Raw genomic sequence first — 51,777 nt, 5'->3', positions numbered from 1 at the left:
GGCGGCGCGCGCGGTCGGGGGCGTGCCGTCGGCGCGTGAGCGCAGGGCGGCGGCCACCGCGGCGGCCTCCACGGCGGCGGCCAGCTCCCGACCGGTCAGGCCCGCGGCGGTGGCCGCGGCGCGGGCCGACTCGGTGGTGTCCCGGCAGCGGTAGGGGCGCAGGGCCAGCAGGCCGTCGCGGATCTCGATGACGCGGCGGTACAGGCGCGGCCGCAGGCCGCCCAGCACGAGCGCGTCGGGCACGGCGGGCGGGTCGAGGGCGATGGTCGGGTCGGCGCGGTGCAGGGCCCGCCACAGCGGACCCAGCCTGCGGTGCAGGCGGTAGCGGCGCAGCCAGCCCAGGCAGGCGGGGAGCGCGGCGGCCAGCAGCACCAGCAGGTACGCCGTGGTGGGCAGCACCTTGCCGGGGGCGGTGGTGCGGCCGAACGGGAACTCGAAGCCCAGCCGTGGCGCTGTGGCCAGGACGGACTTGTTGACCAGGTACAGCAGACCGAGGGCCGCGCCCGCGGCGACCAGGCGCAGGCTGGTCCGCGTGGTGCGGTCCTGCGCCCGCCGGGCGTGGCGCAGGCCCGAGTGGACCAGTGCCGCCAGCGCGGGCGCCTGGGCCAGGGCGTAGGCCAGGCAGTACTCCATGACCCACGGGGATTGCGGGAGTATGTCGGGCATGGCCGCGAACAGGGCGCACATCAGGGCGGCCGTGCTCGCCGCCCACCACGCCTGCCAGCGGGCGCCGTGCGGGTGGCCGTTGACGCGGGACAGGAACGCCTGGCCCGCCCACACCGCCAGCACCATGCCCAGGTGGCTGAGCAGGCGGGCGGCGTGGGGGACGCCCGTGAGGTCGCCGAGGGCGGTGGCCGCGGGAGGGATCTGGGCGGTGAGGGAGCAGGCCAGGCCGAGGAGCACGTGGCGCACGCAGCGGCGGGTGGGATCGGTGCCGCGCCACTTGCTCAGCAGGAGCAGCCAGGCCAGCGCCGCGGGCACCCACTGGCGGATCAGTTCAGCCACGGGGATCACGGGCTGCCGGTGCTCGGAGTTCGGGGTTCGGGCGCCCGAGGTGTGGCGGGGGACGGGGTGACCGGTCGGCGGTCGCGCCGGTGGGGGTCGAGGTGGGCGGTTCAGACAAGGTCGTCGCCGCCCAGGGCGCGGTGGAGGCGGGTGGTGAGGGTGGTGCCCGGTGCCCCGCGGTGGCGGATGAGGTAGGCCAGGTGTTCGGCCTCGCGCTCCTCGGGGCCGGAGTGGGCCGTGCGGCCCAGGACGCGGCGCACCACGTCGGGGTCCAGGTCGGGGAGGAGGGCGCGGGCCTGCTCGGCCAGGGGGATCGAGATCCGGTGGTCGCACAGCAGGTGCGCCAGTTCGTGCAGGATGATGTGGTCGCGGTGCGGTGGGGTGGTGTCGCTCTCGTGGAAGACGAGGTCGGCGGTGTCGGTGGCCACCCACATGCCGCACACCCCGGTCAGCCCGGCCATCGGCACCAGCCGGATGGGCCTGCCGCGCCGCTCGGCGACCCGCGCGCACAGCGCGCCCGCGTCGAACGGGACCGGGACCGGCAGTTCGCGCAGCAGCACCGCGTGCCGCCTGCGCACCGCCGCCCGGCTCACGAGGAGTCGGCGGGTGGCCCCTCCAACCATGGGCGACAGCCTATCGGCAGGGTCCACCGGCACCGGCCGCTTCGTGCGGACCCGCGGCTGCCGGGCAGCCGCGGGTCCTGGGGGGAGATCAGGCCGGGGTCGCCACCGGGGTGCGCAGGGGGGCGCTGACCGCGTGCAGGTGGCGCAGCACGTGGCCGTAGGTGGCGGCGAGGCCGCACTCGGTGTACTCGATGCCGTGCTCGGCGCAGTAGCGCTCGACGATGGGCTTCGCGCGGCGCAGGTTCATCCTGGGCATGGTGGGGAAGAGGTGGTGCTCGATCTGGTAGTTGAGGCCGCCCGTGGCGAACTCGACCAGGCGGCCACCGCTGATGTTGCGGGAGGTGAGGACCTGGCGGTGCAGGAAGTCGACGCGCTGACCCGCGGCGATCGTCGGCATTCCCTTGTGGCCGGGGGCGAACGAGCAGCCCATGTAGAGGCCCCAGAGGCACTGGTGCACGAGGATGAACACGATGCCGGTCAGCGGGGACAGCACCAGGAACACCGCGGTCAGGTACACCGCGAAGTGGCCGAGCAGGAGGAACAGCTCCACGCGCCTGCCGCGCAGTTCCTTGCGGCGCAGCGACTGCACGGCGTTCACGTGCAGGCTGAAGCCCTCCAGCAGCAGCAGCGGGAAGAACAGGTACGCCTGGTGCTTGGCCATCCAGCGCAGGAAGCCGCGCTTCTCCAGGCTCTGGCCGGTGGTGAAGGCCAGCACCGCGATGTTGACGTCGGGGTCGGTCTCCTCGTGGTTGGGGGCCTGGTGGTGGCGGTTGTGCTGGTCGATCCAGGCGCCGAAGCTCATGCCGACCATGCCGCCGTGCCAGAGGCCGATGGCGGTGTTGGCGCGCTTGCTGCTGAAGATCTGGTGGTGCCCGGCGTCGTGGCCGACGAAGGCGAGCTGGGCGAACATCACCGCGAAGAAGACCGCGACGAGCAGCTGCCACCAGGAGTCGCCCAGGGCGGCGAAGGCCACGCAGCCCGCGGCGAAGGCGACCATGTTGAGCGCGATGCGGAGGACGTAGCGCCCGTTGCGGCGGTCGAGCAGGCCCTCGGCGCGGATGGCCCGGGCCAGTTCGGCGTAGTTGCCGACGGCCGTGGCCGGTGTGTCGAGCGACGTCACGTGCCGCCACCATTCCTGGGTCGTGAGTGGGTGGGAGTCGGGGCGGTATGGCGTCCGGCGTCGGCCACGGAGGTCAGCCGGACCGCCAACCCGCGATACGCCGTCGACACCGTCACCGTACACGGGCACCTGTGCTGTGTCGCGGTGCCCGAAATCGTTCCGGTCCACCGTCCTCGGCCGACTGCGGAGTAGGTTCGCGGCTCCCCGTCCGGCCTGGTGGGAGTCGCTCCGGACACTCGGGACCCGCCTGCCGCCGCGCGTTGACCAGGGGCTGTCTGTCCGATTGCGGCTGTGAACTGTTCACCTGGCATTGCCTGATTAACTCACTAAGCTGATTAGTTACTTTGTTGGTAGTCTGGGTCCGTGAGCCCAGCAGAGCGCCCCGCGCGGAGGTACGCCGCGATCCCGGCAGGTGTGCCCAGTCCCGGTGTCGGCAACGACGTGATGGAGCGGTTGCAGGAGGTCGGCGCGCTGACGCTGGTGGTCGAGCAGCGGCTGGGGCGGGCGCTGGGGATCAACCCCACGGATCTGGCCGCGATGGACCGGCTGATCACCGAGGGGCCGCTGACCGCCCGGGAGCTGGCCGACCGGCTGCGGATCTCCACGGCGGCAGGCACGCACGTGGTGGACCGGCTGGAGCGGGCCGGGCACGTGCGGCGCCGCGCGCACGAGACCGACCGGCGCAAGGTGCTCGTCGACCCGGTCGAGGAGTCCGTCGTCCGCCTGCTCGACCACCTGCGACCCCTGCTCAGCGGCGTGGAGCGGCTGGTGGACGCGCTCAGCCCCGCCGACCGCGCGGTGGTGGCGCGGTTCCTCGGCGACGTCGTCGAGGTCTACACCTCCGCCGCCGACGCCATGACCGAGGACCGACCGACTTCCCGAATCGAGGAGAACCCCCGATGACCCGCACTGTCCTGATCTCGGGCGCAGGCATCGCCGGGCCCGCGCTCGCCCACTGGCTGCGCGCGCACGGCATGACCCCGACCGTCGTCGAGCGCGCGCCCGGCGTCCGACCCGGCGGCCAGACGGTCGACCTGCGCGGCGCCGGGCGCACCGTGGTCGAGCGCATGGGCCTGGAACCCGCCGTCCGGGAACGGCTCACCCACGAGCGCGGCCTGCACTTCGTCGACGACGCCGGGCGGGTGCGCGCCACCTTCGGCGCGGACTCCTTCGGCGGCGCCGGGTTCGTGATCGACCTGGAGATCCTGCGCGGTGAACTCGCCGAACTGCTGCACGCGCACACCGCCGCCGACACCGAGTACGCCTTCGACGACGAGATCACCGCCCTGGACGACACCGGCGACCACGTCCGGGTGTCCTTCCGGACCGGTCCCGACCGGGTCTTCGACCTCGTCGTCCTCGCCGACGGCCTGCGCTCGCGCACCCGCGACCTGGTCTTCGCCGACCTCACCCACCACCGCGGCCTCGGCCTGCACACCGCCTACTTCACCATCCCCCGCGAACCGGGCGACGACGACTTCGCCCGCTGGTACAACGCCCCCGGCGGCCGATCCGTCGTGCTGCGCCCGGACAACCTCGGCACCGTCCGCGCGTCGCTGTCGTTCCGGTCCGCCCCCGGTGGCGTCGACCGGCTCGCGGTGCCCGCGCAGAAGCGGTTCCTGCGCGAGCACTACGCGGACGCGGGCTGGCAGACCCCGCGCGTACTGGCCGGCATGGAGTCCAGTTCGGACTTCTACTTCGAGGCCATCGGCCAGGTGCGGCTCGACCGGTGGTCCCGGGGCCGCATCGCCGTGCTCGGTGACGCCGCCTACTGCCCGTCCCCGCTGTCGGGCATGGGCACCAGCCTCGCCCTCGTCGGCGCCTACGTGCTTGCGGGTGAACTGGCCCGGCACGACGACCACCGGGCCGGGTTCGCCGCCTACGAGCGGGTCATGCGCCCGTACGTCACCCAGGCGCAGAAGGTGTCGTCGCTGGCGCCGCGCCTGGCGACCCCGCAGACCCGGACGGGCATCCGGGTGTTGCAGCGGGTGCTCGACCTGGCCGCGAAACCGGCCTTGACCCGCGTCGGCGCCCACTTCGCCACCCCGCCCGCCGACGCGATCGACCTGCCGGACTACGCGGTCGCGTCCGCCTGAGCGTCGTCGACGAGTTCGGCGACCCGGCGGTGCGCGCCCGCCGGGTCGGTGGCGAAGTCCTCGGGGGTGGGCAGGGTCGCGGTCATGCCCCAGACCCGGCCCCGTGCCCAGGTGGCGTCGTCCACGCCGAGGGCGTCGCGGTAGGCGGCGCGGTGCCGGGCGGGGACGGACGCCCAGGCGGCGATCAGGTCGCAGGCCGGGTCGCCGACGGCCACCGTGCCGAAGTCGATGACCGCGACCAGGCGGCCGTCGCGGACCAGCAGGTTCCCCGGCGCGGGGTCGCCGTGGACCCAGACCGGCGGGTGCGGCCACGCGGGTGCGGCCAGACCCGTCTCCCAGACGGCGGTCAGGCCGTCCACATCGGTCAGACCGGCCAGGGCGTCGAGCTTGGCGCGGAGGCGATCGGCCACGATCGGGGAATCCCGCTCGTCGTCCACGGGGCCACCGCGGAAGCCGTTGCTCCACTGCGGCGGCGGACCGCCGGTCGCGTCGATCGCCCGCAACGCGCGGAAGAAGCCCGCCAGGGCCAGGACGGACTCCTCGGTGGGGGTGAAGCCCACCGCGTCCTCGCCGTCGAGCCACTCGATGACCGACCAGGGGAACGGGTAGCCCTCGCCCGGTTCGCCCCGGAAGACCGGCGTGGGCACGGCCAGGGGGAGGTGCGGGGCGAGGACGGGCAGCCACCGCTGCTCGCGGGTGACCTGCTCCTCCCACCTCGGGTACCTCGGCAGCCGGATCGAGAGCCGGTCGCCGACGCGGAAGGTCATGTTGTCCCAACCCGGTTTCGCCACCGGCACCACCGGCAGATCGGACCACTGTGGACATTGCGCGGCCAGCAGCCGCCGGACCAGTGCCACATCGATCTCGACCGTCAACGCGAGCGCCCCCCTCGTGGTGTCCGACCATCACAGCGGGGGAGGGCGGGTGCTGTCCACTAGTTTCAGCCCAGGCGGGACCCGTACTCGGCGAACCACGGCAGCGTCTCCGCGTTCGTGACCGCGCCGGGGGAGATCACCTGCTCCGGCCGGGCGCCTTGGAGGATGCGCTTCACCGGGACCTCCAGCTTCTTGCCGGTCAGCGTGCGCGGCACGGCGGCCACGGCCACGATGTCGTCGGGCACGTGCCGGGGCGACAGCTCGGTGCGGATGGCCGACCGCAGCCGGTCGCGCAGGTCGTCGTCCAGCTCCGCGCCGCCGGTGAGGACCACGAACAGCGGCATGGCGTAGCCGCCGTCGGGCAGTTCGGCGCCGATGACCAGGCTGTCGGCGACCTCCGGGAAGCGCTCGACCACGGCGTAGATGTCCGCCGACCCCATCCGCACGCCCATCCGGTTCAGCGTGGAGTCCGAGCGGCCTGACACCACCAGGCTGCCGTCGGCGTGCACGGTCACCCAGTCGCCGTGACGCCACACACCGGGGAACACGTCGAAGTAGCCCGCCCGGTACCGCTGCCCGTCCGGGTCGTTGACGAACCGCAGCGGCATCGACGGCAGCGGCTCGGTGACCACGAGTTCCCCCTGCTCGCCCACCAGCGGCACCCCGTCCGGGCTCCACGACGCCAGCGCGACCCCGAGCGCGGGCGCGGGGATGCGCCCGGTGTGGACGGGCAGGTCCGCCGCCGCGCCCGCCAGGGCCGAGCACACGTCGGTGCCACCGCAGATCGACTGCAACCACACGTCCGAGCTGACACTGCGGTACACCCAGCGCCACGCCGACGGCGGCATGGTCGACCCGGTCTGCAACACCGACCGCAGCCGCGACAGGTCGAACCGCGCCCCCGGTTCCGCCCCCGACTTCTCGCCCGCCACCAGGTACCCGGCGCCGACACCGAGCACGGTGGTGCCGGTCAGCTCGGCGACCCGCCACGCCTGGTCCACGTCCGGGTGGGTCGGGCTGCCGTCGTAGAGCACGACCGTGGCACCGTGCAGCAGCCCGCCGACCAGGTAGTTCCACACCATCCAACTCGTCGAGGTGACGAACCCGAACCGGTCGTCGCCGGTGATGCCCGCGCACAGCCCCAGCGACTTGAGCAGCTCCACCACGATCCCGCCGTGGCCCTGCACGATCCCCTTCGGCAGGCCGGTCGTGCCCGAGGACCACAGCACCCACAGCGGGTCGTCGAACGCGGTGTCGGCGAACTCCGGTTCACCCCCGGGCTCCGGCCACCCCCGGGTGAGCACGCCAGGGCGGTCGGGCCACTCGCCGCCCACGGTGAGCAGCAGCCGCACCGAGGGCAGCCCGTCCAGCAGCTCCGCCGCGTGCTCCCGCCGGTCGAAGTGCTTGCCGCCGTAAACGTAACCCTCACCCGCGAGCAGCACCACCGGCTCCACCTGCCGGAACCGGGCGAGCACGCTGGCGATCCCGAAGTCCGGCGAGCACGCCGTCCACACGGCTCCGACGGCCGCCGTCGCCAACACCCCGACCACGGCCTCCCGGACGTTCGGCAGGTACGCGGCGACGTGGTCACCCGGCCGGACACCCTCCGCGCGCAGCAGCGCGGACACCGCCGCCACCTCCGCGCGCAACTGCTCCCAGGAGGTCTCCACCGGCTCGCCGCGCTCGTCCACGCAGATCAGCGCCGGGCGGTCGGCGCGCGCGCCTGCCAGGCACCGCTCGGCGAAGTTGAGCCGCGCCCCGCTGAACCACCGCGCCCCCGGCATCTCCCGGCGCGGCAGCACCTCCTCGTAGGAGCTGACCCGGTCGAGGCCGTAGTACTCCCAGACCGCGCCCCAGAACTCCGCCGGGTGCCCGGCGGACCACTCCCACAGCTCCAGGTAGCCACCGAACCCCAGCCCCCGGGAGGCGGTGAGCCACCGCAGGAAGTCGGCCAGGGGCGACCCGGCCACCTGCTCGGCCGTGGGCCGCCACAACACCTCAGCGCTGTCCGTCACCCCGCCGATCCTAGGGCGCCCCCGGCAGCCCAGGAAGTCCACCGGATGGGGGCGCATCCACCATGTGGGAACGGAATCCGCCGTCCCGGGGGCGCGTTCTCCCACCGTGACGGGAACGCACGCGGGAAGGACGACCATGGGTTTCACGGCGCAGTGGCAGGACTGGAAGACGGCCAGGGAACGCGACCTCGCCGAGCCGCACGGCTGGCTCGCGCTGGTGTCGCTGGACTGGCTGGAGGACGAGCCCCGCGAGTACCCGGGCCTGCCCGGCCGCTGGTGGCAGGACGCCGACGCCGCCTACGTCGACCCGCAGGGGGCGGAGCTGGAGCACGGGGGCACCGCGCTCACCGGGGTGCACCGGTTCGAGCTGGTCAACAGCGGCCCCGGCACCCGGGTCGGCAGCGGTGACCTGGAGATCGAGGTCGCCCGGCGCGGCGGGTACCTGATCCGCGTGCACGACCCCAAGGCCGAAGCCGTCCGCGCCTTCCGGGGCGTGCCCAGCTACGAGCCGCAGGAGTCCTGGGTCCTGGAGGGCACCTACGAACCGTTCGACGAGCCCCGCCCCACCACGGTCGGCGCGGTCGTCGCAGGCCTGACCCACGTCTACACCGCCCCCGGCGTCGTCCGCTTCACCCACGGCGGCACCGAGCACACCCTGACGGCGTTCAACGGCAAGGGGGACGGCTTCAGCATCCTGTTCACCGACGCCACCAGCGGCGTCACCACCTACGCGGCGAACCGCTCGCTGAGCGTGCCGGAGCCCGACGAGCGGGGCCGGGTGCGCCTGGACTTCAACCGCGCGGTCAACCTGCCGTGCGCGTTCACCGAGTACGCGACCTGCCCGCTGCCGCCCGAGGGCAACCGGCTCCCGTTCGCCGTCGAGGCCGGGGAGAAGATCCCGTACGAGGCCCACTGACGCCTCACCGACACCGGCAGGCTGCCGCACCCGAGGCGGCCCCGCCACGCCGAACCCCACCGCACGCAGCCGGTGACCACCTCGAAAACCGCCGGCCCGGCTACGCAGACGCCCGGGTGGGTGGATCTGCTTGGGTGGGGGTGCCGATCATGTGCAAGCCTGTTTGGGCTGTGGGGCATCTCTTCAGCCCCACTCGGTCACACTGGGCGCATGATCGGCGTAGGGGCCCCGCCCGAGCGGATCCACCCACCCGGGCACGCCCCGAAAACTCCCGGCTCTTGAGCCGAAGCGCGCGGCAAGGTCCCGGCGAAGCGGTCACCTACAACAAAATCCCGGGCTTGAACCACCGCTCAGCGCAGCACCTTCCGATGCTCGTGCGCGTAAGCCACGATCTCGTCAGTCCGCCCACCCAGCAGCTTCACCACCCACTCCGGATCCGACAGCAACGCTCGCCCCACGGCCACCAGGTCGAATTCCCCGGCCTCGAACTGCTCCACCAACCGCTCCACCCCGGCGAAGGACGTCGCACCGTCCCCCCGGCTCAGGAACGCCGTGTCCAGCCCCACCGAGCCGACCGTGATCACCGGCAGCCCGGTCACCTTCTTCGTCCACCCCGCGAGCCCGAGTTCCCCGTCCCGCCCCGGCAGGTCCGGGAATGCGGGCAGGTAGTGCCGCCGGGTCGACGGGTGCAACGCGTCCACCCCGGCGGCGACCAGCGGCGCCAGGACTTCCTCCAGCTCGGCGGGCGACCCGGCGATGCGGGCGTCGAAGTCGCTGTCCTTCCACTGCGAGTAGCGGAAGACGATGGGGAAGTCCGGGCCGACCTCGGCGCGCACGGCGGCGACCACCTCGGCGGGGAAGCGGGCGCGGGCGGCGCGGGAGCCGCCGTAGGCGTCGGTGCGCTGGTTGGTGCGGTCCCAGAGGAAGCCGTCGAGCAGGTAGCCGTGGGCGCCGTGCAGTTCCAGGCCGTCGAAGCCGACGGACTTGGCGTTGCGGGCCGCTTCGGCGTAGGCGCGCAGGGCCGTGTCCAGGTCCGCCGTGGTCATCGCGCGGCCGACCGGGTCGCCGTTGGTGGCGATGCCGGAGGCGCTGACGGTCTCGGCGTCGGGGTTGTACACCGGTTCGGCGCCGCGCTGCGAGCCCAGGTGCCACAGTTGCGGGATGATCCGGCCGCCCTCGGCGTGCACGCGCTGCACCACGTGCGCCCACCCGGCCAGGCTCTCCTCGCCGTACAGGTGCGGCACGTCCGGGTCGGGGCCGGTGGCCGGGTCCGGGATGTAGGTGCCCTCGGTGATGATCAGGCCCACACCGCCCGCCGCCCGGCGCGCGTAGTACTCGGCCACGTCGGTGCCCGGGACGCCGCCGGGGGAGTGCCTGCGGGTCATCGGCGCCATGGCGAACCGGTTGGCGGTGTGCAGCGAGCCGAGGGAGAACGGGGTGTCCAGTTCCTCCCCGACCACCGGATTGCGAGATCCGTCCTCATTCGACGATGTCGTGCTCCGCAGCGGTTTGCTCATGATTCGCACTGTAATCGCCGTCGAGTGAGGCGTTCCGTGAGCATTCTGACAGCCGCGGTCGGAATACGGGGCGCGTCGATGACATCGCGGGCGCGGCCCGGCCCGGCCGTTATCGCTGCCGAGCCGCAAATCCGGATCATCGAATCGCGCACTCCCGCAGATCACGGGCATTCCGGGGTCGAACGGTCCGGTCGATGGGACTCATCGGAACTCCTCGTTGGACTCCCCGCCCGGACGCGAGCACCGTGGGGGCATGTCCCCGACAGTCCTGCCGCAGACCGACCGCCGCCGCCACGCCGTCGGGTTCCACCTGGTCGCGGTCGTGTTCGCCACCGCGCTGGTGTTCTCCACGCTGCCCACCCCGCTCTACGGGCTCTACCAACTGCGCGACCACTTCGCCGCCCCGGTGATCACCGTGATCTTCGCCGCGTACGCCGTCGGGGTCATGGCGGGGCTGTACTTCGCGGGCCACATCAGCGACTGGGTGGGCAGGCGGCGGGTGGTGCTGGCCGGGACGGTCGCCGAACTGGTGTCCGCGGTGGTCTTCCTGCTGTGGCCGGAGGTGCCGGGGCTGATCGTGGCCCGGCTGCTCTGCGGGGCGGGCATCGGGGTGCTGACCGCCACCGTCACCGCGCACATGGGCGAACTGCGCGCCGTCGCCCGCCCGGCCGAGCACCCGTCCCGGGCGGCGCTGGCCGCCACGGCGGTGACCATGGGCGGGCTGGCGCTCGGCCCGGTTGTCGGCGGGGTGCTCGCCGAGGTCCTCGACACACCGCTGACCGGGGCGTTCGTGCCGTTCGTTGCGCTGTTCGCGCTGTCGGTGCCGGTGCTGCTGCTCATCCCGGAGACCGTGGACAGGCCCGCGGAACCGCCCGCCTACCGGCCGCAGCGGGTGTCGGTGCCCGCGCAGTCGCGGCCTGCGTTCCTCTCGGCGGCGGCCGGGGTGTTCGTGGCGTTCGCGGTGCTGGGGCTGTTCACCTCGCTGGCACCGACGCTGATGGCGGGGGTGTTCGACGAACCGTCGCGGGTTGTCGGGGGGCTGGTGGCGTTCGCCGTGCTCGGGGCCGGGGCGGTCGCGCAGGTGGGGCTGGCCGGGCTGGACGCGGCCGTGCGGTCGCGGTGGGGGATCGCGGCGATGGTGGCGGGGCTGGTGCTGACGCCGGTGTCGGCGCTGCTGGGCGTGGAGTTGCTGTTCTGGGTCGGCGGGGTGCTGGGTGGGGCCGGGTCGGGGTTGCTGTTCCGGTCCTCGGTGGAGACCGTGAGCGGGCTCGCGGCGCCGGGGGCGAAGGCGGAGGTGTTGGCGGCGTTGTTCCTGGCGGCTTATGTGGGGATCGCGGTGCCGGTGTTGGCTGTGGGGTTGGTGCTGGTGTGGCTGCCCGGGGCGGTGGCGTTGGTGGTGTTCGCCGTGCCGATGCTGGGGTTGGTGGCGTGGGCGGCTCGGGCTGGGCGGCGTTCTTAGGTGGCGTGCCTGTGAAAGCGCCAGTCGTTGTTGTTGGTGCCCGGGTGGGTGGATCCGCTTGGGCGGGGCCCCTACGCCGATCATGCGCCCAGTGTGACCGAGTGGGGCGAAAAGATGCCCCACAGCCCAGGCAGGCTTGCACATGATCGGCACCCCCACCCAAGCAAATCCACCCACCCGGGCGTTTTCGTAGCCGGGCTGGCGGTTTTGAGGGTGGTCGGCGGCTGCGCGCGGTGGGGTTCGGCGTGGCGGGCCGCCGGGCTGGCGGGTGGTGGGGTTAGGCCGTGGCCTCGTTGTCGGGGTTTTGTGGGTGGGGTGGGTCGAACAGGTCCAGGAGGGCGCGGGTGGCTCGGCTGGGGGCGGTCGCAGTGGCTGTGGCGACGGAGAACTGCCAAGTCAGGTCGCTGTTGCGGAGGGGGAGGACGGCCAGGCCGGGGGAGCGGGGCAGGGCGACGTCGGGGACGACGGCCACGCCGAGGTCAGCGCGGACGTAGTCGGGCACCGTGGTCAGGTCGGCGACCTCGATCGCCACTCGGCGGGGGGTGCCCAGGGTGGCGTAGGCGCGGTCGACCTCCACGCGGTTGCCGAAGCCGGGCAGCGTGTCGATGAACACCTCGCCCGCCAGGTCCTCCAGGCCGACCGCCTGCGCGGTGGCCAGCGGGTGGTCGGGGGACAGGAGGGCCACGTACGGCCTGCTCGCCAGTTCGCGCACCGAGAGGCCGACCAGGTCGGTCCGGGGCAGGCCCAGCACGGCGATGTCCAGCCTGCCCTGGCGGACGTCGTCGGCCAGGCCGGTCGAGCCGGTGGGTGAGGCGGTGACGTGCAGGTCGACCAGGGGGTAGCGGGCGCGGAAGGCGCGGAACAGGGCGGGCAGGTCGACGACCGGGATGCGGGTGAGGGTGCCGATCCGCACGCTGCCGCGCAGCCCGCCCTCGGCCTCCTGCACCGACTCCCTGGCCCGTTCCAGCGCGGCGAGGGTGGCGCGCGCCTCGGGCAGGAACGCCCGGCCCGCCGCCGTCAGCGACACTTGCCGGGTGGAGCGGTCGAACAGGGTCGCCTTCAACTCCGCTTCCAGGGAGCGGATGCCCGAGGACACAGTGGACTGCACCGCGTACAGGCGCTCGGCGGCCCGGGTGAAGTTCAGTTCCTCGGCGACCGCCACGAAGTACTCAAGCTGCTTGAGGTCCACGGGGTCGATCCTGCCACCCGCTACGCTCGCCGGTGAGTCGAGGAGGGGTTCGTGAGTCCACAGTGGTCGATTGAGCGGGTGGTGCTGCGGGTCGGGGGGCGGGACCGCTCGCTGACCGTGGTCCGCCCGGCGGTGGCCGGTGGCGGCCTGCTGATCGCCTTCCACGGCTCCGACCAGAGCGGCGACCGGTTCCGCGAGTTCTCCGGTGGGGTGTTCGACGCCTTCGCCGCCGACGGGGTGACCGTGGCCTACCCCGACGGCCACCGGGGCCACTTCAACGACGCCCGGCTCGGCGTCGACTTCCCCGCCCGCCGCGACGACGTGGACGACGTGGGCTTCACCGAGGCGGTCATCGACCACGTGGGGGCCACGCGGGTGCACGTGGTGGGCTACTCCAACGGCGGTTCCATGGTCATCCGCTTGGTCCACCAGCTCGGCTCCCGCCTCGCGGGCGCGACCGCCATCGCCGCGACCCAGCCCGCGCCGGAGAACCTGCTGCCGATGGACGCCCCGGTCGTGCCGGTGCCGGTGCTGCTGTTCCACGGCACCGAGGACCGGTTGGTGCCGTACGCGGGCGGCCTGAACAGCCTGTGGGGCTCTGAGCCGCGCGGTCTCGGGCGGTCGGCGCGGGAGACCGCCGCCTACTTCGCCGCGCGCAACGGCATCACCACCGAGCCCACGACCACGCTGGTGGCGGAGGCGGGCGCGGACCGGACCGGCACCGAGCGGCTGGACTACCGCCAACCCGGCCACGAGCCGGTCACCCTGTTCACCGTGCACGGCGGCGGGCACGTGATCCCGGGCCCGGTGAAGGCCCCGCTCTTCCTCGGCCGCACGACGCGGCGGGTGTCGGTGGTTGAGGAGATGCGGGACTTCTTCCGGCTCGGTTAGGCCGTGTCCTGCACAAGCGCCGGTCGTTTGTTGAGGGTGCCCGGGTGGGTGGATCTGCTCGGGCGGGGCCCCTACAGCGATCATGCGCCCAGTGTGACCGAGTGGGGCTGAAGAGATGCCCCACAGCCCAAGCAGGCTTGCACATGATCGCTTCCCCCACCCAAGCAAATCCATCCACCCGGGCCTCTGCGTAGCCGGGCGGGCGGATGCGGGGGTGGCTGGCTTTCGCTGCGCCTCGGTGGGGTTGCGGGTGGCGGGCCGCTTGGCAGGCGGTTGCGGGGGTGGTCGCCGGCTTTGAGGGCAGGTCCTGGCACGTGTCCACCGCTGGGCGGGACCGTGCCGCCCCGGTGTCGGGACGGGCGTGGAACTTTTTCGGCTCGGGTGGTCGATTGCCGTCCTGACCTGCGCACCCGGGGTGTGCGGGTCAGCAGGTTCGGACAAGAAAGAGCGGGATCTTCCCGACATCCGGGCACCGTCTGGACGGCTCGCACCCGGTGCGGGAAGGTGTGGGCGTCGACCACCGTCCACGTCCACAGTGGACCAGGAGGAAACGGGTGCCCACGTTGGCTGTTCTCCCCTCTCGCGGCGCGGCGCGGGCCGGTGTCCTGGCGGCGGCCACGGCGCTGTTCGCGGTCGCCCTGGCCGGGCCCGCCTCGGCCCACGTCACCGTGTCGCCCACGGCGGTCAGCAAGAAGGGGGTGTCCCGGCTCACCTTCCAGGTGCCGAACGAGTCCCCGACGGCGGGGACGGTCTCGGTTCGGCTGACCCTGCCGCTGGACACGCCGGTCACCTTCGCCATGCCCGCGGCCAAGCCCGGCTGGACCGCGGCCATCGGGGAGAAGGACCTGGACAAGCCGTTGAACGTCGGCGGCTACGAGGTCACCAAGACCGTGCACACGGTGACCTGGACCGCCGCCCCGGGCACCCGGCTGGAGCCGTCGACCTTCACCCTCTTCGAGGTCCTGCTCGGCGAGCTGCCGCAGAACACCGACAGGATCCTGCTCCCGATCACCCAGACCTACGACGACGGCAAGGTCGTCGACTGGGCCGACCCGCCCCTGCCCGACGGCGGCGAGCCCAACTCCCCGGCCCCCGTGCTCACCCTGACCGACGGGGGCGCGGAGCACGACGCGCACGCCGCCCCGGCCGCCGCGCAGCAGACCGCGGCCGAGACGCCGTGGCTGGCGGTCTCCGCGCTGGTCGTGGGGGCGCTCGCGCTCGGCCTGTCGATCGGCAACCTGCTGGCCCGCAGGCGCAAGACCGGCTGAGCGCCCGGCCGGGGCCGCGCGCGGCCCCGGCCGGACGGGTTGTCAGCCGCCGGGCCACCAGCGCGACAGCAGCGAATTGTCGTCCTCGCGCCTGCGCGACGTGGCGGCCAGGACACCGCCGCCGACCAGGAGCAGGGCCACGCCGATGCCCAGGGGCAGGGCGATGTCCGCACCGGTGCTGGCCAGGCCGCCGCCGGGCTTCGGCCCCGCCGAGTCGGAGGTGGAGCCGCCCGTCGAGCCGCCCCCGGCGGTTCCCGGGGTCGGGCCGCCCGCCGTGCCGCCGCTGATCCCGTCGCCGCCCACCGGGCCGGGGGTGGGCGGTGGGGGTGCGTCGCCCGCCAGCAGGGCCCTGCTCTGGGGCAGGTCGTCGGTGTAGAGGTCGACCACCCTGGGCCGGGTGTAGGGGCCCGGGGCTCGTCGTAGCCGACCACGACCACGACCGACCAGCCGCCGGAGCAGCCGGGGCTGGTGGGCGCCCAGACGTTGCTGACCGGGAGTTGGATCGGCGCCCCGGTGGGAGCGCCTGCCGACGCCTGCGTGGCGTCGGCCCAGTCGCTGTAGAGCAGGCTGGGCTCGGTCAGCCCGTCGGTGGTGCGGAAGTGGGCGGGGTCGCGCTGAACCGGCACCGGGTTGCCGCCCGCCACCGCGATCCGCACCTGCTGCTGCGCCGGGGACGCGGCGGGGGAGGCGGCGGCTCACCCCGCAACGTGGACGTTGTGCGGGCCGGCGACCCCGTCCCCGTTGCCGTCGGTGGCCCACCTGGCCCAGGTGCCGGGGATGAACTGCATCGGGCCGACCGCCCGGTCCCAGCGCGCGTCGCCGTCCAGCCCGCCGAGGTCGGTGTCGCCGATGGCGGCGACGCCGGGGGCGCCGTCGAGCCGCGGTCCCAGGATCGCCTCGACCGTGGTGCCGCCCGCGTCGACCCGGCCGCCGCGGGCGTGACCGGATTCCACCTTCCCGATGGCGGTCAGCAGGGACACCGGCACCCCGCACCCCGGCTGCGAACCGGCCAGCGCGAGCGCGGCCCGCCGGTAGGCGGCCGGCACGGGGGCCGGGATGCCCGAGACCGACGCGGGCCGGTCCACGACGGTCCCGCCGCCGGGTGAGGTGCGCTCGACCACCGGCACGACCGGGGGTGCCGCGGTCGGCGGCGTGCCGCCGTCCACCCCGGGGACCGGGGCGGGCACACCGTCCACGACGCGCGGCCGGACCGGGGCCGGGTCGACCTCGGCCCCCTGCCGCGCCCGCGCACCGGGCGACCGGCCGCCCCGATCGCCGACGTGGTGAGCAGCGCCGCGATCACGGCGGCCGTGCGCGGCACCGCGCGCTGCCCTCGGGTGGGTGGGGTTGTTCGGGTCATGCCCCCGAGTGGAGCACCGCGGGCCCCGTTCCCGGGGCCCGCCAACGCTTTCCTGCCCCCGGGGGCAACCCTTCCCGCCCGCGCGGGTTCCTCAGGGGGTCAGGCTGCTCAGGGTGAGTTCCGCGAAGTGGTGCGCCACCTGCTCCGCGCTGAGCGGACCGTCCGGCTGGTACCACAGGCCGAGCCGGTGGATCGCGCCGAAGTGGTAGCTGACCGCCAGCGTCGCCGGGACGTCGGACCGGAACGTCCCGTCCCGCTGCCCCTCTTCGATCAGGGCCTTGACCCGGTCGTGGTAGCCGCGGCGCTCGCCGCGGACCATCTCGCGCACCCGGGGGGACAGCAGGTGGAAGGACTGGAAGAAGACCACCGCCTCGTCCAGGTCCGCGATCGTCGACTCCACCACGTCGCTGATGATGGCGTGCAGCTTCTCCCGCAGCGGCAGGTCGGAGTCGGCGATGGCCTCCATGCGCAGCCGCTGCCCGCCCTGCATCTGCCGGTAGACCTCGACGAGCAGGTCTTCCTTGGTGGCGAAGTAGTGGTAGAGGGCTCCCGTCGTCACCCCCGCCGCGTCGGCGATCTCGCGGACGGGGGTGGCGTCGAAGCCCTTGCGCGCGAACAGGGTGATGGCCGCGCGCACAACTCGGTCACGTACAGGCACCGCGTCAGCCAACCAGAGCCACTTCGGCCGGGGTGCGGCGGGCGGTCGGCGCGGCGGTGATCGGGCCGGTGCCGCGGTCGGTCACCATCGGCTCTTGGACGACCTTCGGGGTCAGGTCGGGGGAGACGGTGAACACGAACGCCCCGGTGTAGCCTGCGTGCGAGTCCTTCGAGAACGCGAACGGGGTCATCCCCGGCCCGGACAGCGAGCCCGACGACATGGCCTCCAGCAGCTTCGAGCGGGTCAGGTCGCGGCCCGCCAGCTTGACCGCCTGGGCGAACGTGTACGCCTGGGCCATGCCGGAGACCAGCGTGTTGGTGAGCGGCACGTCCGGGATGTAGCGCTGGTGGATCTCCTTGAACAGGGTGATCCACGGGTCGTCGGTGTCCACACCGGGCAGGTAGCCCGCGCCGATCATGCCGGTGAGCAGGGCCGACGGCGACACCTCTGCCCCGGCCTGCTTGCTGAACGCCGACAGCAGGCCGCTGAGCGTGCGCGTGTCGGCGCCGATGCTGTTCACCACGAACTGCGGCTTGTAGCCCAGCCGGGCGGAGGTGAGGACGGCCAGCGCGGTGAACGCGGGCACGCACTGGCACACCACGACCTCCGCGCCCGCGCCCTTGAGCGCGGTGAGCTGCGGCAGCACGTCGGTGTTGGCCGAGTCGTAGGGCTGGCGGGAGACGACGGCGTCCTTCAGGAACTGGTCCAGGCCGGCCTGGGCGTCGCGGCCCACGTCGTCGTTCTGGTAGAGCACACCGACCTTCTTGCCCGCCAGGTTGTCCTTGACGTACTTGCCCAGGATCTTCGACTCGCGGGTGTAGTCCACCTGGAAGCCGTAGGTCATCGGCCGGGCGGTCGGGTCGTCCCACGCCAGCGCACCGGAGGACACCAGGACGTCCGGCACGCCCTCGGTGGTGAGGAAGTCGAGCACCTTGGAGTGCGTCGGTGTCCCGAGGCCGCCGACCACGGCGAACACCTGGTCCTGGAGCACGAGCTTCTTGACGACCTCGACGGTCCTCGTCGGGTTGTAGCCGTCGTCCTCGACCCGGTAGTCGATCTTGCGGCCGTGGATGCCGCCCGCGTCGTTGACGTAGGAGTAGACGGCCCTGGAGCCCGCCGAGATGGAGGAGTAGCCGGAGGCGGCCGGGCCGGTGAGCGGTTGGTGGGTGCCGATCACGATGGAGGTGTCGGTGATGCCCGTGGTCTCGTTCTTCACCCCGCTCGCGCCGCCGCCACCGGGGTTCGTCTCGCCCGCGCCCCCGCAGGCACTGAGCAGCAGGAGGGCCGAGAGCCCGATGGTCTTAGCCTTCAACGACATGGCTGTCCTTCCGACGCCGGAGCGGGATCTTCCCGAGCAAGCCGTGGATCCCCTGGGGGAGCACCAGCACCACCACGATGAGCACGACACCGAAGATCGCCAGCGGCAGGAAGTTGGCGACGTCGGTGCGCAGGGACAGGCCGTGGGCGAGTTCCTCCGCCCCGGCTTGCAGGTACACCAGGGCCAGCGCGCCCCACAGCGCGCCCCAGAGGCTGCCGACACCGCCGAGCACGACCGCGGCGAGCAGCGTCAGCGACAGGGCGGGGGTGAACGAGCCGGGGGCCGCGGTCCCGAGCAGGAACGCCTGCAACCCGCCCGCGAGCCCGCCGCAGACGGCGCTGACCAGGAACGCCAGCACCTTCGTCCGCCCGACCCGGATCCCGGCCAGCGCCGCGGACACCTCGTCGTCGCGGACCGCGCGCATCTCCCGGCCGATCCGGCCGGAGGTGATGTTGGCCAGCACGACCATTCCCAGCAGGACGGTCGCCCACACCACCCACGCCTGCCAGCGGGTGGTGGGGACGTCCAGGCCCGCGGGCAGGCTGTTGACGGTGAAGCCCAACCCGTTGCTGCCGCCAAGGAAGTCCGGGAAGCGCTGGGTGATCGCGGGCAGGCCGACCGCCAGCGCCAGCGTGGCCCCGGCCAGGTACGGGCCGTGCAGCCGGGCCGCGGCGGCCCCGGTGAGCACCCCGGCGACCCCGCTGACGGCGGCGGCGATGAGCAGGTCGGCCCAGAACGGCAGGCTCGGCACGTGGGTGACCAGCAGCGCCACGGTGTACGCGCCGACGAACAGGAATGCGCCGTGCCCCAGCGACACCTGCCCGGTGAGCCCGGTCAGGACGGTCAGCCCGGCGGCGGCCAGCAGCAGGTACCCGACGGTGGCGACCCGGACGTTGGTGAACGGGTCGACCACCGAGGACACCGCGACCACCGCGGCGAAGGCGAGCAGCGCCCAGAGCAGGTGGCGCACCAGCGGCGGCAGCGACGACGCCCGCGCCCGCTTCCCCGCTCGCCCGGTCTTGGTTCCCGCCGCCCGGACTCCCGCTGCCCGGACTTCCTTTTTGGACACCATCACACCCTCCTGGCCACGCCGCGCCCGAACAGGCCGTGCGGGCGGAAGGTCAGCACCAGCACCAGGATCGCCAGCGACGCCAGGGTCACCAGCTCCGGACCGACGTACCCGGACACGTACGACAGCACCACGCCCAGGCCGAAGCCGCCGATGATCGTGCCCACCGGGTTCTCCAGCCCGCCCAGCACGGCCGCGGTCAGCGCGTAGACGAACACCGCGTCGAGCACCGTGGGCGACAGGAACGGCGGCGCCGCGAGCACCCCGGCGAGCGCGCCCACCACCGCGGCCAGCGTCCACCCGATGGTCAGCATCAGGCCCACCCGCACCCCGACCAGGCTCGCCACCTCGGGTTTGAACGCCGCCGCCCGCATCCGCAGCCCCAGCGTCGTCGCCCCGAACAGGGCCAGCACCGCCCCGGCGGTCACCAGCACGACCACCACCACGAACACGGCGGCGGGGGAGAAGGCGCCGCGGAAGTCGAAGGCGTAGGGGAACGACTTCGGCTCCGCCGACCAGATCATCCCGCTGACCGCCTGCAACAGCATCAGCAGGCCCAGGGTGGCGATCACCGGGGCCAGCTCCCCGGACCGGCGCAGCGGCCGCATCAGCACCCGCTCGGTGAGCGCGCCGAGGACACCGCCCGCCACGAGCGCCACCAGCAGCCCGAGCCAGTAGCCGCCGGTCGCGCGGTTGACGCTGTAGGCGAGGTAGGCGCACAGCAGCGCGAGGGCGGGTTGCGCGAAGTTCACCACCCGGGTCGCCCGGTAGATGATGACCAGTGCGAGCCCCAGCGCGGCGTAGATGGCGCCGTTGGTGAGCCCGCCCAGGGTGAGCGTGAGGAAGTCGGGCATCAGAACCCCAGGTAGGCGTGTCGGAGTCGGTCGTCGTCGAGCAGGTCCGCGGCGGGCGCGTCGGCCACGACCCGGCCCAGGGACAGCACGTAGCCGTGGGTGGCCACCGACAGGGCGCCGCGGGCGTTCTGCTCCACCAGCAGCACGGTCAGCGCCAGTTCGCGCAGCACGCGCAGGATGCGCGCGGTGACCATCGGGGCCAGCCCCAGGGACGGCTCGTCGAGGATCACCGCCCGCGGTCCGCTCATCAGCGCCCGGCCGATGGCCAGCATCTGCCGCTCCCCGCCGGAGAGCGTGCCCGCCTGCCGGTCGAGCCGCTCGGCCAGCGGCGGGAACAGCTCCAGCACCTCCCGGCGGGTGCGGTCGCGGTCCGCCCGCGCCCGCCAGAGGCCACCCAGCTTGAGGTTGTCCGCCACGGTCAGCTCGGTGATCACGCCACCGTTCTCCGGCACGTGCGCCAAACCGCGGCGGACGATCCGGTCGGGTGCCCAGCCGGTGATGTCCTCGCCGTCGAAGGTGACTGTCCCGGCGTTCGGTGTGGCCAAGCCGCTGACAGTGCGCAGCAGCGTCGTCTTGCCCGCCCCGTTCGCCCCCAGCACGGCGGTGATCACGCCCGCCCCGGCGGTGAGGTCCACCCCGTCGAGGGCGCGCACCGGTCCGTACGCGGTGGCCAGGTCCTGTACTCGCAGCACGGTCAGCCCGCCGTTCCGAGGTAAGCCGCGGTGACCCGCTCGTCGGCGCGCACCAGCTCCGGTGGCCCGTCGGCGATCACCCGGCCGAAGTCGAGGACGGTGATGTGGTCGCACACCCGCATCACCATGTCCACGTGGTGTTCGACCAGCAGCACCGCCGTGCGGTAGGTGAGCCCGCGCAGCAGCACCACCAGCTCCTCGACCTCCACTTCGGACAGACCGGAGGCGGGTTCGTCGAGCAGCAGCAGTTCCGGCTCGGCGACCAGCGCACGGGCCAGCGCCACCCGCTTGCGCACGCCGTAGGGCAGCGCCCCGGGCAGCGCGTCGCGCCACTGGGCGATGTCGAGTTCTTCGAGAACACCGAGGGTGCGCTCGGTCAGCCGCCGCTCGTCGCGCGCGGCCCCGCGCAGGCCCAGCAGGGTGCCCAGGGCCGAGGACCCGCGGTGCCGGTGCGCGCCGACGAGCACGTTGTCCAGCACGGTCGCGCCCGCGAACAACCCCAGCCCCTGCACGGTCCGGGTGATCCCGAGCCGGGCCAGGTCGTGGGTCCGGTGGCGGCGCAGGGACTCCCCGTGCCAGAGCACCTCACCGCCCACCGGGCGCACGAACCCGCAGATGACGTTGAACAGCGTCGTCTTGCCCGCCCCGTTGGGGCCGATGACGCCGTGCACCGTGCCGGGGCGCACGGCCAGGGAGACGTCGTCGAGCGCGGTCAGCCCGCCGAAGCGAACGGTGGTCGCGGACACGGTGAGCACGGGGCCGCTCTGCATCGGGGCCAACTCCTTCGGACGCCTCTGTCCTCACGGAATGTCCCACTATCTGGGACCGACCATACCGAGCGTTCGGTATGTCGGGCAATGATGCGACCGCGACCCCCGCCCGTCAAGGGGCCTTTCGGTCCACCCGGGGTTTTTCGCCCGGTTTCAGCCCCGGCGCTCGGCGTGCACCGGGCAGTAGTGCCGCGGATCGGTGCGGTCGCGCGGCAGGTACCGCTCCGGGGTGTGCACCAGCGGCGTCGAGGCGGGCAGCCTGCCGGACGCGCGGTCCAGGCCGTCCCGGGCCCGCGGGTGCTTGCGCAGCCGCGGCGGCACCAACCGGAACACCAGCCCGACGGCCGCGCCGAACACCCGGTGCGCCCGTTCGTCCCACGTGGACCACCGGTAGCCCAGCAGGTCCCGCACCGGCTGGTCGTACATGCCCACGGTCACCCACACGAACCCGCGCGCCACCACCGCGCGGACCGGCCGCCACAACCAGTCCGGCAACCACGGCGCGAACGGCGGCGCGGGCAGCGGGGTCAGGTCCAGCACGTCCCGGGTGGCCTTGTTGTCCTCCAGCACCTCGCGGCACATGTGGTCCCAGTAGCGCTGGAAGTCCTCCCAGGTGTCCGGCACCGGGCGCGTGCTGACGCCGTACCGGACGTACCAGGTCTTGTGCTCCTCGAACAGTTCCCGCTTCTCCCGCTCGCTGATCCCGCCGCAGAAGTGTTGCGCGGTGAGCAGGGTGCCGTAGAAGAACGTGGCGTGCGCCCAGTAGAAGACATCCGGGTCGAGCGCGTGGTACCGCCTGCCCCGCGCGTCGACGCCCTTGATGTCGCGGTGGTAGTCCCGCACCTCCCGCCCGGTCTCCTCGGCCCGCTCCCCGTCGAACACCACGCCGCCGATGGGGTAGAGCGAACGGAACAACCGCTCCCACCGCTCCTCGAAGAACTCGGAGTGCTGCTCCACGGCGGCGCCGAGCTTGGGGTGCATGTTCTGCATCGATCCGGCCCAGAGACCCTGGAGCATCCCCCGCCAGTCGCCGAAGTACTTCCAGGTGACCGACCCCGGCCCGAGCCCCTCCGCCACGACGTCCCCTCCGGCAGGATCGACCACCCCGTCGCCGGCCTGACAACAGGTGTTGTCAGGCTAGGAGTCGACAACGCCCGTTGTCAATGAGGGGCGGTTCGAGTCCGGTGGTCACGCCGGGGGTTCTCCGTCCCACAGCGGTCGCAGCGGTTGTACCGCTCCCGATTCGAGCGCGCGGAGTTCGGCCTTGTCGCGGCGGTGGGTGAGGTGGGAGCGGACCGTGGCGATCTCGCTCCGCACGTCCGCTCGCCGGGTGCTCCTGGCCCGGGCGCCCAGGTCCGCGACGGCCGCCGACACCTCCGGTGTGATCGACAACCGGGTCTCCTCTCCGGGGCAGCGGGTCGGCGATCGGGTGCCGGGCCCGCCGCCCGCTACGCGCCAAGGGGACGGTCGGCGGTGTGCCAGGATCGTCGCGTGGACCACGGGCTCGTGATCGGACCGGAGTCGGGGGTACCGGTGGGGGAGTTGCTGCCGCTCTACGGGGCGGTCGGCTGGTCGGCCTACACCGACTCGCCCGATCTGCTGGCGGCCGGGGTGGCCGGGTCGTCCTGCGTGGTGACCGCGCGCCGGGACGGGCGGCTGGTCGGCCTCGCCCGCGCGTTGTCCGACGGGGCGACCGTCTGCTACCTGCAGGACGTGCTCGTGGACCCGGCCGAGCAGCGTCGCGGGATCGGCCGTGCGCTCGTGCGGGCGGTGCTCGACCACCACCGCGCGGTCCGGCAGAAGGTCCTGCTGACCGACGACGAACCGGGTCAGCGCGCCTTCTATGAGAGCCTGGGCTACGCCGAGATCCGGGACCACGGGCCCGGTGCGTTGCGCGCCTTCGTCCGCTTCGACAACGCCACCTGAGCCCAGCGGCCCGGTAGAGGTGTGCGGTTCGGAGGTGCCGCCGGGTGGGTCAGGGGGCGGGGTTCGCCGTGAACTCGTGGGAGGCGTTCTCCAGCCAGGTCTTGACCAGGTCGACCTTCTGCCCGGAGGCGACGGTGTCGGCGGCGCCCTGGTTGCCGGTGTCGAAGTGGACGGTGACCGCGTGGGTGGTGGAGCGGTTCCACGCCGACGTGGCGTTGTTCTTGACGCAGGCGCCGAGGCCGGGGCCCGGGCCGGTGAAGGTGTGGCAGTCCGGCGCGGTGTCGCCGTAGTCGGCGACGGTGGCGGTGAAGTCGGCGAGTGCGCCGGACTGGTCCTGGCCCCAGTACAGGCAGAACTCGCCCTCGTCGCACACCCCGTCGCCGGGGGTGGCGGCGGTGGCGGTGCCCGCCATCGACACGATGAGCACGATGATCCCGGCGAAGGCCGCCGCGGTTCGGGTGAGACGCTTACCCATGGTGTTCCTCCCGTTGAGGCCGTGGCGCCGCCTTACCGCGCGCCCCCACGGGTCGAGCCTGCTGCACTTTCCGGCCCGGTACCGGCGCGACCACCCCATCGGGTGCCCATCACCCCTCGATCGGCACCTTCCCCCCGGCGTCGCCCGACCCGCGGCGGGGTCGGCCGCGCCCGTCCGCCGCGACCGGGCGGGCAGGGGCGAGAATGGTCGCGATGGCCTCCTCACTCGCCGACCGCCGTGCCGCCCGCCGTGCCGCCCTGCTCGCCGCCGGGGTGGCGCTGCTGGGTGACCCCGCCCGCCCCGGTGTCTCCGTCCGGGCGGTCTGCCGGGCGACCGGGCTGACCGAGCGCTACTTCTACGAGAGCTTCCCCGACCGCGACGAGTTCGTCCGCGCCGTCTACGACGACGTCGGCGCCCGCGCGCACGACGCCCTGGTGGCGGCCACCGGTGGCGCCGAGCGGGAGGACCTACCGCGGGCCGCCGTGGCCGCGTTCGTCGACCTCATCGTCGGCGACCCCGCGGTGGGGCGGGTGCTGCTGCTCGGGCCGCTGACCGAGCCCACCCTCGGGTCGCGCGGGCAGGAACTCGTCCCCGCGTTCGTCACCCTGGTCCACGACCACCTCACCGCCGCCGACCCGGCCGAGCGGCAGATGATCGCCCTCGGTGTGGTCGGGGCGCTCACCACCCTGTTCATCGCCCACCTCGACGGCACGCTGACCGTCTCCCGCGCCCGGCTCGTCGACCACTGCACCGCCCTGGTCGCCTCGGCGGGGCGGGCGTAGCACCTTCCACAGCACGCTCGGCGCGAGCAGCACCGCCGGGCTGCGCACCAGGTGCGCGGCGAGGGAGAACCGGCGGAACACGTCCGGGTCACCGGGGATGGCGCGGTCGAGGCGGGCGAGGTACCACTGGGCGAGCCGGGCGCGGGCCGGGGTGGGGCGCGGGTCCCAGGTGAGGTCGGCGCCGGTGGCCATGGCCCAGGGCAGCGCCAGGGCGCGGGCGACCCGCCTCTGGAACACCCTCGGCAGGTCCGCCGCGCCCCGGTGGAGGAGGTCGTCGAGGATCTGCGCCTGCACGGCGGTCACGGTCATGCCCTGGGCGTAGACGGGGTTGAGCGTGCACACCGCGTCGCCCAGGCAGAGCAGGCCGTCGGGCCGGCGGGGCATCCGGTGGTAGCGGATCCAGCGGCTGTCGAGGTGGGCCATGCGGTGCGCGCGGCCGAGCGGTTCGCCGCCGGTGATCGTCTCGGCGAACTGCGGGCTGCGCAGGGAGCGCGCGTAGGCGAGGAACCCGGCCGGGTCGGTCGGGGCCGCCTGGCCGTCGGCGCCCATCAGGGTGAGCAGGCGGTGCCCGTCCTCGGTGGTGACGAGAACACCGCCGCGGCGGCGGTCCGGGGCGCGCGGGAACTCGGCCACCGTCGTCCAGTCCGCTGTGGACGGTGCGCGGAACAGGCGGGTGGTGTAGACGCCCCCGCCGGTCACCGCCAGCTCCTCCGGCCTGCCGAACCCCGCCGCGCGCAACCAGGTGGGCAGCTCCGTCAGGCGGCCGCTCGCGTCCACGACCAGGTCGGCGCCGATCTCCTCGTGCGCGGCCGGCAGGGCGGACCCGGTGACGCCGGTGACGCGGGTGCCCCGGGCGTCCCAGCACAGGCCGTCCGCGGTGAAGCCGGGCCGGGTGGTGACGCGCGGGTCGTCGAGGACCCGGCGGCGCAGGCAGCGCTCCAGGGTGACCCGGGTGGCGGTCTGGATCGGCAGGCCGATCCGACCGCGCGGGGCCCAGCCGGTGGGGAGGCGGTAGCGGGCGCTCTCGCCGAAGTCCACCCGGGCGGCGCCGCGCGCGGCGAGTTCGTCGCCGAGGCCGGGGAAGAGGCGTTCGAGCACCGCCGACCCCCTGGCCGGCAGGGCGTGCGGGTGGTGGGCCTGCGGGATGCCGCGCCGGTGCGCGGATTCCGCGGTCACCGGGTCCTGTTCGAGCACGACGACCTCGGCGAAGTGTCCGCTGAGCACCCGGGCCGCGCACAGGCCGCCGAAGCCGCCGCCGATCACCACCGCGCGCTGTGCCGCCATGCCGCGAGGGTGGCACCCGGACCGGGGTGGCAGTGACCCGGGCCACAAAGCTCACCCGATCGTCGCAACTCGAATGAGCCTCATTATGTCGGGTCGGGTTCAGGCGCGGCGCCGCACCGACCCGGCGGTGGCCGGGCTCGGTGGGTCGTCCGACCAGGCCCACGTCACCGCCGCGGGCTGCGGCAGCGGGTCGGCACCGGGCAGCGCGCACAGCGCGACGACCCGGTCCAGCGACAGGCCCAGCGCCCCGGCGATCGCGGCCACGGTGAAGAACGACGGCCCGGCGATCCGCCCGGCCTCGATCTTGCGCAGCGTCTCGCTCGGCAGCCCGGCTCGCTCCGCGATCGCCGCCAGGGTGCGGTTTCCCCGCGCGGTCCGCAGCAGCGAGCCGAGCCGCCTGCCGCGTTCCCGCTCCTCGGGCGTCAGGGGGTGTCGGACCATGATCCGGACGCTAGCGGTCCGGCCGGGGCCGCCGCACCGGTCGAGAGACCCGGAAGTCGTCCGCGATCAGCGGTACCGCGGTGGGCCGAACGGCCTCCCGGAGGGGTGGGCCGAACGGGCGGGGGACCGCCGAAACCCGATCGCGCCTCGACGTGGTCGTCTACCTTGCTCGGGTGGTCGGCCGGTCCGGGGCGCGGCGACGACGGCCCCCGGCGCGGCACCGGCGAGGGACGAGGAGTGGCGGCATGACGGAGTCGAACCCGGAACTGGCGAGGTTCCCGCTGGCGGGCGGCGGGGCCGTGCTCGTCGAGGTGGACGGGCGGGCGGGGGTGGAGCGGGCGGGCAGGCTGCCCCGGGTGCTGCTGGAGGCCAAGACCGGCTTCGACGGCGCCCTCGCCGAGGTGCGCGACGCCGCGGTGGCGGCGCTGGCCCAGTTCACCACCATGGCCCGGCCCCCGGAGGAGATCGAGCTGAAGTTCGGCATCAAGCTCGACGCCGAGGTCGGGGCGGTGATCGCGCGGACCGGGGTGCAGGGCCAGTTCGAGGTGAAGCTCAAGTGGCGCAGGGACCCCGCCCCGCTGGAGGACGAGTCGGTCGAGGAGTCCTGACCTGCCGCGGGGGAGCGGCACGCCGCTCCCCCGCGGCGGGCTCAGCCCACCATGTCGGCCAGCAGGGCCGTGGGCGCGGCGAGGGCGGCCAGCGCCTTGTCCACGGTCTCGGTGCTGACCACGTTCTCGTCGTGGCTGGCGGTCAGCTCCATGTGGTCGCGGGTGCGGATGGCGAAGACCGTGATGCCGTCCGGGCCGTAGGAGGGGCTGAAGCCGAAGAAGCGCTTGGTCCCCGTGTCCAGCCACGGCATGTCCGCCAGGCCGGGCAGGGTGGGCATGGAGTTGAACGTCAGGGTGACCTTGTCCGGGCGCGGGGCCAGGGTGGGCGCGGGTTTCGGGGTGGCCGCGACCGCGCCGACCAGCGAGCCGAGGGCGAGCGCGGGCAGGGCGCGGCCGGTGTCGCGGGCCTGCTTCATCGCGGCCTCCACGGCGGCCGGGTCGCTCAGGTCGGTGCGCAGGTAGAGGCTCTTGGACAGGTTGCCCCACCGGGGGTCGTCCGACGGGCCGAGCATCCCGCGGATGTCGAGCAGCGCCCACAGCCCGTCCTCGTTGAGCGGGACGCCGTGGGAGACCAGCGCGCGGTGGGTCATGCTGGTGAGGACGCTGGTGATGGAGATGCCCCTGGCGTGGGTGTTGCGCCAGCGGGTGATCTCGCGCAGCGCCGGGTTCGGGATGACCGCCCCGGTGAAGTCGGGGCGGGTGCGCTCGGGGGCCGTGGTGGCCGCGGCGACCGGGGGAGCGGTGCGGTGGCGCACGTAGTCGACCCAGTCCCGGCGGTGGGTGCGCAGCCCGGCGCGCAGCGCGTGCAGCACGGTGCGCGTGGGGGTGCGGGCGGCCAGCTCGTCCAGGCCGGTGCCGCGGGTGGCCGCCATCAGCAGCCGGGTGAAGGTGGACGCGTCGCCGACGGCGTGGCTGATGTCGCCGAGCACCGCGGTCGGGCTGACCACCAGGCGGACCGGCAGGTCGCGCGGCGGCGCCAGGTGGGCCTTGATGTGCCCGGTGAGGTCCTCGGGGTCCGGGTCGGGGGCGGTCACCACCATCCGGGCCACGTGCTCGGCGCGGTCGCCCGCGCGCACCGGCAGCCAGCGGCCGGTGGCCTCGTCCAGGCGGGAGGAGATGGGCGAGTCCGGGTACAGGTGCGTGAAGCGCAGCAGCGCCGCCCGGATGGCCTCGACGTCGGTGGCCACCGGGGTGACCAGCAGGACCGAGCGCTGGCGCAGCCAGGGGCGGTCGAGCGGGCCGACGCGGCGCGGGCGCGGTCTGTCGGTCATGGTCAGTCCTCTCCACGGAGCGCGGACCGGTAGATCGCCAGGGTCTCCTCGGCGATCCGCCCCCAGTCCGGCACGTCGGCCTCGTCCCGCCGGGTCTCGGCGAGCGCCTGGGTGAGCGCCGCGGCGACCGCGGCGGGCTCGGGTCCGACCAGCCGCGCCGCCCCGCCCAGGTGCTCGGCGGCGATCTCGCGGTGGGCGGGGATGTCGCTGAGCACGACCCTGGCGCCCGCCGCGGCGGCCTCCACCGGGGCCATGCCGAACGCCTCGTGCTCCGACAGCGACACCAGCACCGCGGCGGTGCGCAGCCAGCGGTGCACCTCGTGGTCGTCGACGCCGCCGGTGAACCGCACCCGCCCGGCGACCCCCAGCTCGGCGGCCAGCCCGCGCAGCTCGTCGAACTGAGAACCGGTGCCCACGACCACGACCTGGACGTCCGGGGGCAGCAGCGGCAGGGCGCGCAGCAGCGCGGCCACCCGCTTGTAGGGCTCCAGCCTGCCCAGGCTCAGGATCGTGCGCGGCTGGTCCGGGAACGGTTCCGCCGCGCGGATCGCCGCCACGTCGACGCCGTTGGGCACCACGTGCGCGCGGTCCGCGGCCACCGGGAAGTCGCCCACGAGCTGGTCGCGCTCGGCGCGGGACACGCACACCACCGCCCGCGCCGCCCGGAACAGCAGCCGACCGACGAACCGGTAGCCCACGTGCAGCACCGATGCCTGCCTGCTGTGCCCGCCGCCGTGGTAGTGCGGGGTGAACACCACGGGGCGGGCGAACCCACCGAGCGCGGCGAACCCGCAGGCGGCGTGGTAGCTGTGCACGTGCACGACGTCGCTGCCGCGCCCGGCGCGCAGCCCGGCCAGCAGCAGCCGCGGCGAGATCGACATGACCGTGGTGCGCCAGGCCGGGAACACCCGCACCGGCACGCCGCCGGGCCGCTCCAGCACCGGCCGCGGCACGCCGCGGCGCGCGGTGAGCACCCGCACGTCGACCCCGCGCGCGCTCAGCTCGCGCGCCAGGTGCCCGGTGTGCGCCTCGACCCCGCCGCGCTCGGGCGGGAAACCGGGTGTGACCAGGGTGACCCGCAGCGGCGCGGTCATGCGATGTGGGCCGCGCGCACGACGTGCTCCGCGATGAGCCGGTGCCCGTCGGCGGTGGGGTGCACGTCGCCGTACTGGCAGAAGTAGGTGTAGAGGCAGGCGCCTGCGACCGCGGTGGGGACCGTGCCGTAGCCGGGGACCGAGGTGGTCTGGGTGAGCGGCACGTAGCCCTGGGCGGCCTCGGTCACGTCCACGAACTCGGCGCCGACCTTCGCGTACTCCGCCCGCAGCACCGGGTTCACCAGGTCGCGGAAGACCCCGACGGAGGCGGCGGCGACGTCCCGGCCCGGGGCACCCGCGGTCACCCAGTAGCCGAGCAGCATGTCCGGGTAGCTCACCCCGACGATCGGCACGTCCGGCCCGGCCGCGGCGCGCAGTTCGGCGAGCACCGCGGCGAGGTCGGTCCGCAGCCGCTCGACCGAGGCGGTGACGCAGTCGATGGCGTCCGGCCGCGGGGTCGCGCCGATCGGCAGGCAGGGGCGCACGTCGTTGCCGCCGACCACAACGGTGACCAAGCCCACGCGGCCACGGTTCTCGGACATGAACTTCACCGCTGCCCGCGCCTGCGACAGGCCGCCGTAGTCCGGGGCGCCGGGGGCGAGCGCGACGGGCGCGCAGCCGGGCTCGGCGCGTAGTTGCGCGGTGGTGACGCCGGAGCAGCCGAAGTTGGCCAGTCGCATCGGCACGCCGTGGACGACAGTCTTCTCCGCCACCTGGTAGGCGAACCCGTCGGTGGAGGTGCCACCGCCGTCGGCGCCGGTCGGCTTGTACCCCGCGGCGTAGGAGTCGCCGACGGAGACGTAGTAGCGCTCCCCGGGGTCGGCGGCGGTGGAGGTCGCCGCACACCCCGACAGTGCGAACAGGGCGGCGGATGCCGCCGCGAACAGGCGAACCGACACGGAGCGCGTTCCTTCCGACCGGGGGGTGGAGTTCACGACAAAGCCGGGGACCGCGGGAGCGCAAGGTGAAGCAGGCGGAAACCCGACATCTCGTACTTGCGAACGCGCGGGAGCCAGACGCGATTCATGTTCTCCGGGCGAAGGATACTACAAATACCCTCGACCGCACTCCGGAAAGTTGTTCATGATTTGTCCAGTGCTCTGTGGACGGTGGATCAAGGCTCTTCGCGGCGCTGTCGTGCCGGGTGCGCTGGGTGATGTTGCTTGGTAACAGTTACCCGGACAGGTTATGTCACTCGGGTGCAGAAACTGTCCCCATCGGGGAGTTGTCGGACACTGTGTAGTTAGATGTCCCTCAAGTTACGGTGTGTTACACCTTCGGGTGGTGACGTGTGGTGAGGGCCAAAAGAGTGAAACCGCGCACGTTTGGCCCATTTGGGTAACAGCCGACAAGAGGATTGCGAAATCCTGTCCGTAGCTCGTCCCCACCTGTAAGAAGACTTGGGAGAACTGATGGTGCGCCTCTCCATCGTCATGCCGGTCTACAACGAGAGCGCCACTATCAGATCGGCCATCGAACGCGTGCTGTCGGTGGATTACCCCTGCCCGGTGGAGCTGATCGTCGTCGACGACGGGAGTTCCGACGACACGCCGGTGATCCTGCGCGAGCTGGCCCCCCGGGGCCTGCGGCTCGTCGAGCACCCGCGCAACCTCGGCAAGGGCGCCGCCGTGCGCTCCGGCGTGCGCGTGGCCGAGGGCACCCACATGATCATCCTCGACGCGGACCTGGAGTACTCCCCGGGCGACATCCCGGCGATGCTGGAGCCGGTCCTGCGCGGTCGCGCCGACCACGTCTTCGGTGCCCGGGTCTTCGGGCTCAACACCCGCTACCAGTCGTTCCGGTTCGCCGTCGGCGGCCGGGCGCTCACCCTCGCGGCGAACCTGATGTACGACTCCTGCCTGACCGACATGCACACCTGCCTCAAGCTGCTGCCGGTCGCCGACTTCCGCGCGCTCGACCTCACCGAGGACGGCTTCGGCCTCGACACCGAGCTGACCGCCCGGCTGATCCGCGGCGGCGTGCGCCCGTTCGAGGTGCCGGTCAGCTACGTCGGCCGCTCGGTGGCCGACGGCAAGAAGATCAACTGGAAGGACGGGGTGCGCTGCCTGTCCATCCTGGCCAAGGTCCGCACCGAGCGGCACCCGCAGGAGCTGTCCTACGCCACCGCCACCAACACCCCGCACACCCCCGCGCCGGTCGTCCCGCGCGCGGTCGACCTGGACGCGCCGCGCGCGGTCACGGCCACCAGCGAAGACACCCCGCTCGCCATCTGAGCGGGCGCAGCACCGAAAGGCAACGGACACGTGGGAGAGCGGCGCAGGGTGTGGCTGGTCGGGCCGGGGTTCGAGTTCCTCAGCGGCCTGTCGGTCTACACCTGTCGGCTGGCCAACGCGCTCACCGAGGAGCACGACGTGTCGGTCGTGCTGCTGCGCAAGCTGATCCCGGCCCGGCTCTACCCCGGCGGCAAGCGCACCGGGGACGACCTGACCAGCCTCAGCTACGACGAGCGGGTCCGCGTCGCCGGTGAGGTCGACTGGTACTGGGGCACCGAGCTGCGCGCCGTCGTGCGCAGGCTCAAGCGCGAGCGCCCGGACGTGCTGGTGCTCCAGTGGTGGACCGCGGCCACGCTGCACACCTACCTGGTGCTGGCCAGGGCAGCCCGGCAGGCCGGGGTGCCGGTCGTGCTGGAGTTCCACGAGACCCAGGACACCGGCGAGGCGTCGGTGCCGCTGGTGGCGGGCTACTGCCGCCGGGTGATGCCGCGGCTGCTCGCCAAGGCCTCCGGCGCGCTGGTGCACAACCGGCACGACCTGGAACTGCTGCGCGGCACCTACGGCGCGGCGCTGGACCACCTCGCCGTCGAGATCGCCCCGCACGGCCCGTACGACCACCTGCCCCCGGCCCCCGCCACCGCCACCGACGCCGACGTGACCCGGCTGCTGTTCTTCGGGCTGATCCGCCCGTACAAGGGCGTCGAGGACCTGGTCTCGGCGTTCAACGCCCTGTCCGCCGAGGACGCCGCCCGGTTCACCCTGACCGTGGTCGGGGAGACCTGGGAGGGCTGGACCAAACCCGCCGAGCTGATCGCGGCGAGCCCGCACGCCGACCGGATCACCTTCGTCAACCGCTACGTCAGCGACGAGGAGGCGGGCCGGTTCTTCGCCGACGCCGACGCCCTCGTGCTGCCCTACCGGCGCGGCTCGGCCAGCGGCCCGCTGCAGATCGCCATGAGCGGCGGCATCCACGTGCTGCTCTACGCCGTCGGCGGCCTGGTCGAGGCGGTCGCCGACTACCCCGGCGCCGTCCTGCTGCCCCCCGACGACGTGGCCGCGCTGCGCGCCGCCCTGCTGGACCTGCCGGACCGGCGCGCGGAGCGCTTCGCCGACCCGCACTCGTGGGCCGCGACCACCGCCGCGGTCGACCGGCTCACCACCGCGATCACCGCCGCGGCCCGGACCACCCCGGCGGCGGTGTGACCACCTCGACCCACCCGCGGGAGCAGGCCGCCGCGGACACCCCGGACGCCGCGGCGCCCACCCCGGACACCCGACCCCCGGCCCGCTGGACGTCGTGGCCCGCCGTGGTCGGCGCCGCCGCCGTGGGCATCCTCGTCGTGGGGCTGTCCTACCGGCTCGCCGCCGAGGGCGGGAACCCCAACATCCGCTACGGCGTGTTCTGGCTGGGGATGCTGCTGGCCGCCGTCCCGGTCACCGCGCGGATCGCCACCGGCGACCGGGTGGCCGCCGGGTGGGGCGTCGCCCTGCTCGGCGTGCTCACCTACGTGCCGAAGTTCCTGCGCAACCCGGGCGCCCCCGCCTACCACGACGAGTACGCGCACTGGCGCGAAGCCGTGGACGTGCTCTCGACCGGGACCCTGTTCCAGCCCAACTCGATCATCCCGATCGTGCAGTACTACCCGGGCACCTCCGGGCTGACCGCCGCCGTGCAGCGGCTCACCGGGCTGTCGGTGTGGTCCTCCGGGCAGCTCGTGCTGTTCACCGCGCACATGCTGGTCCTCTTCGCCGTCGTCGTGCTGGCGCGGGTGCACCTCAAGTCCGCCGCGGCCGGTGCGCTCGCCGCCGTGGTCTACGCGCTGAACCCGTCGGAGATGTACTTCGACACCCAGTACGCCTACGAGGGCATCGCGGTCGCCTTCTTCATGTGGATCCTCGCCCTGGGCAGCATCGCCGCCCGGTCGAGCGGTCGGCGGCGGGTCGCCGCGCTGGCGCTGGCCCTGCTCTGCGTGGGCGGCTGCGTGGCCACCCACCACCTGACCACGCTGTTCCTGGTGCTGCTGCTGGGCGGGGTGGCGGCGATCGTCGGGTTCCGGCGGTGGCGGTCCAGGACCGCCGAGGGCACCGGGGTGTGGCTGGTCCTCTTCGGCGGCACGGTGCTGGTGGCCGTGGCCTGGGTCCTGTTCGTCGCCACGCCCACGCTGACCTACCTGTCGCCGTACTTCGGCGGGTCGGTGGAGCAGCTCAGCGGCATGGCCGCGCAGGAGGACACCGGCCGGGTCGTGCTGGCCCCGTCGCCGCAACCGCTGTGGGAGCGCGGGTTCACCGCGCTGTCGCCGGTCGTCGTCGGGCTGGTGTGCCTGGCCGCGCTGCTGGCGCTGCGCAAGGTCCTCAAGGACTGGCGCGCGGACACGCTGGCGCTGATGGCGTTCGGGCTCGTGTACTTCCCGTCGGTGCTGTTCCTGCTGGCGCCCTCCGGCGCCGAGGGGGCCCGGCGGTCGTGGGCGTTCAGCTACGTGGGCATCGCGCTGATCGCCGCGTTCGTGGTGCTGCGCTGGCGGGAGCGCCGACCGGTGCGGTGGTGGGCGCGCGGGTGGGTGCTGATGGCGCTGTTCGTCGTCGTGCTCGTGGGCAACGTCGGCGCGGGCCTCAACGACCCGTACCGCTTCCCCGGGCCGTTCCGCTGGGGCACCGACACCAACTCCGCCAGCGCCGAGGCGCGCACGGTGGGGGAGGAACTGTCCGCGCGGGCGGGCCGGGTCCGGGTCATCACCGACCGGTACACCGCGCTGCAACTGGTCGCCTACGGCGGCCTGGACGTGGCCGCGCCCTCGGTCGGCTTCCCGGCCTGGCAGCTCACCCAGACCCCGGACGGGCCCACGACGCAGCTCGCCGCCGAGATGCGCGCCGCGGGCTACGACTACCTGGTCGTCGACACGCGCATGGCCGAGGAGCCGTCCTTCATCGGCGACAACTACGGCCCCACCGACCCGCTGATCGGCCAGGCCACCCCGAAGGAGAACCTGGCCCGCCTCGACCGGGTGCCCTGGGCGACCCGGGTGATCACCACCGAGCACCTGCGGGTCTACCACCTGGACTTCTTCCTGATGAACGCGCCGATGGGGGGCGGGTCGTGAACCGGACGCTGATCCTGGCCTCCTCCGTCGTCGCCGCGGCGGTCCTGTCGCTGCTGCCGGTGCCGGTGGCGCTGCGCACGCTGGTCCTGTTCCCGGTGCTGGTCCTCGTCGCGGGCTGGAGCGCCGCCCGGCTCGTGCTGGGCACGCGCACCGCCGAAGGTGAGGACGCCGACCTGCGGTACACGCTGCCGGTGCTGGTGGCGCTGCTCGTGCCGCTGGCCGTGGTGCTGCTGCTCGCGGTCTTCGGCATCCCGGTCGACACCCCGGGCATCGCGATCGGCACCGGGGTGGTGGCGCTGCTGCTCACCGCCGCCGCGCACGTCGCGGTCGGCCCGCCGACCTGGCCCACCGGCCTGCGCCGGGCCGTCGGGCCGCTGGTCGCCGTCCTGGTGCTGGGCGGTGCCGTCGCCGGTGCCGCCGCCATGCGACCCCCGGTGGTCGAGTCCTACGCGCAGCTCTCGCTGAGCACGGCGGTCCCCCGGGCGGCGGCGGGCAGCACCGTGACGGTGCCGTGGACGCTGACCGGGTACGGCTCGCCGCTGCCCGAGGACGCCCCCGAGGTCCGGGTGGCCGTCGCCGGGCAGACCGTCACACCGGTCGAGGTCACCGGCGGCGCGGTCGGCCCGAGCACGGCGGCGGGCGCGGTCGACGAGCGGCGCGGGTCGGTCAGCTTCACCGCCCCCACCGCGCCCGGCCTGCACGACGTGCGGGTCTCCGTCGGCCGCGACCCCTGGGCGGCGCTCGTCCTGCGCCTGGAGGTCATGCCGTGACCGTGCCGGAGACCAGCGAGACCCCCGGGAACACCGGGACGACCGACAACGCCGGGGTCGCGGCCGACCCGGGCCTGCCGGTCGAGGCGGCGCCGGTCTCCTGGCGGGAGCGGCTCGCCACCGACGCCATGCTGCGCAACTCGATCGCGATCATGGCCACCACCGTGGTCACCTCGGTGTTCGGCTACGTGTTCTGGCTCGTGGTCGCCCGCACCTCCACCCCGGCGGTCAGCGGTGCCGGTGCCGCCGCCACCAGCGCCCTCCAGGCTGCCGCGCTGTTCGCCGCGGTCGGCGCCGCCGCCGCGATGGTGGAGTGGCTGCCGCGCAGCACCTCCGCCGCGCAGTGGCGCTCGCGGCTGACCGTCGGCGTGACCGTCGCGGCCGTGGGCGGCCTGCTCGGCGGGCTGTTCGTGGTGGCGCTGCTCGGGTACGCGCTCGACACGCTGCCCGCGCTGCGCGGCCCCGTCGGCGGGGTGCTGTTCTGCCTCGGCACGGTGTTCTTCGCCGTCGGCACGGTCTACGACTACGCCGCGGTGGCCGAGCGCAGCGGGACCATGATGCTCGCCCGCAACGCCCTGTTCACCGCCCTGCGCATCCCGCTGGTCGTGCTGCCGTGGCTGCTGCCCGGCACCGGCGACCAGATCCTCACCGCGTGGACCGCCGCCGCCGGGCTGTCGCTGCTGCTGGCCGTGGTCGGCTTCCGCCGCAGCGCGCACGGCCGGTCGCTGCGCCCCGCCCTGCCCGGGTTCGGCGTGGCGCTGCGCGAGATGCGCGCGTCGCTGCTGGGCCAGCACCTGATCACCGTCGCCGCGATGATGGGCACCTACCTGCTGCCGATCATCGTGGTGGCCAGGGTCTCGCCGGAGGCCAACGCCTACTTCTACGCCACCTGGATGCTCGGCGCGGTGTTCTTCATGGTCAGCCCGGCCGTGTCCACCTCGCTGTTCGCCGCCGCCGCCGAGGACCCCGCCGCGGTGGCGGGTGCGGCCCGGCGCGGGCTGCGGATCATCGGCGCCCTGCTGGTCGCCCCGATCTTGGTGTACCTGCTCGGCGGCAGCCTGCTGCTGTCGTTGTTCGGCCCGGAGTACCCTGGGCAGGGGCGCCTGCTGCTGGTCCTGCTGACGCTCTCGGCGATCCCGGACGCGCTGACCAACGTCGCCGTCGCCGTCCTGCGCGCCACCACCCGGCTGCGCGCCGCGCTCTGGCTCAACCTGTCGATGCTGCTGGCCAGCCTGGTGGCGTCCTGGGTCCTGCTGCCGCACCTGGGGATCGCCGCGGTCGGCTGGTCGTGGCTGGGCGCGCAGACCGTCGGCGCGCTGTGGGTGGTCGCGTCCTGGCGCCGGATCACCACGCCGTGAGGGTCCTCCAGGTCACCGACAACTACGCCCCCGCGACCGGGGGCCTGGAGCGGGTCGTGCAGCTTCTCTCGCACGAACTGGCCGCCCGCGGCCACGAGGTGCACGTCGCGACGCTGAGCCGCACCGACGCCCCCGACCTGGAGGCGGAGGGCCCGGTCACCGTCCACCGGCTCTCCGGCCTGACCCGGCACCTGCGCCGCTTCTCCGCCGACCCGAACCACCTGTTCCACCCCACCGTCGCCGACCCGGTCCTGGTGCGGCGGTTGCAGGAACTGGTCGACGAACTGCGCCCGGACGTCGTGCACGTGCACAGCTGGATCCTGCACTCGTGCCTGTCGCTGCGCCTGCCGTCGTCGTCGCTGGTGGTGTCACTGCACGACTACGGCCTCACGTGTGCGAAGAAGACGTTGACGTACAAGGATTCCCTGGACACCGCCTGCTCGGGCCCGGAGCTGCGCAAGTGCCTGGGGTGCGCGAAGGACTTCTACGGCGCGGTCAAGGGGACCGCGCTGACGCTGGGGCTGTCCCGCACGCGGCTGGACGAGGTGGACCTCTTCCTGCCGATCAGCGACGCGATGGCGCGGGCGTGCCTGCCCGGAGTGGCCCCCGAGCGCATCCGGGTCGTGCCGTCGTTCGTGGCGGACTCGGTCGCGGCGGTGGGTTCGCGACCGGACTTCCTGCCAGACGGGGACTTCGTGCTGTTCGTGGGGGCGCTGGGGGAGCACAAGGGGCTGGGGCCGCTGGTCGAGGCGCACCGGCGGATGGCCGCGGCGGTGCCGCTGGTGGTCATCGGGCCCCGGCGGGCCGACACCCCGGAACTGCTGGGCAGCCCGGAGCGGCCGGTGGTCGTGCACGACTCGGTGCCGCACCCGCAGATCATGGCCGCGTTCGCCGCCGCCGCCGTGGTGGCGGTGCCGTCGCGGTGGGCCGAACCGCAGGGGTTGGTGGCGGTCGAGGCCCTGGCGGTGGGCACGCCGGTGGTCGCCTCGCGAGTGGGTGGTCTGCCCGGGCTGGTCACCGACGGAGTCACCGGGCTGCTGGTGCCCCCGGGGGACGCGTCGGCGCTGGCGGGTGCTCTGGACTCGCTGCTCGCCGACCCCGTCGCTCGGAGCCGGATGGGGGCGGCGGGGCGGGTGGACGCGCGGCGGTACTTCGCCGGGGCTGTGGTGCCGCAGGTGGTCGCGGCTTACGAGGAACTGGTGGACCGGCGGTCCACGGTGCCGCGGTAGGCGGCTGCTCCCGCGGCCCGGTCGAGCGGAGGGCGGGGTGGCACCGTGCCCGGCACCACCCCGCCGGGCTCAGCGCAGGCCGTTGCGGCGGGCCACCGCGATCAGCAGGTCCGGGTCGTCGCTGATCGCACCGGTGACGCCCAGGTCGATCACCCGCTGGATGGTCGCCTCGTCGTTCACGGTGTACGGGACGACCTTGAGGCCGTACCGGGACTGCAGAGTCCGCACATCCGGGCCGAAGAAGTACGCCGGGTCGGTGCGCAGGTACCAGTCGTCGTTCGCGACCTTGGTCTGGGCGGGGTCGTGCACCTGCCAGTTGGCCGACACGGTGGACGCGCCCGCGGCCTTCACCAGCTTGCCGAGGTCCTGGTGCTTCCACCAGTCCAGGCCACCGGTCCACGGGCTGCGCACCGACGGGTCGCCGTAGACCGCCTGCAGGGAGCACTCGTCGGCGACGGTCCTGCACTCCTCCGGTCCGTACTGCCAGACCAGGGCCACGGTCTCGATGCGCGGGTCCAGTGCCCGCGCCAGCCGGATCGTCCGCCAGTCGAACGACTGGATGGTGGCCCGGCGGGCGAACCCGGCCCGCTCGATCGCGGCCACCAACTGCACGGCGAACTGCTGGTACGGCGCGGTGTCGTCGGCGGTCGGGCTGAGCTTGGTCTCGATGTTGAGCCGGACGTCGGCCCGGCCGCTGCGCTTCACCAGCGCGAAGACCTCCTCCAGCGTCGGGATGCGCTGGCCGGGCACCGCCTGCTGCCTGGGGAACTCCGGCAGGGTCTTGCTGCCGCAGTCGATGGTCTTGAGCTGGGCCAGGGTCAACTGCCGCACCTGCTTGCCGACGTACGGGTACAGCGGGTCGCCGGCGCGGACCGGGCCGGTGTCGACGCAGTGCGAACCGTTGACTGCCCGGTCGTGCAGCACCACCAGGCGGTTGTCGCGGGTGATGCCGGTATCCAGTTCCAGTGTGGACACGTCGCGGTCGGCCAGCGAGTACTCGAAGGCCGCCAGGGTGTTCTCCGGGCGCACCGACCGGCCGCCGCGGTGGGCCTGGACGTCGAAGGGGGAGGTGTGGCCGCGGGGCAGGGCGAACCCACGCCCGCCGAGGACCTCGCGCAGCCGGTCGGGGTAGTCGGTGATCAGGCCGTCCACGCCGTCGTCGACCAGCTTGGCCATGGTGGGCGCGTCGTCGACCGTCCAGGGGATGACCTTGATGCCGTTGTCGTGCGCGTGCCGCACCATCCCGGCGGTGACGTAGGGCCGGTAGTCCGGGTCGGTCACCTTGCCCGCCTGCGGGAACCCGTGCACGGGGGAGAAGGCGCTCGCACCGAAGGACTTCACCGCCGCGATCGGGTCGCCGCCGAAGTCGTCGATGTCCAGCCCGCCCAACCACGGCGAGCGGCCGGGCTGCCCGGTCTGCAGGAAGTCGAAGTTGGTCAACGCCACCAGGGGCAGCTTCGGCGACACTTGGCGCATCCGCATCAGCGCGCCCCAGTCGAAGCTCTGCACCGACACCCGGCCGCCCACCCCCGCCTCGGCGATCACCCGCGCGGTGACCTGCACGAACTGCTCGCGCGGCGCGGTCTCCTGCGGGGCGCCCGCCTCGACCTTCGTCTCCACGTTGAACCGCACGCCGTCGGCGCGGTGGCGGGCGGCCAGCGCGAACACCTCACTCAGCAGCGGCATCCGCGAACCGGGGGACAGCACTTGGCCGGGGAAGTCCGGCAGCCGCTTCGACCCGCAGTCGAGCGTGCGCACCTGCGCCAGCGTCAGGTCCTTGACGTACCGGCCGACGTACCGCGCCCCCGGCTCGGTGTCGGCGCACTTGTTCCCGTCCACCTTGCGGTCGTGCGTCACCACGGCCTGCCCGTCGGCGGTGATCTGCACGTCCAGCTCCAGCGTGCTCACCCCCAGCCGCAGGGCGTTGCCGAACGCGCTGAGCGTGCTCTCCGACCGCAGCCCGATCCCACCCCGGTGCGCCTGCAGGTCGAACCCGCGCCGCTGCGCCGGGGTCGCGTCGGCGGGTGCCACCACGAGCCCCGCCGCCAGTGCCGCCACCACCACAGCCCAGCCCGTACGTCTCATGCCCGGCATGGTGCCAACGGCTCCGGCCCGGACCAAGGCGTGCACCCGCCATTCACCCAGGTTTCCCCCGGCGTACCCCGGACGCCCCAACCCTCGGCCGCCATGGGTTCTTTGAGGCAAATAACAGCTATTTCCTATCAAGATATTTGGGGGCGCAGATCTTGGTGAAGACGATGTCTCGGGTGGGGAGGGACAAGCGCAAAGACGGAAGCCCGTCCGGATGCACGCGAGGTGGGGCAGGTGCCGCGTTCTCGGGGGCACGGGTATTCCGTGCAGAAGCAGCCGACCTCATTCTCGATCCAGTCGCGACCTGCCCATTCCGAGGGGCGCAGGTGACCGGATCCGGAGCGCTCAACGTGTGCGAGACCACACCGCGGGTCACCCCGCCGCTTCGTCCAACTCCGAACGCCACGCCTTGCGGTGCCGGTCGTAGTGCACCGGGCCGTGTCGGAAGGCCGACAGGTCCACGGTGGCCAACGCCTTGTACGCCTCCGCGGTCAGGTCGTCTTCCAGGACCACCCGCACACCGCTGGCCGAATCCTGCAGCCCCAGGGGCGCGGCGCTCGCGCGAGCACCGGGTCGCCTGCCCGCGAGCCGTTTGACACCGGTGTAGATGTCCTTGACCGCCTCGGTTCCCAAGCCGGTCAGGAAAGCTTGCAGCGGCAGGGCTGCCAGGACCAACCACTCCAGGTCGGATGGACCCCGGTGCGCGAGTTCCCGCCGCGACTCGACGGCGCAGCCGTACCCGGAGAAGGTGTCGACCCCCCACTGCTCCAAGCCGTCGTCCACGTCCCTGGCGACGAGCAGCTCCGCATCAGCGGAAAAGCCCACGTCGGACATCCCCTTCTCCGTTGACCGGCACGTGGTGTCGCCGGTCACACAGTCCCTCCCCGTCCCGGAGTATGCCGTACGGCGATCGGCAGTGTTCACCATCGTGGTGACAGGAAGCGGCAAACCGAACGCTCTCGGTCACCAGAGGCGCGGGTTCGGTGCGAAGCGCGGCAGTGGGGCCCGACCGTCGATCCCGGCCCGCGCGCCATCACCCTCCGCATCGATGCGGTCACACGACGACCACAACGGTTCCCGAACCGGCCGGGGACGCGTCCGCGGGGGTACCGGTGGGCCGGAAGTGTGCCAGGCTCGGGTGATGAGCGCGTGCGACTACGACCTGGTGGTGTTCGACCACCCGACCCTGTCGGAGGCGTACCGGGTGGCGGTGGTGGACGCGACGAACATGGAGCGGTTCCGGGCCGTGGCCGGGGAAGCCTAGGTCCCGCGGGCGAGGGGAATCGTGGACTTCGACGAGTTGCTGCGCCGGGTCGATGCCCGGGTGCGGCGCTACGACGGCCCGGACGACGCCGCGGTGGTGCTGGGCCCGTCGGTGGAGGCCGAGGCGGACGCGCTGTGGGGTGCGGCCCAGCCCGCCGACCCCGACCGGGTGAGCCGGGTGGAGGAGGAGCGGCGGGCGGCGGCGAGCCTGGTGCTGGGGTGGTTGGCCTATTGCAGGCACACCGCCCTGGGGCCGGGGCTGCCTGCGGTGGTGGAGTTGGCCAGGGCGGTCCTGCGGTTGTCGCCGATCGCGTCCGCGGGTGCGGCGATCCCCGCCCCGCTGCGGTCGATGATCGGTGCGGGGGCGGACCCGGAGGTGCAGGCCGACACGGGGACCAGGCTGCTGCTGGCCACCGGGCACACCGACGACCGGGGGGTTCTCCAGGCGTCGGTGGTGCTGCTGGGTTCGGCGCTGGGGCGGTTGCCCGCCGAGCACCCGGAGTGGGCGCGGTTCACGGCGAACTTCGGGTTGGCGTCGTTGCGGCTCCACGAGAGCGAGGGGTCGGCTGAGGACCTCGACCTGGCGGCGAACGCGATCGAGGCGGCTGTGGCCGCCGACGAGGAGCACCCGGACCGGCCGGGGTGGTTGTCGAACCTGGCCCGCGTGCACCAGGCGCGCTACGGCCTGACCGGCGACACCGCCGAGTTGCACCGGCAGGTCGATGTCCTCGGGCAGGCGCTCGCCGGTGGGCACTTCGACGAGCCGGGTGTGCTGGGGATGCTCAGCGCGGCGCACCGGAACCTGTACTGGCGCAACCGGGAACTGCCCGACCTGGACCGGGCGGTGGACAGCCACGAGCGGGCGGTGGCGTCCACACCGGACGGTGCGCCGCGGGTGGCGGAGCAGTGGGCCGCGCTGGGGGTGGTGCGCCTGGAGCGGTGGGAGCACACCGGGGACGAGACCGACCTCGACCGCGGGATCGAGGTGTTGGCCGCGGCGGTGGCCGCGGCGCCCGCCGGGCACCCGGACCGGCCGGGGTGGCTGTCGGGGTTGGGGGTCGCGCACCGCAAGCGGTACCGGTTGACCGGGGTGCCCGCCGACCTGGACCGGGCGGTCGAGCTGCTGGAGCAGGCGGTGGCGGCGTTGCCGCCCGGGCGGCGGGAGCGGCCGGGGCTGCTGTCGACCCTCGGGCTGGCCTACCGGGCGCGCTTCGACCGCGCCGGTGCGGTCGCCGACCTGGACCGCGGGGTGCGGTGCCTGGCGGCGGCGTCGGCGGAGACCCCGCCCTCGGGTGGTGGGCAGCCGGTGCTGCTGGCGGACCTGGCCGCGCTGCACGCGAGCCGGTTCGGGCACAGCGGGCAGGAGTCCGACGCCGCCGCGGCGATCCGGCTGCTGCACCTGGCGACTTCGGCCGAGGATCACCCGGCGCGGCCGGTGTTCCTGCGCGACCTGGCCGCCCAGTATGAGTCGCGGCACGCGCGGTCGGGCAGCGCCGCGGACCTGGACCGGGCGATCGCGCTGCTGCGGCAGGTGCTCGCGGTGACCCCGGCCGGGCACGGCGGGCGGGCGCCGGTGCTGGCCCGGTTGGGTCGGGCGTACCTGCGGGCGTTCGAGGCGGGGGACCACAGCGTCACCCCGGTGCTGTTGCGGGACCTGGCCGAGGAGGCGCGGGCGGCGGCCACCGCGACCCCGGCCGATCGGGTCCGCGCGCACCGGGCGGTGGGGGAGTTGGCCTGCGCCATGGGGGATCACGAGGTCGCGGTGCGGTCGCTGGGTGCGGCGGTGGCCCTGTTGCCGTCGGTGGCGCCGGGCGGTGGTGGGCCGGAGGACCGGGAGCGCCTGTTGGGCGAGTACGCCGGGTTGGTGTCGGAGGCGGTGGCGGCGCACTGCGAGGTGGGGGACGCGGCCGGTGCGGTGCGGGTGGCCGAGCACGGGCGCGGGGTGCTGCTGGCCGCCCGGCTGGGCGGTCGGTCCGAGTTGGCGGAGTTGGCGAGCGCGCACCCGGAACTGGCCGAGCGCTTCCACCGCGCCCGGGACGACCTGGGGTTCGCGGAGTCGCCGGACCAGGTCGAGGGCCGCAGGCGGCTGTGGGCGCGGTACGAGGCGCTGGTGGCGGAGATCCGGCGGCACGACGGCTTCGCCCGGTTCCTGCTGCCGCCGAGGTTGGCCGACCTGCGCCCGGCGGGCGGGGTGGTCGTGCTGGTCAACGCGGGCAGCCGCCGCTGCGACGCGGTCCTGGTCGCGGCGGCGGGGGAGCCGGTGGTGGTGCGGCTGCCGGACGTGACCCGGGCGGAGGTGTCGGCGCGGGCGGCGGAACTGCTCGACGCGGCAGGCCCGAGCAGGCAGGCGGTGATCGGCGCGCACCTGGCGTGGTTGTGGACCGCGGTCGTCGGCCCGGTCTTGGACGCCCTGCCCGAGGGGGTGTTGCGGGTCTGGTGGCTGCCGACGGGTCTGCTGGGTTTGCTGCCGCTGCACGCCGCGGGCCCGCCGGGGGAGCCGGGGGCGTTGGAGCGCGTGGTGTCGTCGTACACGCCGACGCTGCGCGCCCTCGCCGACGCCCGCACCCGGCCCACCGCGACGGCGCGCGAGCAGGTGGTGGTCGCGCTGTCGCGCACCCCGGGTCTGCCGGACCTGCCCGACGTCGACCCGCACCCGGACGCCCCGCACCTGCTCGACCGGGACGCGACCGCCGAGCGCGTGCTGTCCGCGCTGTCCGGTGCCACGTGGGCGCACCTGGCCTGCCACGCGGTCTGCGACCCGCGGGTCCCGGCGCGCAGCGGCCTGCACCTGGCCGACGGCCCGCTGCCGGTGGCGGGGCTCACCGGGCTGCGCCCCGACGCCGAACTGGCCTACCTGGCGGCGTGCTCCACCGCCCCGGGCGGGCAGGCCGACGAGTCGGTCCACCTCGCCTCGGCGGTGGCGCTGGCCGGGTTCCGGCACGTCGTCGCCGGGCTGTGGCACGTCAACGACCAGGTGGCCACCTACGTCGCGCGGGCCTTCCACCACCACCTGCCGGACGGCCCGACCGCCGACGGCGCGGCCGAGGCGCTGCGCACGGTGACCCGGACCCTGCGGGGCAAGTACCCCCACCGCCCCGAGCTGTGGGCCGCACTGGTCCACAGTGGACCGTGACCGGCGCGCGGGTCGCCCCGCGCGCCGGTCGGGCGGTGCCGGTCAGGCGGAGGCGCCGACGCGCTCGCCGAAGGACTTGCCGGTGGCGGTGGCCAGCTCGTGCGCGGCTGCCGCGGACTCCTTGGCCAGCGGGATCAGCTCGGCCATGGCCGGGTTGACCTCGGCCAGGGTCAGCTCGGCGGCCACCACGGTGACGTCCGCGCCCCAGACGTCGCCCAGGATGCGCACCAGGTACGGGGTGGCGTGGTCCCAGCCCGCGCGCGGGGTGCCCTCGCCGTAGCCGCCGCCGCGGGCGACGACCAGCGCGACGGACTTGCCCGCCAGCGGCTGCGTGCCCGGGCCGAACCGCGGGTCGAGGATCAGCAGGTCGATCCACGCCTTGAGGTGCTGCGACACCCCGAAGTTGTAGAGCGAGGTGGCGATGACCGCCGCGTCGGCGTTGGCGAGCTGGTCGGCGCTCGCGGTCACCTCGGCGAGCGCGGCGGTCTGCTCGGCGGTGCGCTGGTCCTCCGGGGTCTGCCCGGCGCCCAGGGCGGTGGCCCAGGTGCTCGCGCCGAGCGGGTCGGCCCCCAGGTCGCGCCGCACGACCTCGGCGCCGGGGTGCACCTCGCGCCAGCCCGCCTCCAGCGAGTCGGCGACGGCGCGGCTGACCGAGCCCTCCTGGCGGATGCTGCTGTCGAGCCGGAACAGGCCCATGTCCACTCCCAGGTTGTGATGCGGATCAGATGTTCTGTTTTTCAGACTATCGTCTTCACAGACCATACCCGTCGGTGGGCCCCCTCCCGTAGGATGGGACCGTGCACACCCCCGCCGTCGAAGCCGATCTCGGCTGGGCTCTGGGCTCGGTCTTCCGCGGGTACCTGCGCGCCACCGGCGAGGCGCTGGCCGGACTGCCCGGCGGTCCTCGCGGCTACCAGGTGCTGACCTCCGCTGAACAGGGCGAACCCTCCAGCCAGTTGGCCCTGGCCCACCGGCTCGGCGTGGACCGCACGGTGATGACCTACCTGATCGACGACCTGGAGCGCTCCGGCCTCGTCGAGCGGCGACCCGACCCGGCCGACCGCCGGGCCCGCCTGCTCTCGGCCACCGCCGCGGGCCGGGCCCGCCTGGCCGAGGCCACCGAGGCGCTGCGCCGGGCGGAGGACCACGTGCTGGCCCCGCTCAACCCCGCCGAACGCGACCAGTTGCGGGACCTGCTGCGCAAGCTCGCCACCGAGGCCCCCGGGGAGAACGCCTGCCGGGTCGTGGAGGACGTGGCCGCGCTGGAGAACGGTTCCTGCTAGCGCGACTCCCGCCTGTCTGCTCCGAGCCTGTTGCGCGGGAACGTATCCGGCCTCGATCGACTCCCCGACTGTGCCGGGTGGAGTGTCGAGATCGGTAGATGTGTCCTCTTGGGATTGTCGTGTCGAGGTGTGGGCGTGGCGGCGTGGGCGAGTGGTCGGGGGGTCACCAACCGGTCCGGTTCCCCGTATTCGAGGCCGGTTCGGTAACGCGTGGCGGGGGCCGCCGATGTAGGGGTGGCACACACCGCACGTCCGTCTGGAGTGGTCACATGCAGAACCGATCGGTTGTCGTCACGGGCCTGCTCGTCGCCGTGGCCGCCCTCGTCACCGCCTGCTCGGGTGGCGGTGACGCTGTCGGCACCGGTGCGACCGGGATTTCCGTGGCCGCACCGACTTCCACCACGCCCAGCTCCACCACTGCGGCGCCCACGACCACTACCACCACAACCACGGTGGCCCCGCCGCCCCCGGTCGCCGTGCCCCCGGTGGCCGTGCCCCCGGTGCAGCCGCCCGTGACGGTGGCCAAGCCCGCCACCACGACCAAGAAGCCCGCCACCACGACCAAGCGCGCCGCCGCGGCCCCGGCACCGCCGCCCGCCGAGAAGGCCGCCCCGGCGTCGAAGTGCGACCCGAACTACAGCGGCTGCGTGCCGGTGGCCTCCGACTTCGACTGCGCGGGCGGCAGCGGCAACGGCCCGGCCTACGTGCAGGGACCGGTGCGGGTCACCGGCACCGACGTCTACGGGCTCGACAACGACAGCGACGGCGTGGGCTGCGAGTGACGATCCCGGCGCCGTCCACTCAGGACCGGTCGGCGCCGGTCGCTGCTCACCCGCACAGGGCGTGGTTGACCAGGTCCCGCTGCGCCTGCGCCGCGGCGGCGCCGTCGGCCACGACGGGGGTGTTGTTGACCCCGATCGACACCGCACGTTCGCCGTCGCCCACGGTCAGCGTGGTGTAGCCCGCGATCTGCCCGGAGTGGCCCCAGACCTCGCCGCAGTCGGTGACGTAGCGCCCGAGGCCCAGGCCGTAGTTCGGGTAACCGGGGCCGGGGGCGACGCTGCGCATCTCCGCCAGTCGGGCGGGGGAGACCAGTTCCCCGCTGAACAGGGCGTTGAGGAACGCGGTCAGGTCCTCCCCGGTGGACACCAGGCCGCCCGCGGCGCCCCAGACGGCGGGTTCGTAGCCGGTGACGTCGGCGAAGGCCATGCCGCCCACCGACAGGTAGCCGCGGGAGGCGGGGGCGGGCAGGGCCTTCTCGCCCGGGGCGGGCAGGAACGTCGACGGCATCCCGACCCGGTCCAGCACCCGTTCCTTGATGGCGACGCGCAGGTCCTGCCCGGTCAGCTCCTCCACCAGCATTCCCAGCACCGTGTAGCCGGTGTTGGAGTAGGCGCCGCCCTGGCCCGGGGCGAATTGCGCGCCCTTGCGCGTGCCCTCGTCCACCAGCCGCTGCGGGGTGGGCGGGGTGATCTGCCAGGTGGGGTTGAGCAGCAGCACGGCGGTCTGCAGGTAGTCGCCGCCGACGAAGCCGAGGTAGTCGGGGATGCCGGAGCGGTGTTCGAGCAGGTGCCGCACGGTGATCGCATTCGGGTCGATGCCGGGACCGCGCACGACGCCGGGCAGCACCTGCTCGATCGGCGCGTTCAGGTCCAGCCTGCCCTCGTCGACCAGTTGCAGCGCAACGGTGGCGACGAACATCTTCGTCTGGCTGCCGACGCGGAAGCGGGTGTGCTCGTCGGGGGCGGCCCCGGTCAGCACGGCGGTGCGGCCGCTGCCCCACCCGGACACCGCGTCGCCGTCGCGGGTGGTGACCACCGCTCCCACTGAACCGGTCGCCACGCGGTAGGCGTTGAGCCAGTCCTGCTCCGGTTCCGCCGCCCGGGCGGGGGCGGCCGAGGCGCCGAGCAGGGCGCAGATCGCCGTGGTCACGAGCAGGCAGCGCACGTGGGGCCTCCCGGAAGGGTTTGCGAACACGAGTGTTCGCAACTCTAGCGCGCGGGTGCTCCGGTTGTCACTGCTCCGGTCACCCGGTGGCGGGGGAGGTCTCCGCGATGGCGGCGGGCACCACGTCGCGGGCGCGGGCCAGGCGGGTGACCCCGAAGGCGGCGAGCGCCGCGCAGGCCACCGCCAGCACCACCAGCAACCCGTTGGTCGCCAGCTCCTCGCCCAGGAACACCACGCCGATCGCGGTGGCGCTGGCCGGGTTGACCAGGTTCGTCACCGCCAGCGGGGCGCCCAGGCCCGAGCGGTAGGACTGCTGGGTGAGCACGGTGGCCGCGATGGCGAACGCGACGATGGCCACGACCGTCAGCAGCGTGCCCAGGCGCAGCAGGACCCCCGGGCCCTCGGCCTCCAGGGTGCGCACCACGGTCTGGCACAGTGCCGAGCACACCGCGAACGCGATGCCGCCCGCGACCGCCTCCCACAGCGGCGAGGCTCCCGGCCTGCTGCCCTTGACGCCCAGCAGCGCGACCAGCACCGTCGTGGCCAGCAGCAGCCCGGACAGCTCCGCGTTCGTCAGCGTGTCCGAGCGGCCACCGGTGGTGATCAGCATGGTGAGCCCGGCGAGGCCGATGACGGTGCAGCCCATGCCGACCGCCTCCAGCCGGGTGACCCGCCGGTGGCCCGCCGAGGCGGTCAGCGGCACCGCGATGACCAGGGTGAGCACGCCCAGCGGTTGGATCAGCGACAGCGGCCCGAAGTTCAGCGACAGCACGTGCAGCCCGGCGCCCGCCACGTTGAGCAGCTGCGCCAGCCACCACACCGGCACCTTCAGCAGCTCCCGCACCGACAGGTGCGCCACCCGGGCCTGGATCAGCGCGGCCGAGGCGTAGACGACGGCGACCACGACGCACAGCGCGATCGTGATGAACAGGTCATTCATGAGTCGCGGCCGCCCCAGTCTCCCGCTCGGTCGACCCCCACGCCGACCCGATGTCGCTACCGACGGCCACAGTAACGCCTCACCCGCTGTGACCGGGCGATTCCGGCGGAACTCCCGGGTGGACGGTGCCTCAGCAGCCCAGTTCGGCGCGGATCCCGGCCAGGTTCGCGCGGATGCCCGCCTCCCACTCCGCGAGCCTGCGGGCGATGATCCTGGCCTCTTTCTCCGGCGTCGCGGCGATGACCATCGACAGCCCCGACGGGGCGGACCCCAGCCGCCCCCACTGCCGCACCAGGACCGCGTCGCGCCCAGGGTCCACCTCGAAACCCCAGGTGGCGACCGGCAACTCCCCGGCGGTCACCTGCCAGACCCACCGGCGCTCGTCCTCCACCTCGACGATCACCGACTCCGTCGACCACTCGCCGAGCCGCGGGTGCCGGTTGCGCCCGATGAACCGGTTGCCCACAGCCACCCGGTCCGCGTCCCCCACCCAGGCCACCGACTGCAGCTCGGGGGAGTGGCGGGTGGGCAGCTCGATGTCGGTGACCAGCGCCCACGCGGCCGCCGGGGTGGTCTCGATCCGCTCGGTGACCTCGACGGTCGGGCTGTCCCGGTAGCGCATGGCACTCCTCTGGTCCGTACTATGTCATAGAGCATAATAACGGTGGAGGGATCCCGGATGAAGGTCGGCGTGCTGGTCGAACCGAGGCTTCCCGGGGCCGCGGAGTTCGCGGTGGAGGCCGAGCGCCTCGGGGTGGACTCCCTCTGGGTGGCCGAGGTGTGGGGCTACGACGCCCTGACCGGCCTGGCCTACCTCGCCGCCAAGACCGAGGCGATCGGCCTGGGCACCTTCGTCGTGCAGTTGGGCTCGCGCAGCCCCGCCCTGCTCGCCACCTCCGCGCTGAGCCTGCAAGCCCTCTCCGGTGGCCGCTTCTCCCTCGGGGTGGGCGTGTCCGGCCCGCGGGTCATGGAGGGCTGGCACGGGGTGCCGTTCCGCAAGCCCGTGCAGACCACCCGTGAGACCATCGAGATCATCCGCACCGTCAGCGGCGGCCACCGCCTCGAACACGCGGGCGAGGTCTACCCGCTGCCCCTGCCGGGGAGCCGGGGTCGCCCCCTGACCCCCATGGTCGAGCCCGCCCACGTGCCGGTCTACGTCGCCGCCATGGGCCCGGCCAACCTCCGCCTCACCGGCGAGGCCGCCGACGGCTGGCTCGGCAACGCGTTCATCCCCGAATCCGCCGAGGTCTTCCTCGACCCCCTGGCCGAGGGCGCCCGCGCCGCGGGCCGCTCCCTCGACGCGCTCGACCTGGTCGCCCCGGTCGCCGTCGGCTTCACCGAGACCGCCGAGCAGGCCGCGGAACTGGGCCGCAGGCACGCCAACGGGTACGCCTTCACCATCGGCGCCATGGGTTCGGGCCCGGACAACTACTACAACCGCGCCTTCGCCCGCTTGGGCTTCGCCGACCAGGTCGCCGAGGTCGCCGCCCTCTGGCAGCGGGGCAAGCGCACCGAAGCCGCCGCAGCCGTCCCCCTGGAACTGGGCACCATGACCAACCTCGTCGGCCTCCCCGACACCGTCGCCGACCGCGTCACCCGCTACCGCGACGCCGGGATCACCACCCTGCTGGCCAAGGTGGACGGAACCTTCGAGGACCAGGCCCGCACCCTCGAAACCCTCCTCGACATCACCGGCCGGGGCTGACCGTGTCCCCCCGGGGCACCCGCGACCGGATGATCGACAGCGCCATCGTCCTCATGCGCGAACGCGGCGCCGCCGCCGTGAGCATCGACGCCGTGCTGGCCCACTCCGGGGCACCGCGCGGATCGGTGTACCACCACTTCCCCGGCGGGCGCGACGAACTGATCCTCGCCGCCGGGCGCCGCGCGGCCGACGTCATCAGCGGGTTGATCACGCAGGCCGCCGAGGCCGGGGACGCGCGCGCGGCGGTCGAGCGCATCGCGTCGTTCTGGAAGAAGGTGCTCGTCGCGGGCGGGTTCCGGGCCGGGTGCCCGGTCGTGGCCCTGGCCGTGGACGCCCGCGAGGACCTGCCCGAGGCCGAGGCGGTGGTCCGGGAGGCGTTCGAGCGGTGGCAGGGGCTGCTGCGCGAGGCGATCGAGGCGGGCGGGGTGCAGACCGCGGAGGCCGACGAGCTGGCGGCACTGGTGCTGGCGGCCATCGAGGGCGCGGTGGTGCTGTGCCGCGGCAGGCGGAGCGTGGAACCGCTCGACGTCATCACCCGGCGGCTCGTGGGGTTGCTGCCCGCGGGGTGACCGGGGACCTCGCCGCGACCGGCGGTCTGTGGGGTTGCCGCGCTCTGCCAGGTCCGCAGGAGCGGTTTCAGCAACCAGCCAGCCGCTCGAGCACGGGAGCGAACACGTCGGTGTTGCTGCCGTGCACGCCGAAGTAGGTGACACCGAGTCGGTCACGACGACGGCGCAGTTCATCGGCCACGGCGACGGAATCCCCCTGCAGCACGGACAGCGAATCCCGAGCCAGCAGCTCGGCTGTCGACGCGCCGAGCAGGTTCTCGGCCCACGGCTCCAAGCGGTCCTCGACCGCGAACACGGTCATCGCGAACTCGATCGGGCGGGTGCCCGCCGCATCGCGGATCCCACGCACCAGCGCCGCCACTTCGTCGCGGGTGGCCAGGGCCGGAGCGGCGACCATGACGATGTCGGCGACCTCCGCGGCCAGCGCGCGAGCCCGGGGGCCCGCAGCGGGGATCATCACCGGGGTGTGCTCCTCGCCGTCCAACTCCCGCAGCGCGGCGACGGTGGCGGCCACCCGCTCCAACGCGCTGCCCCCGTGCGCGAGCCCCAGCTCTCGCGCTGCCGCGCGCGTCCCCGGGTTG

50 protein-coding genes and 2 pseudogenes (1 of these 52 running past the window's edge) are annotated in these 51,777 nt (G+C 73.7%); 20 read left to right on the top strand and 32 right to left on the bottom strand.

The genetic code is table 11. The features are described from left to right. The 3 genes from L6E12_RS34020 to L6E12_RS34010 all read right to left on the bottom strand — a co-directional run. A partial coding sequence (locus L6E12_RS34020; protein ID WP_308075432.1) for an MAB_1171c family putative transporter occupies nucleotides 1-1,005 on the bottom strand: 1,005 nt, incomplete at its 3' end. Nucleotides 1,006-1,115: 110 nt separating this feature from the next. Then, the gene (locus L6E12_RS34015; protein WP_236232022.1) at nucleotides 1,116-1,628 is read right to left on the bottom strand and encodes a hypothetical protein; all 513 of its coding nucleotides are present in this window, start codon (nucleotides 1,626-1,628) and stop codon (nucleotides 1,116-1,118) included. Nucleotides 1,629-1,716: 88 nt separating this feature from the next. After that, a complete protein-coding gene (locus tag L6E12_RS34010) occupies nucleotides 1,717-2,748 on the bottom strand; it encodes an acyl-CoA desaturase (protein ID WP_236232021.1) in 1,032 nt (343 codons plus the stop codon). A 363-nt stretch (nucleotides 2,749-3,111) separates the two neighbouring features. Between L6E12_RS34010 and L6E12_RS34005 the strand changes: the two genes are divergently transcribed. Both L6E12_RS34005 and L6E12_RS34000 read left to right on the top strand, forming a co-directional pair. Next, a complete protein-coding gene (locus L6E12_RS34005; protein WP_236232020.1) occupies nucleotides 3,112-3,651 on the top strand; it encodes a MarR family winged helix-turn-helix transcriptional regulator in 540 nt (179 codons plus the stop codon). Continuing rightward, a complete protein-coding gene (locus L6E12_RS34000) occupies nucleotides 3,648-4,844 on the top strand; it encodes an FAD-dependent monooxygenase (protein WP_236232019.1) in 1,197 nt (398 codons plus the stop codon). The genes L6E12_RS34005 and L6E12_RS34000 overlap by 4 nt, the downstream gene beginning before the upstream one ends. On the opposite strand, the gene L6E12_RS33995 is transcribed toward L6E12_RS34000, so the two are convergent. Continuing rightward, the gene (locus L6E12_RS33995; protein WP_236232018.1) at nucleotides 4,823-5,719 is read right to left on the bottom strand and encodes an aminoglycoside phosphotransferase family protein; all 897 of its coding nucleotides are present in this window, start codon (nucleotides 5,717-5,719) and stop codon (nucleotides 4,823-4,825) included. The genes L6E12_RS34000 and L6E12_RS33995 overlap by 22 nt on opposite strands. Nucleotides 5,720-5,784: 65 nt before the next feature. Then, entirely contained in the window at nucleotides 5,785-7,734 is a 1,950-nt protein-coding gene (locus L6E12_RS33990; RefSeq protein ID WP_236232017.1) for an acetoacetate--CoA ligase, read from the bottom strand. Between the two features lie 136 nt (nucleotides 7,735-7,870). Between L6E12_RS33990 and L6E12_RS33985 the strand changes: the two genes are divergently transcribed. Further along, a complete protein-coding gene (locus tag L6E12_RS33985; protein WP_236232016.1) occupies nucleotides 7,871-8,650 on the top strand; it encodes a DUF1684 domain-containing protein in 780 nt (259 codons plus the stop codon). Nucleotides 8,651-9,000: 350 nt separating this feature from the next. On the opposite strand, the gene L6E12_RS33980 is transcribed toward L6E12_RS33985, so the two are convergent. Then, nucleotides 9,001-10,167 carry an NADH:flavin oxidoreductase gene (locus tag L6E12_RS33980; protein ID WP_236232015.1) on the bottom strand — a complete coding sequence of 389 codons (1,167 nt, stop codon included), beginning with the start codon at nucleotides 10,165-10,167 and terminating at the stop codon, nucleotides 9,001-9,003. Between the two features lie 253 nt (nucleotides 10,168-10,420). Here L6E12_RS33980 and L6E12_RS33975 point away from each other — a divergent pair, with 253 nt between their 5' ends. Then, nucleotides 10,421-11,626, top strand: coding sequence for an MFS transporter (locus L6E12_RS33975; RefSeq protein ID WP_304523940.1), 1,206 nt, complete (start codon nucleotides 10,421-10,423; stop codon nucleotides 11,624-11,626). A 277-nt stretch (nucleotides 11,627-11,903) separates the two neighbouring features. On the opposite strand, the gene L6E12_RS33970 is transcribed toward L6E12_RS33975, so the two are convergent. Continuing rightward, nucleotides 11,904-12,815 (bottom strand): LysR family transcriptional regulator, encoded by a 912-nt coding sequence (locus L6E12_RS33970; protein ID WP_236232014.1) that lies wholly within the window; start codon nucleotides 12,813-12,815, stop codon nucleotides 11,904-11,906. Nucleotides 12,816-12,866: 51 nt separating this feature from the next. On the opposite strand from L6E12_RS33970, the gene L6E12_RS34635 reads away from it, so the two are divergent. Continuing rightward, nucleotides 12,867-13,706: a PHB depolymerase family esterase gene (locus L6E12_RS34635; protein WP_236232013.1), complete on the top strand. Its 840-nt coding sequence runs from the start codon at nucleotides 12,867-12,869 to the stop codon at nucleotides 13,704-13,706. 554 nt (nucleotides 13,707-14,260) lie between these two features. After that, complete coding sequence (locus L6E12_RS33960; RefSeq protein WP_236232012.1) at nucleotides 14,261-14,974, top strand: DUF1775 domain-containing protein; 714 nt, start codon at nucleotides 14,261-14,263, stop codon at nucleotides 14,972-14,974. Nucleotides 14,975-15,016: 42 nt separating this feature from the next. On the opposite strand, the gene L6E12_RS33955 is transcribed toward L6E12_RS33960, so the two are convergent. The 10 genes from L6E12_RS33955 to L6E12_RS33910 form a co-directional block, all read right to left on the bottom strand. Continuing rightward, the gene (locus tag L6E12_RS33955; protein ID WP_236232011.1) at nucleotides 15,017-15,361 is read right to left on the bottom strand and encodes a hypothetical protein; all 345 of its coding nucleotides are present in this window, start codon (nucleotides 15,359-15,361) and stop codon (nucleotides 15,017-15,019) included. Between the two features lie 308 nt (nucleotides 15,362-15,669). Beyond that, complete coding sequence (locus L6E12_RS33950) at nucleotides 15,670-16,161, bottom strand: hypothetical protein (protein WP_236232010.1); 492 nt, start codon at nucleotides 16,159-16,161, stop codon at nucleotides 15,670-15,672. A gap of 264 nt (nucleotides 16,162-16,425) precedes the next feature. Further along, entirely contained in the window at nucleotides 16,426-16,992 is a 567-nt protein-coding gene (locus L6E12_RS33945) for a TetR/AcrR family transcriptional regulator (protein WP_236232009.1), read from the bottom strand. Between the two features lie 4 nt (nucleotides 16,993-16,996). After that, nucleotides 16,997-18,310: an ABC transporter substrate-binding protein gene (locus L6E12_RS33940; protein ID WP_236232008.1), complete on the bottom strand. Its 1,314-nt coding sequence runs from the start codon at nucleotides 18,308-18,310 to the stop codon at nucleotides 16,997-16,999. Then, entirely contained in the window at nucleotides 18,294-19,379 is a 1,086-nt protein-coding gene (locus L6E12_RS33935; RefSeq protein WP_236232007.1) for a branched-chain amino acid ABC transporter permease, read from the bottom strand. Before L6E12_RS33935 ends, L6E12_RS33940 begins: the two co-directional genes overlap by 17 nt. 2 nt (nucleotides 19,380-19,381) lie before the next feature. Then, the gene (locus L6E12_RS33930) at nucleotides 19,382-20,233 is read right to left on the bottom strand and encodes a branched-chain amino acid ABC transporter permease (protein ID WP_236232006.1); all 852 of its coding nucleotides are present in this window, start codon (nucleotides 20,231-20,233) and stop codon (nucleotides 19,382-19,384) included. Beyond that, entirely contained in the window at nucleotides 20,233-20,925 is a 693-nt protein-coding gene (locus tag L6E12_RS33925) for an ABC transporter ATP-binding protein (protein ID WP_236232005.1), read from the bottom strand. The genes L6E12_RS33930 and L6E12_RS33925 overlap by 1 nt, the downstream gene beginning before the upstream one ends. 2 nt (nucleotides 20,926-20,927) lie before the next feature. Next, a complete protein-coding gene (locus tag L6E12_RS33920; protein WP_236232004.1) occupies nucleotides 20,928-21,695 on the bottom strand; it encodes an ABC transporter ATP-binding protein in 768 nt (255 codons plus the stop codon). A gap of 153 nt (nucleotides 21,696-21,848) precedes the next feature. Beyond that, the gene (locus L6E12_RS33915) at nucleotides 21,849-22,772 is read right to left on the bottom strand and encodes an oxygenase MpaB family protein (protein ID WP_308075431.1); all 924 of its coding nucleotides are present in this window, start codon (nucleotides 22,770-22,772) and stop codon (nucleotides 21,849-21,851) included. A gap of 111 nt (nucleotides 22,773-22,883) precedes the next feature. Then, on the bottom strand, nucleotides 22,884-23,087 hold the full coding sequence (locus L6E12_RS33910) for a hypothetical protein (RefSeq protein WP_236232003.1): 204 nt from the start codon (nucleotides 23,085-23,087) through the stop codon (nucleotides 22,884-22,886). Between the two features lie 99 nt (nucleotides 23,088-23,186). Here L6E12_RS33910 and L6E12_RS33905 point away from each other — a divergent pair, with 99 nt between their 5' ends. Further along, complete coding sequence (locus tag L6E12_RS33905; protein ID WP_236232002.1) at nucleotides 23,187-23,621, top strand: GNAT family N-acetyltransferase; 435 nt, start codon at nucleotides 23,187-23,189, stop codon at nucleotides 23,619-23,621. A gap of 49 nt (nucleotides 23,622-23,670) precedes the next feature. On the opposite strand, the gene L6E12_RS33900 is transcribed toward L6E12_RS33905, so the two are convergent. From L6E12_RS33900 to L6E12_RS33890, 4 genes are all read right to left on the bottom strand, one after another. Beyond that, nucleotides 23,671-24,096, bottom strand: a complete 426-nt coding sequence (locus tag L6E12_RS33900) for a peptidase inhibitor family I36 protein (protein ID WP_236232001.1) — start codon at nucleotides 24,094-24,096, stop codon at nucleotides 23,671-23,673. Nucleotides 24,097-24,317: 221 nt separating this feature from the next. Continuing rightward, entirely contained in the window at nucleotides 24,318-24,521 is a 204-nt protein-coding gene (locus tag L6E12_RS35850) for a hypothetical protein (RefSeq protein ID WP_374201994.1), read from the bottom strand. 42 nt (nucleotides 24,522-24,563) lie between these two features. Then, on the bottom strand, nucleotides 24,564-26,162 hold the full coding sequence (locus L6E12_RS35845) for an FAD-dependent oxidoreductase (protein ID WP_374201993.1): 1,599 nt from the start codon (nucleotides 26,160-26,162) through the stop codon (nucleotides 24,564-24,566). A 99-nt stretch (nucleotides 26,163-26,261) separates the two neighbouring features. After that, nucleotides 26,262-26,603, bottom strand: coding sequence for a helix-turn-helix domain-containing protein (locus L6E12_RS33890; protein ID WP_236231999.1), 342 nt, complete (start codon nucleotides 26,601-26,603; stop codon nucleotides 26,262-26,264). Between the two features lie 245 nt (nucleotides 26,604-26,848). Here L6E12_RS33890 and L6E12_RS33885 point away from each other — a divergent pair, with 245 nt between their 5' ends. Next, complete coding sequence (locus L6E12_RS33885; RefSeq protein WP_236231998.1) at nucleotides 26,849-27,211, top strand: CU044_2847 family protein; 363 nt, start codon at nucleotides 26,849-26,851, stop codon at nucleotides 27,209-27,211. A gap of 41 nt (nucleotides 27,212-27,252) precedes the next feature. Here L6E12_RS33885 and L6E12_RS33880 read toward each other — a convergent pair whose 3' ends face one another. From L6E12_RS33880 to L6E12_RS33870, 3 genes are read right to left on the bottom strand one after another with little or no spacing between them, the layout of a single operon-like run. After that, complete coding sequence (locus L6E12_RS33880) at nucleotides 27,253-28,482, bottom strand: hypothetical protein (protein WP_236231997.1); 1,230 nt, start codon at nucleotides 28,480-28,482, stop codon at nucleotides 27,253-27,255. Between the two features lie 2 nt (nucleotides 28,483-28,484). Further along, complete coding sequence (locus L6E12_RS33875; RefSeq protein ID WP_236231996.1) at nucleotides 28,485-29,576, bottom strand: glycosyltransferase family 4 protein; 1,092 nt, start codon at nucleotides 29,574-29,576, stop codon at nucleotides 28,485-28,487. Next, nucleotides 29,573-30,475: a GDSL-type esterase/lipase family protein gene (locus L6E12_RS33870; RefSeq protein ID WP_236231995.1), complete on the bottom strand. Its 903-nt coding sequence runs from the start codon at nucleotides 30,473-30,475 to the stop codon at nucleotides 29,573-29,575. Before L6E12_RS33870 ends, L6E12_RS33875 begins: the two co-directional genes overlap by 4 nt. A 513-nt stretch (nucleotides 30,476-30,988) precedes the next feature. Between L6E12_RS33870 and L6E12_RS33865 the strand changes: the two genes are divergently transcribed. The 6 genes from L6E12_RS33865 to L6E12_RS33840 are packed head-to-tail and all read left to right on the top strand — an operon-like array spanning nucleotide 30,989 to nucleotide 38,265. Continuing rightward, on the top strand, nucleotides 30,989-31,810 hold the full coding sequence (locus tag L6E12_RS33865) for a glycosyltransferase family 2 protein (protein ID WP_236231994.1): 822 nt from the start codon (nucleotides 30,989-30,991) through the stop codon (nucleotides 31,808-31,810). 30 nt (nucleotides 31,811-31,840) lie between these two features. Next, nucleotides 31,841-33,013, top strand: a complete 1,173-nt coding sequence (locus tag L6E12_RS33860; protein ID WP_236231993.1) for a glycosyltransferase — start codon at nucleotides 31,841-31,843, stop codon at nucleotides 33,011-33,013. Beyond that, on the top strand, nucleotides 33,010-34,908 hold the full coding sequence (locus tag L6E12_RS33855; protein WP_236231992.1) for a hypothetical protein: 1,899 nt from the start codon (nucleotides 33,010-33,012) through the stop codon (nucleotides 34,906-34,908). Before L6E12_RS33860 ends, L6E12_RS33855 begins: the two co-directional genes overlap by 4 nt. Continuing rightward, nucleotides 34,905-35,678, top strand: coding sequence for a hypothetical protein (locus L6E12_RS33850; RefSeq protein WP_236231991.1), 774 nt, complete (start codon nucleotides 34,905-34,907; stop codon nucleotides 35,676-35,678). Before L6E12_RS33855 ends, L6E12_RS33850 begins: the two co-directional genes overlap by 4 nt. Then, the gene (locus L6E12_RS33845; protein WP_236231990.1) at nucleotides 35,675-37,036 is read left to right on the top strand and encodes a hypothetical protein; all 1,362 of its coding nucleotides are present in this window, start codon (nucleotides 35,675-35,677) and stop codon (nucleotides 37,034-37,036) included. The genes L6E12_RS33850 and L6E12_RS33845 overlap by 4 nt, the downstream gene beginning before the upstream one ends. Continuing rightward, nucleotides 37,033-38,265: a glycosyltransferase family 4 protein gene (locus L6E12_RS33840; protein ID WP_236231989.1), complete on the top strand. Its 1,233-nt coding sequence runs from the start codon at nucleotides 37,033-37,035 to the stop codon at nucleotides 38,263-38,265. The genes L6E12_RS33845 and L6E12_RS33840 overlap by 4 nt, the downstream gene beginning before the upstream one ends. A 69-nt stretch (nucleotides 38,266-38,334) precedes the next feature. On the opposite strand, the pseudogene L6E12_RS33835 reads toward L6E12_RS33840, so the two are convergent. The 3 genes and pseudogenes from L6E12_RS33835 to L6E12_RS33825 form a co-directional block, all read right to left on the bottom strand. Beyond that, a pseudogene (locus L6E12_RS33835) lies at nucleotides 38,335-39,300 on the bottom strand (glycerophosphodiester phosphodiesterase family protein); the annotation flags it as partial. A gap of 36 nt (nucleotides 39,301-39,336) precedes the next feature. Next, nucleotides 39,337-40,350, bottom strand: a pseudogene (locus L6E12_RS33830) (glycerophosphodiester phosphodiesterase family protein); the annotation flags it as partial. A 378-nt stretch (nucleotides 40,351-40,728) separates the two neighbouring features. Beyond that, complete coding sequence (locus tag L6E12_RS33825; RefSeq protein WP_236231988.1) at nucleotides 40,729-41,190, bottom strand: hypothetical protein; 462 nt, start codon at nucleotides 41,188-41,190, stop codon at nucleotides 40,729-40,731. A 307-nt stretch (nucleotides 41,191-41,497) separates the two neighbouring features. On the opposite strand from L6E12_RS33825, the gene L6E12_RS34970 reads away from it, so the two are divergent. After that, nucleotides 41,498-41,620, top strand: coding sequence for a hypothetical protein (locus L6E12_RS34970; RefSeq protein ID WP_255683587.1), 123 nt, complete (start codon nucleotides 41,498-41,500; stop codon nucleotides 41,618-41,620). Nucleotides 41,621-41,641: 21 nt separating this feature from the next. Next, the gene (locus L6E12_RS35640) at nucleotides 41,642-44,752 is read left to right on the top strand and encodes a CHAT domain-containing protein (RefSeq protein WP_308075430.1); all 3,111 of its coding nucleotides are present in this window, start codon (nucleotides 41,642-41,644) and stop codon (nucleotides 44,750-44,752) included. 42 nt (nucleotides 44,753-44,794) lie between these two features. Here the strand turns inward: L6E12_RS35640 and L6E12_RS33815 are convergent, their stop codons facing one another. After that, the gene (locus L6E12_RS33815) at nucleotides 44,795-45,448 is read right to left on the bottom strand and encodes an FMN-dependent NADH-azoreductase (RefSeq protein WP_236231987.1); all 654 of its coding nucleotides are present in this window, start codon (nucleotides 45,446-45,448) and stop codon (nucleotides 44,795-44,797) included. Between the two features lie 101 nt (nucleotides 45,449-45,549). Here L6E12_RS33815 and L6E12_RS33810 point away from each other — a divergent pair, with 101 nt between their 5' ends. Beyond that, nucleotides 45,550-46,035 (top strand): MarR family transcriptional regulator, encoded by a 486-nt coding sequence (locus tag L6E12_RS33810; RefSeq protein ID WP_236231986.1) that lies wholly within the window; start codon nucleotides 45,550-45,552, stop codon nucleotides 46,033-46,035. A gap of 269 nt (nucleotides 46,036-46,304) precedes the next feature. Further along, entirely contained in the window at nucleotides 46,305-46,817 is a 513-nt protein-coding gene (locus L6E12_RS33805) for a hypothetical protein (protein ID WP_236231985.1), read from the top strand. Nucleotides 46,818-46,863: 46 nt separating this feature from the next. Here the strand turns inward: L6E12_RS33805 and L6E12_RS33800 are convergent, their stop codons facing one another. The 3 genes from L6E12_RS33800 to L6E12_RS33790 form a co-directional block, all read right to left on the bottom strand. Continuing rightward, complete coding sequence (locus tag L6E12_RS33800) at nucleotides 46,864-47,982, bottom strand: serine hydrolase (protein WP_236231984.1); 1,119 nt, start codon at nucleotides 47,980-47,982, stop codon at nucleotides 46,864-46,866. Nucleotides 47,983-48,061: 79 nt separating this feature from the next. Next, the gene (locus tag L6E12_RS33795; RefSeq protein WP_236231983.1) at nucleotides 48,062-48,922 is read right to left on the bottom strand and encodes a DMT family transporter; all 861 of its coding nucleotides are present in this window, start codon (nucleotides 48,920-48,922) and stop codon (nucleotides 48,062-48,064) included. Between the two features lie 130 nt (nucleotides 48,923-49,052). After that, nucleotides 49,053-49,544 carry an SRPBCC family protein gene (locus L6E12_RS33790; RefSeq protein WP_236231982.1) on the bottom strand — a complete coding sequence of 164 codons (492 nt, stop codon included), beginning with the start codon at nucleotides 49,542-49,544 and terminating at the stop codon, nucleotides 49,053-49,055. 42 nt (nucleotides 49,545-49,586) lie between these two features. Between L6E12_RS33790 and L6E12_RS33785 the strand changes: the two genes are divergently transcribed. After that, nucleotides 49,587-50,627, top strand: coding sequence for an LLM class flavin-dependent oxidoreductase (locus L6E12_RS33785; RefSeq protein WP_236231981.1), 1,041 nt, complete (start codon nucleotides 49,587-49,589; stop codon nucleotides 50,625-50,627). Between the two features lie 29 nt (nucleotides 50,628-50,656). Beyond that, complete coding sequence (locus tag L6E12_RS33780; protein ID WP_236231980.1) at nucleotides 50,657-51,196, top strand: TetR/AcrR family transcriptional regulator; 540 nt, start codon at nucleotides 50,657-50,659, stop codon at nucleotides 51,194-51,196. A 67-nt stretch (nucleotides 51,197-51,263) separates the two neighbouring features. Here L6E12_RS33780 and L6E12_RS33775 read toward each other — a convergent pair whose 3' ends face one another. Next, nucleotides 51,264-51,777 carry the 3' portion of an LLM class flavin-dependent oxidoreductase gene (locus tag L6E12_RS33775; RefSeq protein WP_236231979.1) on the bottom strand. Its footprint extends 296 nt past the window's final position, so the window shows 514 of its 810 coding nt (coding positions 297-810); the start codon falls outside the window, past its right edge; it ends in the stop codon at nucleotides 51,264-51,266.

This window comes from Actinokineospora sp. PR83 (assembly GCF_021056305.1).
Lineage (GTDB): Bacteria > Actinomycetota > Actinomycetes > Mycobacteriales > Pseudonocardiaceae > Actinokineospora > Actinokineospora spheciospongiae.
Note: the sequence above shows the minus strand (reverse complement) of the source record. Positions and strands in the feature narration are given on the sequence as shown.

Excerpts from the sequence above, each read along its gene's own strand:
- L6E12_RS35845 (WP_374201993.1), bottom strand. The coding sequence starts at position 26,162 with ATGGCGGCACAGCGCGCGGTGGTGATCGGCGGCGGCTTCGGCGGCCTG.
- L6E12_RS33825 (WP_236231988.1), bottom strand. The coding sequence starts at position 41,190 with ATGTCCGACGTGGGCTTTTCCGCTGATGCGGAGCTGCTCGTCGCCAGG.
- L6E12_RS33920 (WP_236232004.1), bottom strand. The coding sequence starts at position 21,695 with ATGCAGAGCGGCCCCGTGCTCACCGTGTCCGCGACCACCGTTCGCTTC.
- L6E12_RS34000 (WP_236232019.1), top strand. The coding sequence starts at position 3,648 with ATGACCCGCACTGTCCTGATCTCGGGCGCAGGCATCGCCGGGCCCGCG.
- L6E12_RS33815 (WP_236231987.1), bottom strand. The coding sequence starts at position 45,448 with ATGGGCCTGTTCCGGCTCGACAGCAGCATCCGCCAGGAGGGCTCGGTC.
- L6E12_RS33875 (WP_236231996.1), bottom strand. The coding sequence starts at position 29,576 with ATGACCGCGCCGCTGCGGGTCACCCTGGTCACACCCGGTTTCCCGCCC.
- L6E12_RS33900 (WP_236232001.1), bottom strand. The coding sequence starts at position 24,096 with ATGGGTAAGCGTCTCACCCGAACCGCGGCGGCCTTCGCCGGGATCATC.
- L6E12_RS33980 (WP_236232015.1), bottom strand. The coding sequence starts at position 10,167 with ATGAGCAAACCGCTGCGGAGCACGACATCGTCGAATGAGGACGGATCT.
- L6E12_RS33880 (WP_236231997.1), bottom strand. The coding sequence starts at position 28,482 with ATGACCGACAGACCGCGCCCGCGCCGCGTCGGCCCGCTCGACCGCCCC.
- L6E12_RS33795 (WP_236231983.1), bottom strand. The coding sequence starts at position 48,922 with ATGAATGACCTGTTCATCACGATCGCGCTGTGCGTCGTGGTCGCCGTC.
- L6E12_RS33885 (WP_236231998.1), top strand. The coding sequence starts at position 26,849 with ATGACGGAGTCGAACCCGGAACTGGCGAGGTTCCCGCTGGCGGGCGGC.
- L6E12_RS34970 (WP_255683587.1), top strand. The coding sequence starts at position 41,498 with ATGAGCGCGTGCGACTACGACCTGGTGGTGTTCGACCACCCGACCCTG.
- L6E12_RS33940 (WP_236232008.1), bottom strand. The coding sequence starts at position 18,310 with ATGTCGTTGAAGGCTAAGACCATCGGGCTCTCGGCCCTCCTGCTGCTC.
- L6E12_RS33890 (WP_236231999.1), bottom strand. The coding sequence starts at position 26,603 with ATGGTCCGACACCCCCTGACGCCCGAGGAGCGGGAACGCGGCAGGCGG.
- L6E12_RS33805 (WP_236231985.1), top strand. The coding sequence starts at position 46,305 with ATGCAGAACCGATCGGTTGTCGTCACGGGCCTGCTCGTCGCCGTGGCC.
- L6E12_RS33930 (WP_236232006.1), bottom strand. The coding sequence starts at position 20,233 with ATGCCCGACTTCCTCACGCTCACCCTGGGCGGGCTCACCAACGGCGCC.
- L6E12_RS33985 (WP_236232016.1), top strand. The coding sequence starts at position 7,871 with ATGGGTTTCACGGCGCAGTGGCAGGACTGGAAGACGGCCAGGGAACGC.
- L6E12_RS34015 (WP_236232022.1), bottom strand. The coding sequence starts at position 1,628 with ATGGTTGGAGGGGCCACCCGCCGACTCCTCGTGAGCCGGGCGGCGGTG.
- L6E12_RS33975 (WP_304523940.1), top strand. The coding sequence starts at position 10,421 with ATGTCCCCGACAGTCCTGCCGCAGACCGACCGCCGCCGCCACGCCGTC.
- L6E12_RS33865 (WP_236231994.1), top strand. The coding sequence starts at position 30,989 with ATGGTGCGCCTCTCCATCGTCATGCCGGTCTACAACGAGAGCGCCACT.
- L6E12_RS33780 (WP_236231980.1), top strand. The coding sequence starts at position 50,657 with ATGATCGACAGCGCCATCGTCCTCATGCGCGAACGCGGCGCCGCCGCC.
- L6E12_RS33790 (WP_236231982.1), bottom strand. The coding sequence starts at position 49,544 with ATGCGCTACCGGGACAGCCCGACCGTCGAGGTCACCGAGCGGATCGAG.